A 57671-nucleotide genomic window follows, 5' to 3' on the forward strand; every position below is an offset into this window, starting at 1 on the left:
GTCCGGCCGCGTGCGTGGTGACGCCCCGGTGGGCCGACGAATCCCATACAGGACAGTCGAGACGTCAGTCAGCCGAGGGGTCAGACCCACCAACAGCGTCACCACGAACATCATCACTGTCAGCCGTCGGTGAAGGCCGCGCGGAGGGCGTCCTCCGCGGCGGCACGGGCCGTGGCGCGGTCGGCGCCCAGCCGCCGCGCCCGGCGGGCGAACGTCTGGGCGGCGTCGGCCAGTTCGCGGTCGGCGGCGTCTCCCGCGGCGGCGACGAAGGTGCCGTTGCGGCCGCGGGTCTCGATCACTCCGTCGCTCTCCAGGGCGCGGTAGGCCTTCGCGACGGTGTTGGCGGCCAGCCCGAGTTCCCCGGCCAGGCCGCGCACCGTCGGCAGCCGGTACCCGACGGGCAGCGCTCCCGCCCTCGCCTGTTCCGCGATCTGCGCGCGCAGCTGCTCGTACGGTGCCTCGGCCGCGTCCGCGTCGACGGCGATCTTCAGGGTCACGTGGTCTCCGGCTCTCGCTGGTGTCTGCTCTCCCGATTCTGCCGCACCCCGCCGCCCCCGTGCGTCGCGGAAATCGGGTGCGCGGAGCCGGGTCGGCGACTAGCGTCCGGGCGCATGCCGATCATCGTGCGCACGTTCCGTCCGGAGGACGCCGAAGAGGTGGCCGCGGTGCGCACGGCCGCCGTGCCGCACCAGGTGTGCTCCCCGGAGGCGGTCGTCTGGGACGCGTTCCGCTCCCCCGAGGCCATGCGGCGGCGCCGGCTCGTCGCCGTCGACGAAGACGGCCGGGTGACGGGCTGCGCCGACACCGGGATCGACGTCGAGAGCGCCGAGTCCGGACACGGCTTCCTGCTCACCGAGGTGCGGCCCGACGCGCGGGGCCGGGGTGCCGGCCAGGCGCTGGTGGCCGCCGCGGAGGCCCGTCTGGCGTCGCTCGGCGTGACCGCCGTGCACAGCTGGGTGGCGGACGACGGGTGCTCCCCCGGGTTCGCCGAGCGCCGCGGCTACCTCCGCGGCGGCCCGGTGCGGTATCTCGCCCTGGACCTGGCGGACGCCGTACTGCCGGAGCCGCCCGCTCCGCTGCCTCCGGGCACGGAGCTGCGCACCGCCGCCGCCTTCACCGGCGACCTGCGCCCGCTGTACGAGGCGGATGTGGAGTGCGTCGCCGACGAGCCGGGCGACGTGGTCGTCGCCCCCGTGCCCTTCGAGGACTGGCTGCTGCTGAACTGGGCGCGTCCCGACTTCGACGCGGACCTGACGGCGGTGGCGCTGGTCGACGGCGCGGTGGCCGCCTACAGCGTGGCCCAGGTGGACGGCCGCGACCGGTACTGGTCGGGGATGACCGGCACCCGCCGGGCGTTCCGGGGCCGGGGGCTGGCGCGGCTGGCCAAGACCGCGTCGCTGCGGCGCGCCCGGGCCGCCGGCTACCGGCACGCGTTCACCGGGAACGACGCGGACAACCGCCCGATGCTCGCCGTCAACGCGCGTCTGGGGTACCGCCCGGCCGCCACGCGGTGGCGCTGCGTCAAGCGGCTGCCGCCACGCTGACCGGGCGCCCCGCACGCCGGCGGCCGGACGGCCGACACCGTCCGGCCGCCCGGGCGCCCGCGTCGCGCCGGGCCCGCCGTTCCTTGCCCGGGTCAGTCCCGCCGGGCCGGCTCCGCGTCGTCCGCGTCCGGTACGGAGGCGCCGTCCGCAGCGACGGCGCGTCGCCGTGGCAGCAGGCGGCGGAGCCACGGCCAGGCCAGCAGGAGCGCGATCACGGTGTAGACGGTGACCGAGAACGGCGTTCCCACCAGGCCGAGGACGCTGCCGTCACTGATCTGGAGTGCCCGGCGCAACTGCTGTTCGGCGGCCGGGCCGAGGATGACGCCGATGACGGCGGGGAGCACCGGCAGACCGTAACGCCGCATCACCAGCCCTATGAGCCCGATGACCAGCAGCACCACCAGGTCGACGGACTGGCCGCCCACCGCGTAGGCGCCGACGGCGGCGAAGAACAGGATGCCCGCGTACAGGTACTGCCGGGGGATGCGGAGCAGCTTCGCCCACACCGGTGCCAGCGGCAGGTTGAGGACGAGCAGCAGCACCATGCCGACGAAGAGGGAGGCGATGAGGCCCCACACCAGGTCGGGTTCGCGTTCGAAGAGCAGCGGACCGGGCTGGATGCCGTAGCTCTGGAACGCCGCCAGCAGGACGGCCGCGACCGCCGTGGTGGGCAGGCCGAGGGTGAGCAGCGAGACCAGGGTGCCCGCGGCGGACGCGGAGGCGGTGGACTCGGGCCCGGCGACGCCCTCGATGGCGCCCTTGCCGAACTGCGCCTTGTGCTTCGAGAGCCGCTTCTCGGTGACGTAGGAGAGGAAGGTGGGGATCTCCGCCCCGCCGGCCGGGATGGCGCCGAACGGGAAGCCGATGAAGGGGCCGCGCAGCCACGGCTTCCAGGTGCGGCGCAGTTCGTCCCGGCCGAGCCACGGGCGGCCGACGGGGATGGACTCGCCGGAGGTGCGGCGCAGATGGGCGGCGACCCACAGCGCCTCGCCGATGGCGAAGAGACCGACGGCGACGATGACCACGTCGATGCCGTCCGCGAGCAGCAGGCTGTCGAAGGTGAGTCGCTGCTGCCCGGTCATCTGGTCGAGGCCGACCAGGCCGATGGTGAGGCCGATCAGCAGTGACGCGAACCCGCGCACCCGGGAGCGGCCGAGCACGGAGGTGACCGCGATGAAGGCGAGCACCATGAGGGCGAAGTAGTCGGGCGCACCGATGTCCACGGCCCAGGCGGCGACGGTCGGGGCGAGGGCGACCAGGGCGATCGTGCCGAGCATGCCGCCGGCGAAGTGGCCGATGGCCGCGGCCGCGAGGGCCTGCGCGCCGCGCCCGGCGCGGGCCATGGGGTTGCCGTCGATGGCGGCGACCACCGCCGCGCTCTCCCCGGGCGTGTTCAGCAGGATGGAGGTGGTGGACCCGCCGAACATGCCGCCGTAGTAGATGCCGGCGAACATGATGAACGCCGCCGTGGGGTCGAGCCCGTAGGTGACCGGGAGCAGCAGTGCGCACGCCATGGCGGGCCCGATGCCGGGCAGCACGCCGATCGCGGTGCCCAGCAGCACGCCGATCGCCGCGAACAGCAGGTTGAGCGGGGTGAGGGCGGTACCGAAACCGTCGAGGAGGGAGTTCAGGGAGTCCATCTCCTACAGCACCTCCATCAGCGGTCCGCCGGGCAGGGGAACGCCCAGCAGGGTGTCGAAGACCAGGAAGGTCACCACCGACAGCACGGCGGCGATCAGCGGGTCACGGGTCGTGTTGCGGCTGCCCAGCGCGTAGGCGGAGCCCCAGAAGAGGAGCGCGCCGGCGGCGGGGAAGCCGAGCGGGACGAAGAGGAGCGCGCAGGCGAGGAAGACGCCGGCGAGCAGGGCGACGGTGCGCCAGTCGGCGGGTGCGTCGAGGTCGACGTCTTCACCGCTCTCCGCCTCGCCGCGGCCGCCGCGCAGGACGTCGGCGGCGAGGACGACGGCGACGACGAGCAGCGCGCAGCCGACGACGATCGGCACGGTCCTGGGCCCGACGGGTCCGCGCTGGACGAAGCTGCCCTCCATGGTGAGGGCGTCGGTGAGGACGAGGACGCCGACCGCCAGCAGGAGGGCGCAGACGCCGAGTTCGGAGTGTCCGCGGAGTCTGCTCAGTGGCCCCCTCCTCCCGGGGGCGGCGGATGCAGGGGTGGTGGTTCCGGTCTCGTCCGGGGTGCCGGTGCCGGTTTCGGTGTTCACAGGCCGAGCTCCTTCAGGACCGAGTCGACGCGGTTCTCCTGCGAGGTGAGGAACCGTCCGAACTTCTTCCCGGTGAGGAACGCGTCGTCCCAGCCGTTGCGGCGCATGGAGGCGCGCCATTCCTCGGTGCCGTGCAGGGCGGAGAAGAAGGCGATGAGGCGTTCGCGTTCGGCGTCGCTGAGGCCGGGCGGCGCAACGATGCCGCGCCAGTTGGTGAACTCGACGTCGACGCCCGCCTCCTTCAGCGTGGGCGCGTCGAAACCCTCGACCCGCTCGGGCCCGGTGACGGCCAGGAGCCGCAGTTCGCCGGACTCGATCTGGTCGCGGTACTCGCCGACGCCGGAGACGCCGAAGGCGACCTTCCCGCCGAGGACGGAGGCGAGGAGTTCACCGCCCCCGTCGAAGGGCACGTAGTTGACTGACGTGGGTGCGATGCCGGACGCGCGGGCCATGAGCATCGGGGCCAGGTGGTCGGGGCCGCCGGGCGAGGAGCCGCCTCCGACGGGCAGTGAGCCCGGGTCGCGCTTCCAGTCGGCCATCAGCTGCTCGATGGTCCGGTACTTCGAGTCCTTGGAGACCACGACGATGTTGGGCTCCTCGATGAGCCGCGCGATCGGGGTGGCGTCGCTGAGTGTGGAGGGCGCGCGGTTGGTCTCGACGGCTCCGACGACGCCGAGGCCCATGAGCATGGTCAGCTTGCCGTTGCCCTGTTCGTTGACCGTGCGGGTGAGGCCGACGGTGCCGCCCGCGCCGGGCAGGTTGAACACCTCGGTGCCGTGGGTGAGGCCGGCGTCCTCGGCGTTCTTGGCCGCCGTGCGGGCGGTGATGTCGTAGCCGCCGCCGGGGGTGTTGGGCACCATGATGCGCAGGCCGGGGATGTTGGTGCCCGTCCGGTCACCGCTGCCCGAGGTGAGCAGCGGCGGTCCGGCGAACACGAGCAGCGCCGCCCCGAGCAGCGCGAGGGTGGTGCGAAGGCGCACGCGTGACACCGCCTTCCGTGGGATCGGGGGTGGGTGTGAAGCGGCCCACATGCTTCCCACGGGAGGGCGGTGCTGTCTCGCTTGTGGTCTTAAGAAGAGTTGTGGTCGTTGTGGTCACGGCCGGGACGGGACCCTTCGGTGCCTTTCGCCCGGTACGCACCCTGCCGCGGGCGCGCACTCACCGCTCAGAATCCGCCACCGAAGTCGCCGAACCCGCCGCCCCCGAAGTCGCCGCCACCGAAGCCGCCGAAGTCCCCGCCGGAGAAGTCGGAGCCGGAGACGTCGCCTCCCTCGAAGCCGCCGTCGCCGTACCCGCCGTACGGGCCGGTCATCATCGACCCGAGCATGGTCCCCATCAGCAGGCCGGGCAGGACGCCGCCGCCGAAGTAGCCGTACGCCCAGGGCCCGTACGCCGGTCCGGCCTCCCAGTAGGGGCGGCGTCCGTCGGCGGTGTCGACCTCGCGGCTCATCGGTTCCTCGCCGCCGGCGAGCCGGGTGGCGTCCGCGGCGCAGACCGGCACAGTGCGTTCGCTGCCTCCGGGCGGCGCCCAGTCGACGTCCTGGACGGACGGCCCGTGCCGCGGGTCGAAGAAGCAGGGCGGCCGGCGCTCGGGCAGCGGCTTGCCGGTCCGCCGCGCGTCGAGCACGGCCAGCGAGTAACGGCCGTCCTCGAGTGCCTCGGTGACGCCGCGCACGTCGCCGGGACGCCGCGCGGCGGCCATCTTGTCCTTGGCGCGGTCGTAGGCGTCCAGGGCGTGCGTGTAGTCGGCCCGTTTGGCCTCGTCCGCACCGGGCTCGGAGGGGGAGAAGTCGAGCCGGTCGAGTTCCTCGCCGAACGCGGTGATGTCTTCGTCGACCACCGGCCGCAGCGTCTCCAGCCGCTCCCGCTCCGCCTGTGCGCGGCGCTTGCGGCCGCGGCTGCCGACCAGGGCGACGCCGCCCAGCACGATCCCGAAGAGGGCGGCCAGGACGGCGAGACCGGCCAGGAACGATCCTGCGGAGGTGCCCTCGGAGCCCACGCCGTCCCAGGAGGCGGGCGCGGCGCCGTTCGCCTGCGGCACGGCCTGGTCCACGAAGTCGTCGACCATGGCGGCGACGTTCCCCTCGTTGCCGCGTTCGACGGCGCCTTCGAGGTTGGTGACGGCGTTGTTCGACATCACCTGGGAGTCCGCGGCCGCGGCGAACCGGTCACCGAGTGCGACGACGTACACACCGGTGACGCCGACCTCGGTGCGCAGGTCCTGCATGAGCGTCTGCGGGTCGAACTCCGGCGCGTCCGGCAGGACGGCGACGAAGACGGGCTTGTCCGCGTCGCGGATCGTGTCCGCGAGGGCGTCCGCACCGCCGTCGGGCAGGGTGCCCGAGGCGCGCGGGTCCACGTACACCGGCCCCTCCCTGAGGGCCTCGGCGGCGCTGTCGAGCCCGGTCGCGGCACGGGCTGCGGAGGCCGACCCGACCACCAGCAGCACGACCGCGGCGAGCACCGCCAGCACCAGCGCGAGCGGGTGCCTGCCCGCGCGGGACTTCGCTGCGGTGTTCATATTTACGACGTTAACTCCGAAACCGGCCGATCGGGCGATTTCTTTACCCGGCCGGCCGGGTTCGGTTCTTTCCGGCGCGCCTCAGGAGAAGCAGTTCGCCGGGGTGGCGTGCGCGGGGTCGAGGGCGTTGACCGTCTCGTGGAAGGTCACGCGGTCGACGAGCGCGACGGTGAGGTGCTCCGAGATGTCCACAGGGCAGCGGTCCTGCACCAGGATGTTCCGCACGTTCGGTCCCTCCAGGAACTGGGTCCGGTACGGCGTGACGACCTGGTCGTAGCGGGTGGCGATCACGGTGTACTCCACGCCGGGAACGGTGTCGCCCCCGTCGTTGAGGCGCTGCAGGAAGCCCGACCCGGCCACCTGCTGGGTCAGCGCGGGCGCGCTGCCGCCGATGGCGTCCTCCAGGCCGGGGAAGAGATCGAGCAGCTTGGTGAGGCCGAGCAGGGTCGTCCCGTGGTTGCTGGGCGCGATGCCGACGAAGGTGTGGACGTCGTCGGCGCCGCCGAGGAACTTGAGGTAGTAGCGGGGCATCATGCCGCCCTGCGAGTGGCCGACGATGTCCACCTCGTCGGTACCGGTCGCGGCGAGCACCCGGTCGACGTACGCGGACAGTTCACCGGCGGAGTCCTCGATCGGCCCCAGGCCGTGGAAGAAGGGCACACCGTCGAGCCGGCCGTAGTCGAGGGAGAACACGCAGTAGCCGCGGTTCACCAGGTAGGGCGCCAGGCCGAGCCAGTTGTCGACGGAGTTGCCGCCCGTGCCGTGCACCAGGACCACGGCGCGGGGGTGGGCGGCGGAGGGCTTGCAGGAGAAGTCGTTCCAGCCGCTGCTCGCCGCGGCGGCGGACCGCGGCGCGGACTGTTCTGCGGCTGCTGCGGTGGTGGCCGGCAGCAGGACCAGGGCGAGCACCCCGGCCAGGGCTGCTGCGGGTCTGAGGGCACGTTTCCAGGACAGCTTCATGCGGTCTGTCTCCTTGCGGCTCAGGGGGTACGGCGGTGGGGTGGCCGGACCAGGGGGTCTCCCCCCTGAGCGCAAGGTACGGATCAGTAACAAGTGTGGCCAGCATCACAACGGTGAAGGTTCCGTGCCCACTTCGGCGGCTCCGGGCCGGCAGCCGGCTGCGGGAGCGCGCCCCGCCGCGCGCCGGAGCCCGTCCGGCAGGGGGTCCGGGCCCGGCCGCCGGACGTGCGGCACGGGCGACGGGTGGTGCAGGCCGCCCCCGATGGCCCGTCCCTCCGCGGCATCCGCCTGATGCTCCGGCCACACGACACGCCCTCCCGCCGCCGCGGCGGCACGCCTCCGTCGCCCGCACCCCGCAGAGGTCGGCGACCGCTCCGCCGCCGGGACGGGCCAGCGCCCTCGCCGGCGACCGCCCGGCGCTACGCCGCGTCGAGGCCGCCGGCGGGATGTGCGGCGCCGGAGCCGAAGCGGAGGCGCGCCCGGTCGGCTGCCGCCTCGGCGCGGCGTGCCTTCTCCTCGCCGGGGTCGAAGGAGAGCTGGTGGGTCGCGAGTTCGGCGGCCGTCAGCTCCTCCGCGCGCAGCGCGACCGCACGCACACGGGCGCGCTGGAGCCCGAGCCCGTCGTGGAGGGCGTACGCGAGCGCGGTCAGCGCGGGAGTGTGCGCCGTGGGCTCGGGCAGCCTGCGCGTGCGCGTGATCGTGGACCGGTCCGCGCACCGGACGGTGAGGGTGAGGGCGCGGGCGACCTGCCTCTCCGTCCGCATCCGGAAGCCGAGCTGGTCGGCGAGGGTCAGCAGGGCCCGGCGGCGTACGTCTGCATCCAGCTCGTCCCGCCCGAAGCGGTGTTCGCGACTCATCGCGCGCGCCGGGGCGCTCGGCACGACCGTCGTGGGGTCGACGCCGCACGCCAGTTCCCGCACCCGGCGGCCGGCGGCGGCTCCCAGGATGCGCTGGAGCGTGCCGGGGGGTGCGGCGGCGACCCGGCCGACGCTGTCCAGGCCGTACGCGGCGAGCGCCCGCGCCGTCGCGGGCCCCACGCCGTGCAGCGCGGCGACGGGTTTGCGCTCCAGGAACGCGGCCGTGCCGCGCGGGTCGGCCGGCACGCACCGTACGGCACCCGGCGGTCCGTCGTGCGCGGCCATCCTGGCGAGCAGCGGGTTGGCGGCGACGCCGACGGTGCAGTCGGCGTCGTACAGCGCCAGCGCTCGCAGCCGCAGCATGGCCGCGAGGCCGGCGGCGTCCCGGCGGAAGTAGCGCAGCGCGCCGCGCACGTCGGCGAGGGCGGCGTCGGGGGGCAGCGCCTGAACCACGGGGGTGAGGTCGGCGAGCAGTTCGAGCAGTTCGGGGTAGTGGTCGCGGGCGGCCTCGCCGAAGTGCACGTAGAGGACACGGGGCGTCGGTCCCGGCTCGGAGGATCGCCCGGAGGGGTCCCGGCCGGAGGTGTTCTCCCCGTCGCCGCCCCCTCCCGGTTCCCCCGGTGCGGGGCCCCCGCGGCGGGACCGCCGCACCGGGCCGCGGGCCGGGTCGCGCTCCGGGTCGCGGGCCGGGTCGCGCTCCGGGTCGCGGGCCGGGTCGCGGGCCTCCACGGCGGGCGCCGTTGCCGGACGCCCCGCCGCGAAGGCGGCGGAGGCGGCGCGGGCCGCCGCGGCGCGGACGCGGTCCGGCAACGCCGCCGGCAGGCCGGGCGTGCGGGAACCGCTCCCCGCACGGGCGGAGGCAGGCGGCGCCTCTCCTCCGGGGCCCGGTGCCGCTGCGGCCGCGCCGCGGGAGGCGCCGGCGGGACCGCGCTCACCCCGCGCGCCCGCGCGCGCCAGGGCGAGGGCCGTGTAGGCCGCGGCGAGGCGGGCGGGGTCCGGCAGAGCGGGGGACGGTGCCGGCCGGCGGGTCATCCCGCGCTCCCGGGGCTGGAGTGCCAGAACTTCCGCGGCGTCCCGGCCGGGTCCCCGGCCGGGCGGAGGTCCGCCCAGGGGTGCATGCGGTAGCCGGTGGACATCTCGATCCGCCGTCCTCCGGTGGGGTCGCCCTCCTCGGCGGCGCCCTCGCCCGGGGCGTCACCCTCGCCGGCGCCGGCTCCCCCGCCGGAGGCGAGGCGCGCGGCGACCGCGTCGAGACCGCCGGTGCGGCGGAGTTCGGCCAGTTCGGCGAGGTTCCACGCGGCGGCGCCGACCACGCTGAGGCTGCGCGGCCCGCGCCGCTGCACGACCCCGCGCACCAGCAGCAGCCAGGAGTGGAAGACGGTGTGCGCGCAGGCGGCGTGACTGTCGTCGAAGAAGGCGAGGTCGACCAGCCCGGTGCCGTCGTCCAGGGTGGTGAAGATGACCCGGCGGCCGCTGCGGATGGGGGGCGTCTGGGTCGCCGCCTTGGCCCCGGCGACCAGCACCGTCTCGCCGTGCCGGGCGGTGCGCAGCGACCGCGCGGAGTGGGCGCCGAGTTCGCGCAGGAACTCGGCGTGGTCGCCCATCAGGTGGCGGGAGGTGTCCATGCCGAGGACGCCGAGTTCCGCGCCGAGCCGTTCGTCGCGGTCCAGGTCGGGCAGGCCCGCGGCCTCCGGGGCGGCGGCCTCGCCGAGGGCGAGCTGGCCTTCGCGGGCACCGTTCCCCCGCTGGGGGCGGTGGAGTTCGGCGATGTGCAGCAGCATGTCGCGCCGGTTGCCACCGAAGGCGTCCAGCGCGCCGACCCGGGCCAGGTTCTCGGTGACCGGGCGGGAGGGGCGGGCACGGCGCCACAGGTCGGCCAGCGAGTCGTAGGGCTGTCCGGCGGCGATCCGGCCGGCGTCCGCCTCGCTGATGCCGTGGACCTCGCAGAGCGCGAGCCGCAGTCCCCACCCCCCCGAGCCGGACTCCCGTTCGATCCGGTAGGAGGTCCCCGAACGGTTCACGTCCAGGGGGAGGACGGGCACCCCGCGCCGCCGGGCGTCCGCCAGCAGCAGCCGTTTCGGGTACATGCCGGGGTCGTGTTCGAGCAGTCCGGCGTAGAAGGCGGCCGGGTGGTGGGCCTTCAGCCACGCGGACTGGTAGGTGGGCACGGCGAAGGCGACGGCGTGCGCCTTGCAGAAGCCGTACGAGCCGAACGCCTCGATGATCTCCCAGGCGCGGGCGACCGTCGCCTCGCCGTAGCCGCGCCGACCGGCCTCGCGGGTGAACCAGGCGCGGACCCGGCCCTGCCGTTCGGCGTCGGAGAGTGCGCGCCGCGCCTCGTCGGCCATCGGGCGGCCGCAGCCGGTCATCACGTCCAGTACCCGGATGATCTGCTCGTGGAAGACCACCACGCCGTACGTCTCGCGCAGCGCGGGCTCGAGGTCGCGGTGCGGGTACCGCGCGGGACGGCCGCCGCGCCGGGCCTCGATGAAGGGGCGCACCATGTCGGCGGCCACCGGACCGGGACGGAACAGCGAGATGTCCACGACCAGGTCGTGGAAGGTCTCCGGCTGGAGCCGTCCGATCAGGTCCCGCTGCCCTGGAGACTCGATCTGGAAGCAGCCGAGGGTCTCGGTGGAACGGATCAGGTCGTAGGTGGCCGGGTCGCCCTGCGGCACGGAGTCCAGGTCGATCCGCTCGCCGGAGGCGCGGGCGACCTCGCGCACGGCGTGCGCCATCGCGGACTGCATCCGGACGCCCAGCACGTCCAGCTTGAGCAGGCCGAGTTCCTCCACGTCGTCCTTGTCGAACTGGGACATGGGCAGGTGTTCCCCGCTGGTGGGCACCACCGGGGTGCGGGCGCGCAGCGAGCGGTCGGAGAGCAGCACCCCGCAGGGGTGCATGGCGACGCCGCGCGGCAGCCCGTCCAGCGCCTCGACCAGCGACCAGAAGCGGTCGCCGTGCTGCTCGGCGGCGACCTCGCGCAGTTCGGGGAGTTCGGCGAGCGCGGCCCGCGCGTCCTTCGCCCGGATGTGCGGAAACGCCTTGGCCAGCCGGTCCACTTCGGCCGGGTCCATGCCGAGGGCGGCGCCCACGTCGCGTACGGCGTGCCGCACCCGGTACGTCTCGGGCATGGCGACCGTGGCCACGCGTTCCTCGCCGAAGCGGTCGAAGATCGCCCGGTAGACCTCGATCCGGCGGGCGGACTCGACGTCGACGTCGATGTCCGGGAGGGCCTTTCTGCGCGGGGAGAGGAAACGTTCCATCAGAAGGTCGTGCTCGACCGGGTCGGCGTTCGTGATACCCAGCAGGTGGGCGACGAAGGAACCGGCGCCGGAACCGCGGGCGGCGACCCGGATGCCCATGCCCTTCACGTCCTCGACCACCCGGGCGACGGTGAGGAAGTAGGAGGAGAAGCCGAGCTGTTCGATGATCCGCAGCTCGTTCTCCAGGCGGCGCCAGCGCGCGGCGTCGCGGTCGTAGCGCATGCGCACCATGCCGGCCGTGCAGTGCGAGCGCAGCACCCGCTCGGCGGTGCGCCACGCGGCACCCACCAGCTGCGGCTCGGGGAAGTGCACCCGGCCGATGCCCAGGTCGTCCTCGGGGTCGATCCGGCACTCGGCGGCGGTCTCCTCGGTGACCCGGAGCAGCCGGTGCGCGACGTCACTCCGGTAGCCCGCGGCCTCGGCGACCGCTGCGGCCATCCCGGCCATCTCGCCGGGACCCTTCAGCCACCGCTGGCCACCGTCCAGCCCCCGGCGCTCGTCGATCGGCACCAGGCGGCGCGCCGCGTCGAGCACGTCCGCGACCGGCCCCTGCCCGGGGTCGGCGTACCGCACGGCGTTGGTCAGCACCGGCCGTACGCCCTCCTGCACCGCCAGGCCGAGCGTCCGTGCGGCCTCGCGCAGCGGCCCCGAGGCGGTGGCGGCGAGCCGCAGCCCGTCACCGAAGAGGTCCCGCCACGCGCCCAGCAGGCGGGCCGCCCGGTCGGGGCGGCCGGCGGCCAGCGCGCGGCCCACGTCGGACTCCGCCCCCAGCAGGACGACCGGACCGGCGGTCCCGTCCCCGTTCCCGGCGAGGTCCTGCCAGTCCAGCTGGGGGCGGTCGCCGCCGGAGGCGTGGGCGGCGGTGACGGCCCGGCACAGCCAGGCCCAGCCGGGTGCGCCGCCGCGCGCCAGGAAGACGGCGCGCTGGGCCGACTCGTCGACGAAGGCGCCGCCGCGGACGGGGGTGCGGCGGCGGCGCACGGCGGTCGCGGCCTCGGCCTGCTCCGCCACGGCCAGCTCCACCCCGTACACCGGCCGGACCCCCTCCCGTGCGGTCGCCCGGGCGAACCGGACCGCACCGGCGAGGGTGTCCCGGTCGGTCAGGGCGACCGCCTCCATCCCGCGTTCGGCCGCCCGGTGCGCCAGCGCCTCGGGGGACGAGGCGCCGTACCGCATCGAGAAACCGCTGGTCACGTGCAGATGCACGAATCCCGTCATCCGCACGCACCTCCCACCGTGTCCGCACCCCCCAGCTCACTCGCCTCTCACCTCCCACCATAGCGCCTTGCTCGAATACATGTTCGATCACCTCGCGAGACGGCGCACACCCCTCGCGGCGACCGCTTGCCACGGCAAAAAGTTAGCCTCTAACATGAGCCTGTGGCAGCACCCGACTCGGCGACGAGCAAGCGGCAGCGGACCTCCGCGCGCATCCTGGGCTGCGCGCTGGACCTGTTCGAGCGCCAGGGATTCGAGCGCACGACGGTGGCGCAGATCGCGGCCTCGGCCGGGGTGACGGAGATGACCTTCTTCCGCCACTTCCGGGCCAAGGAGAACGTCGTTCTCGACGACCCGTACGACCCGCTCATCGCCGCCGCCGTCGCCCGCCGGCCGCGCTCCCTGGGGGCACTGCCACGCACCGTCCGGGGCATCCGTCACGCCTGGCGGGAACTCGACGAGCCGGAGAGCGATCTCGTCCGCCGCCGGGTCCGGATCGTGGCGGACACCCCCGCCCTGCGTGCCGCCGCGTGGCGCAACAACGCCGCGACCGAACAGCTCATCGTCGACCAGCTCGTCCGCGACGGCACTCCTGCGCTGCGCGCCCACGCGGCGGCGGGAGCGGCGCTGGCGGCGCTGATGGCGGCCCTCTTCGAGTGGGCGCGCCGCGACGACGTCGCCCTGGCGGAGGCGGTCGCCGTGGCACTGGACACCCTGGACCCGCCGGACACGCCGGACACAGCGGAGGACTCTCATGACTGACCTCCGGCTGACCGCGCGGGGACTCGCCCGGGGGTTCTCTCCGCACACCGGCGTACGCGGCATCGACCTCGAGGTCGCCCCGGGGGAGATCCACGCGCTGGTGGGGCTCAACGGAGCCGGCAAGACCACCCTCATGCGCCTGCTGCTCGGCATGCTGCGCCCGGACTCCGGCACGGCGCGCATCGACGGGCACGACGTCCGCACGGCGGGGGCGGCGACGTGGGCACGGGTGGGGCACCTCGTCGACGGCCCGCTCTGCTACGCGGACCTCGACACCCGCACCAACCTGCGGATCGCCGCGGCGCTGCGCGGAGTCCCCCGCGGTCGCCGCGAGGAGGCGGTGCGCGCGGGCATCACCGCGTTCGGCCTGGAACGCTACGCGGGAGTGCGTGCGCGCGTGCTGTCGCAGGGCAACCGGCGACGGCTCGGCCTCGCCGCCGCGCTCCTGCACGATCCGTCCGTCGTCGTCCTCGACGAGCCGACCGACGCCCTGGACCCGAGGGGGGTGATCCGGCTGCGGGAGATCCTGCTGCGGCGGGCGGGCGCCGGGGCCGGCGTCCTCGTCTCCAGCCACCACCTCGACGAGGTGGCGCGCATCGCCGACCGCGTCACCGTCCTTCACCGCGGCGGGGTGATCGGCTCCCTCGACCCCGAAGGCGCGGACATCGAGCGGGCGTTCTTCCGCCTCGTGCACGCCGACGAGGAACGGCACGGCGACCGGGAGGACGCATGAACGGCACCGCCGGCCTCGCGGCCCTCACCGTGGAGGGGCGCAAGACCTCGGCCTCCCGGGCGGTCCTCGTCACCACGGTCCTCCTGGTCGCCGGCATCGCCCTGCTCGCCGGTTCCCTCACGTGGGCGGCCGCCCGGGGCAACGAACGGGTGCTCGCCCAGCTCGGGCCCCTCGCCGGGGAGGCCGGCTGGGACCGCCTGATGGGCGTGGTCGCCCAGGTCACCGCCGCCGCCTCCCTCCTCGGCTTCGGCACCGTGCTGAGCTGGATGTTCGGCCGCGAGTTCACCGAGGGCACCGTCAGCGGACTGTTCGCCCTGCCGGTGAGCCGTCCGGCCGTCGCCGCGGCGAAACTGGCCGTCTACCTGCTCTGGGCGCTGGGCGTCGCCGCACTGCTGACGGCGCTGCTCGGCGCGGTGGGCACCGCTCTTCGCCTCGGGGCGGTGGACGCCGGCGTGATCGGCGCGCTGGCCCGGCAGTTCGCGCTCACCGCGCTGTCGGCCCTCCTCGCCCTCCCCGCCGCGTGGGCCGCCACGCTCGGCCGGGGTCTGCTGCCCGGCATCGCCACCACCGTGGGCGTCCTCGTCGTCGCGCAGGTCGTGGCCGTGGCCGGAACGGGTGCCTGGTTCCCCTTCACCGCGCCCGCGCTCTGGGCCCTGCAGCCGGCCGGCGTCTCCCCCGTCCAGCTCGCTCTCGTCGGCCTGGTCCCCCTCGTCTTCGTGCCGGCGGTCCTCCTGACCTGGCGTCGCCTGCAGCTCGACCGCTGACGGGGCTGGGTTGGACTGCCGCCCCCGCGTCGGCGCCCGGTGCCCATTCCCCGGGGTGGAGAGGCCCACGCTCCTACGCACCCCCTTGACAACCCCATTGGTCTGGACCAGATTGCGTCGACACTCGCCCTCGTCCACCCGGAGGTTGTCGTGGACCGCCCCAGACGTTCCGGACGCCCTGCACCGCCCCGTCCGCCCCGCCGTCGCGCGCGCCACCGGCTGCGCGCCCTGCTCCTCACCGCGGCCCTGGCGGCCGGCGGGCTGGCCGCCGTGGGGCCGGCCTCCCACGCGGCGGGCGCCGAACTCGCCCGGAACGGCGGCTTCGAGTCCGGCCTGGACGGCTGGAGCTGCGCGGAGGGCAGCGGCACGGCCGTGGACAGCCCGGTGCGCAGCGGCACTTCGGCGCTGAAGGCGGTGCCCGGCGGCGGGCACAACGCCGAGTGCAGGCAGACGGTGACCGTACGGCCGGACTCCACCTACACCCTGAGCGCCTGGGTCCGGGGCAGCTACGTCTACCTGGGCGCGAAGGGCACCGGCACCACCGACGTCTCGACGTGGACCCCCTCCGCGGCGAGCTGGACCCGGCTGTCCACGACCTTCACCACCGGCCCGGACACGACCTCGGTGACCGTGCACCTGCACGGCTGGTACGGCACGCCCGCCTACCACGCCGACGACCTGTCCCTCACCGGCCCCGGCGGCGACCCCGGCGGTCCGGGCGACCCGCAGCCGCCCGCCGCACCCACCGGACTGACCGCCGGAGCCACCACCTCCACCAGCGTGTCGCTGAGCTGGGACGCGGTCGACGGCGCCACCGGCTACCGCGTCCACCGCGACGGCGCCGAAGCGGGTGAGGTCACGGGCACCTCGACCACGGTCACCGGCCTGTCCCCCGCCACCTCCTACACCTTCCAGGTCACCGCCGTGAACTCCGCGGGCGAGTCCGCAAGGTCCGCCACGGTCACCACCACCACGCGCGACGGCGGTGGCGGCGACGGCGGCGCAGCCCTGCCGGAACACGCCCTGGTCGGCTACCTGCACGCGAGCTTCGCCAACGGCTCCGGCTCCACACGGATGGCCGACGTGCCCGACTCGTGGGACGTCATCGACCTCGCCTTCGGCGAGCCGACCACCCCCACCTCGGGCGACATCCGCTTCTCCCTCTGCCCGCAGAGCGAGTGCCCGGACGTCGAGTCCGAGGCGGAGTTCAAGGCCGCGATCAAGGCCAAGCAGGCCGCCGGCAAGAAGGTGCTGATCTCCATCGGCGGCGCCAACGGGCAGGTACGGCTGGAGACCGCGGCGGCCCGCGACGCCTTCGTCTCCTCCGTCGGCGCCATCATCGACGAGTACGGACTCGACGGTCTGGACATCGACTTCGAGGGGCACTCCCTGTCCCTCGACGAGGGCGACACCGACTTCCGGAACCCGACCACCCCGGTGATCGTCAACCTGATCTCCGCGCTGGAGACGCTGACCGCGCGGTACGGCGAGGACTTCGTCCTGACCATGGCGCCCGAGACCTTCTTCGTGCAGCTCGGCTACCAGTTCTACGGCTCCGGCGAGTGGGGCGGCCAGGACCCGCGCGCAGGCGCCTACCTGCCGGTGATCCACGCCCTGCGGGACGACCTCACTCTGTTGCACGTCCAGAACTACAACTCCGGGCCCATCATGGGACTGGACGACCGGCACCACACCATGGGCTCCGCCGACTTCCCCGTCGCCATGACCGACATGCTGCTCACCGGATTCCCGGTGGCCGGCGACCAGGACGCCTTCTTCCCGCCCCTGCGCCCCGACCAGGTGGCGATCGGACTGCCCGCGTCGGTCAACGCGGGCAACGGCCACATAGCCCCCGCCGAGGTCGACAGGACGCTGAACTGCCTGACCCGGGGCACCGACTGCGGCTCGTACGCGCCACACGGCACCTGGCCGGGCCTGCGCGGGCTGATGACCTGGTCGGTGAACTGGGACGAGTTCAACGGCCGGGAGTTCTCCCGCAACTTCGACGCCTACTACGGACGCTGACCGACCCGCCGGACCAGCCCGCCCGCGCCCGGGGGACCCGCAGGCGGGCTGGTCCGCTGCTGCCCCGGGCGGGGAACGCGGGCCGGGTCGTCGGCGTTGTCGGTGACGTGAGCGAGCACTCCGACAACGGTCCTCGGGAACACGAGCAGACCGTCCGTGAGCGGCTGAGCGCCCGGCGTATCGAGACGCGCGCGCAGATCACGGCGCTGACCCGTGAGTACGAGGGGATCGTCGAGGCGAACGCCCTGGTGGCGATCGACGACGAGCACGACCCGGAAGGGTCCAGCACCGCGTTCGAACGCCAGCATGTCGCTGCCCTGCTGCATCGGGCGCGAGTCCACCTGGACGAGCTGGATCAGGCACTGCGACGGCTCGAGCAGGGTGCGTACGGACGGTGCGAAGGGTGCGGCGAGCCGATCCCCGCCGAACGCCTGGAAGTACGCCCGGCAGCCACGCTCTGCGTCCGCTGTGCAGAGGCCCGCCCCCGTTGACGGAAGACGGAACACGCCCGGGCCGCGAAGGTGCACGGGGACACGAGGGAGGGCGCGCGATGGACGAGGGTGCGTGGGAGACGTCGGGGCGGCTGGCGACGTGGCTGGACGAGGCGAGCGCCCGGCCGCGGGAGACGAAGCTGCTGCTCCAGGTGCTCAAGATCACCGAGGAGGCGGGCGAGGCGGCGGAGGCGCTGCAGGGGATGCTGGGCGCGAACCCGAGGAAGGGGCACAGCCACGGCGAGGAGGACCTCGCGGCCGAGCTGTGCGACGTGGTGCTCACGGCGATGGTGGCGCTGTCGACGCTGACACCGGACGCGGAGGCCGTCTTCCGCCGGCACCTGGACCGCGTCGCCGCCCGCTCGCTGGGCGCACCCCGCACGGGCGCCGCCGCCAGTGCGCCTCGCTCCTCAGGTGCGCGGTGACGCCGACACGTAGGCGCCCTGGTGCATGCGGTTGGCCGCCGCGATGAGGACACCACGGCGGCCACCAGAGCTGAGCCTGGCCTTGCGGGGCACGTGCCTGGCCGGCCGGTCAGTCGGTCAGTCGGCGCGGGCGGTGCGGGCGGTGCGCCGACGCAGCTGGAACGCGCCGCCGCCGAGGGCCAGCAGACCGGTTCCGGCCGCTGCGGCAGTCAACTCGTCGTTGCTCCCCTGGGTGCCTCCGTGCCCGCCGGAGATGCCGCCGTGCGGCGCCTTCTTCAGTGCCCCGCACAGCGCCGGCGCGGTCGCCTCCAGGGGGAGTTCGGGGTCGAGTTCGCTCCTGCCGAGGTTGAAGTCGTACCTGCCGTTCCTGTTGTAGTCGATGCCGTGCAGGACGAGGACCGCGGTGTCGTCCCGCAGCGACCTGGCGGTCTGCTCGCTGACGGTGAAGCTGCGCTCGTAGTGGATGAACTTGCCGACGGGAAAGCGGTCGACGGCGAGGGCGGAGTCCGGGCTGGTGTCGCCCTCGGTGGTGAGCGAGGCGCCGATCCCGCCGTAGAACGGTTGGCCGTCCACGGTCGACAGGGCGAGCTTGCCGTTGTGCTCGGTGGCTGCCGAGTCGGGCGGGCACACGCCCTTGGCAGCGATGTGGAAGTGCTGGGCGTGCGGGGCGTCTGCGAGCAGCCCCTTGGCCTTGAGTCGCACGGTGACGTGCCGACCGTCGAGGCGGACCTTCGCGTAGCCCCAGCCATGGACCTTGTTCACCTCGAACGGGACAAGCTGCGCCTGCAGCGATATCGCAGCGTGGCGGCCGGGACCGGGCATGTCGTCGGCGGTGGCGGCCGGGGCGAACGCCATGAGCGGGGCCGCCGCGACCACGGCGGCGCAGGTGGTGGTGAAGATCTTCTTCATCTGAGTCTTTCTCCATCCGAGGTGACTGGATGCGGCACCTCGCGTGGCCCCGCCCCGGCTCGGAGCGGGGCCACGCAGGAGAAACCGCCGTGCACGCCAACGAAACTGCCGCCGCCTCAGAGGGCCTGCCACCGCACAAGCCGCCGCGAAGGGCTCGGGAGCGGCCGAAGCAGCAGGTCAACCGGTATCTCGCACCCGCGGCCCCACACAGCTCCAACCGGGAAGCGCCGGCAACCCCGACGACGTGAGTCGGAGACTCGTGACCCGCGCGACCGGCAGAGCGGGCGACGATGCGGTCTCAGCCGTTCGGCTGCGGTCGGCTCGCGGGTCCGGCCCGGCCAGGGTGTCGTGGAAACGGATCAGTGGCGACGTCCCCTGCCCGAGCGCGTCTCGCTCCTTTCATGGAGGACCCAGCCGTGGAACCCCGCCGTGGAGGAAGTGGCATGCACATATCGAAACCGAGAGCGGGCCGTCGGGGTGGTCTCGTGGTCGTCGCCGTGATGGCGGCATGCTCGATGGCACTGACGGCACCGGGCCTCGCCGGCGCCGACGGCCGGCCGACACCCGAGCGGCCCGCTCCCACGCTGGACTGGGAACCCTGCGTGAAGGGCAGCCCGTTCGACTGCGCGACCGCGAAGGTGCCGCTGGACTACGACGACCCCCACGGCCGCACCATCGAACTGGCGGTCGTCAAACGGGAGGCGGCCGACCCCTCACGGCGCATCGGCACCCTGTTTTTCAACCCCGGCGGACCCGGCGGGCCCGGCACCGTACAGATGCCGCAGAACTACGAGTCCTTCCCCCGGGAGGTGCGGGAACGGTTCGACATCGTGAGCTGGGACCCTCGCGGGATCGGCAACAGCACCGCGGTGAACTGCTTCGCGAGTGAGGAGGAAGCCGCCGCCTGGAATGCGAGCAGACCGGCCGGCTTCCCGGTCACCGCGCAGGAGCGCCGGGCCACGGAGGCCGCGTACGAGGAGCTGGCGCGGTTCTGTGAGCAGAAGGACCCCGAACTCCTGCGCCATGTCTCGACCGCCGACACCGCCCGCGACCTCGACCACCTCCGCCGGGCGGTGGGCGAACCGCAGCTCACCTACTACGGGATCTCCTACGGCACCTACCTGGGCGCCACCTACGCCAACCTCTTCCCCGACAAGGTCCGCGCCATGGTCCTCGACGCCAACTGGGACCCCAACGCGTGGACCGACTTCTCCGACGACGACCCCTGGCTCTCCACCTTCCAGCGCTCGGGCGCGGACCGCTCCGGTGCAGCGACCCTGGACCGGTTCCTCACGCTGTGCGGATCCACCACCACCGCCCACTGCGCCTTCTTCGCCGGCAGCCCGCAGGCGACGCGGAACAAGTGGGACCGGCTGACGCAGCGCCTGCGGAAACATCCGATGGACGGCTGGACCTACGCCGCCACCGTCAGCAACGCGGTGACCGGCCTCTACGTCGTCCACCCCGGGTGGACGGACCTCGCCGCCCGTCTGCAGGACCTGTGGGAGGGCCGCGCCCCGGAGCCGCCCCAGTTCCCGCCCCCGCCGCCGGTCCCGAACCCGAACCCGTACCTCGGCGAGGAACAGGCCTCGGCGGTCTTCTGCGGCGACAGCCCCGCTCCGCCCTTCGGTGACTACCACGCCCTGGCGGAGGCGAGCGCCGTCCGCGCGGGCGACGCCGGCCGCCACTGGACCTGGGCCTCCGCCGGGTGTCCCAGCTGGCCGGCGAAGGCCGCCGACCCCTACCGCGGCCCGTGGAACACCCCCACGGCGAACCCCATCCTGGTCGTCGCCAACACCTATGACCCCTCCACGTCCCTCTGGGCCTCGCACGCCATGGCCGAGGAACTCGGCGACGCGCGTCTGCTCACCCTCGAGGGTGAGGGGCACACCGCACTGTTCAACCCCAGCAGCTGCGTTCAGGAGTACGAGAGCCGCTACCTCATCGACGGCGCACTCCCGCCGGTGGGAGCGACCTGCCGCCAGGACACGCCGCCGTTCTCCGACCCCGAGCACGAAGACGGCGGCGCCACCGGCAAGGGCAAGGGCGAGACGACCGGCACCACGTCCTGACCATCGGCGCCCTCCCGCAGCGGAATCCGCTGCGGGAGAACGGCGCCCCGGGGCCGGAGGTGGCGGCGCAGACTGGGGCGCATGACGAAGGGACGGGTCGAGAAGGTGGCCGTGCTGGCCGACGTGCACGGGGTGCTGCCGGCGCTGGAGGCGGTGCTGGCGGAGTCCGGCGTCCGCGGCGCCGACCGCGTCGTGCTGGCGGGCGACCTGGCGGCCGGTCCGCTGCCGGTCGCCACCCTGGACCTGCTGGCCGGCCTGGGCGACCGCGCGGTGTGGGTGTCGGGCAACGCCGACCGGGAGCTGGTCGAGTACCGTCGCGGCCGGCGCACGGAGATCCCCGACCCGATCGCCCCCTGGGCGGCGGAGCGGTTGCGCGCGGACCAGGTGGAGCTGCTGGCCGGGCTGCCCGCCACCGCCACCCTCGACGTCGCCGGACTGGGCCGGGTGCTGTTCTGCCACGCCACGCCGCGCGACGACGAGGAGGTGGTGCTGGTCGACTCGCGTCCGGACCGCTGGGCGGAGGTGCTCTCCGGGGTGGGCGACGACGTGTCGGCCGTGGTCTGCGGCCACACGCACATGCCGTACGTCCGCCTCACCCATGGACGGCTCGTGATCAATCCGGGCAGCGTCGGCATGCCGTACGGGCGCCCCGGGGCGCACTGGGCGCTGCTCGGGCCGGGCGAGACCGTGTCGCTCCGCCGCACCGCGTACGACGCCGACGCGGCGTGCGCCCGGATCGCCGCCGCGTCCGGGTTTCCGGACGCGGCCGCCTGGGCGGACGAGTACGTCCGGGCCCGCAACAGCGCGGAGGACGCGCTGGCCGCCTTCGGCCCGGGGGACGGCCGGCCGCCGGGCGGCGGCGCCGGGCGGCACGGAGTGTGACCGATGTCAAAGAATTGGCCCCCGTGAGCGACGCGGTGCAGGGTAGGGGAAGCACAAGGACACAAGCACACCCCCTGCACACAGCTGACACCAGCGCTGCACGCGCACGGCAGAAGGAGCCACATGAGGATCGGGATCGTCGGAGCCACTGGTCAGGTCGGCAGCGTGATGCGCGAGATCCTGGCCGAGCGGAACTTCCCGGTCGAGACGCTGCGCCTGTTCGCCTCGGCGCGTTCGGCCGGCCGCACCCTGCCCTGGAAGGACGGCGAGGTCACCGTCGAGGACGCGTCGACCGCCGACTACGCGGACCTGGACATCGTGCTCTTCTCCGCGGGCGGCGCGACGTCGAAGGCGATCGCCGAGAAGGTGGCCTCCCAGGGCCCGGTCGTGATCGACAACTCCTCCGCGTGGCGGCTGGACCCCGAGGTGCCACTGGTCGTCTCGGAGGTCAACCCCGACGCGGCGAAGAACCGCCCGAAGGGCATCATCGCCAACCCGAACTGCACCACGATGGCCGCGATGCCGGTGCTGCGCCCGCTGCACGACGAGGCCGGCCTGACCGCGCTCGTGGTCGCCACCTACCAGGCGGTGTCCGGCAGCGGACTGGCCGGTGTGGCGGAACTGGACGAGCAGGCCCGCAAGGCGGTGGAGACCGACGCCACCCGCCTGACGTTCGCCGGCGACGCGGTGGACTTCCCGGAGGGGAACAAGTTCAAGCGCCCGATCGCCTTCAACGTGCTGCCCCTCGCCGGCTCGATCGTGGACGACGGCCTCGACGAGACGGACGAGGAGCAGAAGCTCCGCAACGAGTCCCGGAAGATCCTCGACGTCCCCCACCTGAAGGTGTCGGGCACCTGCGTGCGCGTGCCGGTCTTCACCGGCCACTCCCTCCAGGTCAACGCCCGCTTCGAGCGCCCGCTGAGCCCGGAGCGCGCGCGGCAGCTGCTGGCCGGCGCGCCGGGCGTGGAGCTCTCGGACATCCCGACCCCGCTCCAGGCCGCAGGCGCCGACGCCAGCTACGTGGGCCGCATCCGCGCCGACGAGACCGCGGAGAACGGGCTGTCGCTGTTCCTGTCCAACGACAACCTGCGCAAGGGCGCGGCGCTGAACGCCGTGCAGATCGCGGAGCTGGTCGCGGCCGAGTCCCGCTGACGCTCCCGCCCGAGCGCGCTGCGCGCACATGACGGTGCCCCCGGACCGGGAAGGACGCTGTTGGTTAATTCGGGGGCTCGCGTGACGTCGGCCTTCAAGACCCGGTTGTGGTCTTGAAGGCCGACGTTGTCGTATGGGGTGGGTGCGGATGTCGATGCAGCCAAGCGGGCCGAACGAGGTGCCGGGGCAGACGGCGCGGGTTGCGCGGGCCGCGTTCCCGAACGGGAGCCTGGCGATCCGGGTGCGGGACGGGCTGGGGCCGCTGTTCGGGGATGAGGGGTTCGTGGACCTGTTCCCGGCCCGGGGCAAGCCTGCCTGGTCACCGGGGCGGCTGGCGCTCGTGCTGGTGTTGCAGTTCGTGGAGGGGCTGACCGATCGGCAGGCCGCGGAGGCGGTGCGGGCCCGGATCGACTGGAAGTACGCGCTCGGGCTGGAGCTGGGTGATCCCGGCTTCGATTTCTCGGTGCTGTCGGAGTTCCGGGACCGTCTGACAGGTGCGGACGGTGGGCGGCGGGTGCTGGACGGCATCCTGGCCGCGGCCGGGGAGCGGGGACTGCTGACGACCGCGGGCCGGGCGCGGACCGACTCGACGCACGTGCTGTCCGCGGCCCGGGAACTGAGCTGGCTGGAGATGGTCGCCGAGTCACTGCGCGCGGCGTTGAACGCGCTGGCCCAGGAGGCGCCGCAGTGGCTGGTCCAGGCCGCTGAGCCGGACTGGTTCAGGAACTACGCCACGAGGGCTGAGGACTCCCGTTTCCCCAAGTCACGCACCAAGCGGGACGAGGTGGGAGCGCGGATCGGCCGTGACGGGATGCGCCTGCTCGAAGCCGTCTTCTCGCCCGGGACTTACGAAGGACTGCGAACACTTGAACAGGTGGAATACCTGCGTCAGGTCTGGGTCCAGTCCTTCCACCTGGTGGAGGGCGAGGTGAGGCGCAGGGACCCCAAAGACCGCCCACCGGGCGCGATGCGCCTGGTCACGCCCTATGACTCCGAGGCTCGCGGCAGCGTCAAGCGCGACACTGTGTGGGACGGATACAAGGTCCACCTCACCGAGACCTGCGAGCCGGACGCCTTGAACCTGATCACGAACGTGGCCACCACCGTGGCGACCGTGCCCGACATCTCGATGACCGATGCCGTGCACGCCCAGCTTGCCCAGGTGGACCGTCTGCCCGGCGAGCACCTGGTCGACGCCGGATACGTCGACGCGCATCTGCTGGTCAGCACCCGGCGCGAGTACGGCATCACGCTCACCGGGCCGGTCGCCGGCGTGATCAGCCACCAGGCCGCCGCGAACAACGGCTTCACCGCCGATGACTTCAGCGTCGACTGGGAGGGCGAGCAGGTCACGTGCCCCGGTGGCAAGACCGCCCGCTGTTGGAACCCCGACCGCTCACCCGAGGGAACGCCAGTGATCCGGGTCCGCTTCAGCGGCGGGCAGTGCCGCCCCTGCCCGGTCCGCGAGCAGTGCACCACCTCCAGCCGCGGCCGCCGTCTGACCCTGCGGCCCCGCGAGGAACACGAAGCCCTCCGCCAGGCCCGTGCCGAACAGGACACCGAGACCTGGAAGGACCACTACAAAACCCGCGCAGGAGTCGAGGGCACCATCTCCCAGGCCGTCGGGCGCTGCGGCTTGCGCAGATCCCGCTACCGGGGCCTGGCGAAGACCAGCCTCCAGCACCAGCTCACCGGCGCCGCGATCAACCTCGCCCGCATCGACGCCTACCTCACAGGCACACCCCGGGCCCGCACCCGCACCAGCCGCTTCGCAGCACTCGGCCCCGCAGAGCCGAAGCTCAGCGGGGCCGAGTAGAGCCTGCCCCCGAATTAACCAACAGCGTCCGGGAAGGTCCGGGGGCACCGTCGTGGTGTCACCGCGTGCGGCGTCAGGGGAGAGTCGCCCCGTACACGTCGAGCGCCTCGCTGACGGGCTGGAAGAAGGTCTGGCCGCCCGAGCTGCAGTCGCCGCTGCCGCCGGAGGTCAGGCCGATCGCCTTGTCGCCCGCGAAGAGCGCGCCACCGCTGTCACCCGGCTCGGCGCAGACGTCGGTCTGGATCAGACCGTCGACCGTGCCCTGCGGGTAGGAGACGGAGGCGTTGACGGCCTCCACGGTGCCGCTGTGCACCTGCGTGGTGCTGCCGCTGCGGGTCACCTGCATGCCCACGGTGGCCTCGCCCGGGCCGGAGATGGCCTGGGTGGTGCCGTCGTAGAGGTTGACCTCGCTCGGGTTGTCCACGCTGCCCGAGTACATCACCAGACCGTAGTCGTCGCCCGGGAAGCTGCTGCCCTCGGTGTTGCCGAGGGTGGCGCCGGCTTCGTCGGTCCAGGTGGAGACGGCCTCGGTGCAGTGGCCGGCGGTGATGAAACCGGGCTGGCCGCCCACCGTGACGTTGAAGCCGAGCGAGCAGCGGGAGCCGCCGCCGTAGATGGCGTCCCCGCCCGCGATGCGGGTGGTGAACTCGCCCTCGGTGCGCTTGAGGACGGCCTTGCCGCCCTCGGCCTTCACCTGCTTCTTCAGGTCGGCCAGTTCGGCTCCGGAGACCGTACGGTCGGCGGTGATGACGACCTTGTTGGTCACCGGGTCGACGACCCGGGAGGTGCCGGTCAGGTCCCGCTCGGTGAAGGTGTCCTTCACCGACTTCAGCTGGGCCAGGGTGTGTTCGACGACACGGGCCTCGGCGCCGGCCGCCTCGACGGTCTTCTTGGCCGCCGCGTCGACCACGTTCACCACGAGGCGCTTGGCGTCCGCGTCGTAGTACGCGCCCGCGTGGCCCTCGACGTCGCCGACGAGCTTGTCGGCGAGGCCGGTCGCCGCCTGCACCGAGAGGGTCTTGGGTGCGGGCGCGGGCGCCGGGCTCTCGCTTGCGTTGGCGTTGGCCAGGGTCAGCGATCCGCCGACGAGGGCGGCCACGGCCGCTCCGGCGACTGCGGCGCGGCGCTTGGGTATCCGACGGTGTCTCAACTCTCGACCTCCTGTGGGGGCGGGTGGGCCCGAGACGGGGCACACCCGGAGGGTGGAGGCACGGGCACGCCGAAGTGGGGGGAGGCGCGTCCATGCCAATGTGATCGCCGAGTATCACGCGTCACTCCAGGCGACACAACCCCCGAAAAGCCGGAACTGTCCGGTAATCGGCCTACTGGTTCCCGGAATCCGTCCGCTTTTCCCCGAGTTCGAGTTCGGGGTGAACGTCCACAGGTGGCACGATCCCCACATCCTGGTCGGGACCTGCACCGATCTCCCCCTCGGCGGGCACGCCTTCGGCGGCCAGCTCGCGTCGGGCGGCGTCCGCCTCCGCCTCTGCGACCGAACCGGCGCCCGCGCCCGGGGGCCCGTAATCGCCGGTGCGCTGGGAGCGGTCCAGGAAGCGGAGCAGCTCGACGGGGAAGGGCAGCACCAGGGTGGAGTTCTTCTCGGTGGCGACGCTGGAGACGGTCTGGAGCAGCCGGAGCTGGAGCGCCGCCGGCGTGTCGGACATCGCCCGCGCCGCCTGGGCGAGCTTCTTCGACGCCTCCAGCTCGGCGTCGGCGTTGATGACGCGCGCCCGCCGGTCGCGCTGGGCTTCGGCCTGCCGGGCCATCGACCGCTTCATGCTCTCCGGAAGCGAGACGTCCTTGATCTCCACGCGGTCGACGTTGACCCCCCATTCGACCGCCGGGCTGTCGATCATGATGGCCAGCCCCTGGTTCAGCTTCTCCCGGTTGGACAGCAGGTCGTCCAGCTCGCTCTTGCCGATGATCGACCGCAGCGAGGTCTGTGCCATCTGTGAGACGGCGAACCGGTAGTCCTCGACGCGCACAACGGCGTCCGCCGGATCGATGACGCGGAAGTAGACGACGGCGTCGACCCGTACCGTCACGTTGTCCCGGGTGATGCCCTCCTGGGCGGGGATGGGAAGGGTCACGATCTGCATGTTGACCTTCTGCAAGCGGTCGATCCCGGGCACCACCATGGTGAACCCGGGATCGCGCAGCGTGGACTGCAGCTTGCCGAGGCGGAACACCAGCCCGCGCTCGTACTGCCGGATGACGCGTGCGGCGGCGCCTGCGTAGACGGCGCCGCCGGCGAGTGCGGCAAGGATGAGCTCGACGATCATGACCGGCCCCCAAAGTCCGACTTATCCCCCACGGTAAACCCGCCGGTAGCCGGGGTCGAGCCCTCCGGGAAGGGCTTCGGGGCCCGCTCGGGACCGTCGCGGTGGGGCCGCGGCGGCGGGCGGCTCAGGCTCCGCAGTCGCAGCAGCAGCCGTCGCAGCCGCAGCAGTCGCACGCGCAGTCCCAGTTCCGGGAGCACCGCTCGCGCCTCTTGCGCCTCTTGCGCGACCAGGGCCCCTCGTACTCCTGGGCACAGCAGATCCGGCAGGTGCAGAGCAGGCCCAGGAAGGCCCCGCAGCCGGCGAGCAGCCCGCGGGGCGGCCGCTGCCCGTCGCCGGGCAGGTGCGCTCCCGGCCCGCCGGGGCCGCCCGGTCCGCCGGATCCGCCCCGTCCACCGGTGCCGGAAGGCCCGCCCGGGCCGAACGGGCCACCCGCGCCGTGGGGGTCGCCGCCGCCCGACGCGTACGGGTTGCCGGGGACCGGCTTGCCGAGGGGCACCGGGCCTGGCGCGCCGTGGCTGCAGGTGGTGGTGCCGAAGGCGCGGTCCACGGCGCGTGGCAGTTCGTGGGCCAGCAGCCGGTGCACGAGCCGGCCGTCGGCGAAGTCGACGTCTCGCAGGGCGAGCCGGACCCCGTGCGCCGCGTCATCGCACAGGCGCCGCACCTCGGGCAGGGGCGTGGCCGTGACCGTGACCGGGTTCCAGGCGCCCGCGGCCTCGTCGGCCGCACGGTCCTCCACGGCGTCGAGCAGGTGGGCGAGGCGGCCGAAGAGCCGCCCCGCCTCGGCGAGCGGGACGGAGTTGTGCGGACGTCCGGCGAGCACGGCGGTGTGGGCGAAGGCCGCGGCGGTGGCCGTCTCGGCGGGTTCGGTGACGGCGAGGAGGTCGCCGCCCGGACCGGCGGCGGCCTCCACCAGCGGCTGCCGGTCGACGGCGTCGACCAGCAGCGCGGTGTCGAAGCCGAGGGACGCGCCGGTGCGCGCTCCGGCCCGTTCCCAGCCGGTGGCGACCCGGCGGGCGGCCGCGGCCACCGGCCTGCGGGCGAGGAGTCCGTCTCCGTCGGCGACGTGGTCGCGGGTCTTCGCCGAGGCCAGGACCAGGGAGACCGAGGCGGCGAGCCGTGCGCCCTCCCCGTGCGCCACGGACGCGGTCCGCATGCCGCGCAGCGGGCACGGGCCGGCCGTACGCCTGCCTCCGCGCACGTCGGCCGTCTGGGCCTCGGTGAGAGCGGACAGCACGAGTCCGTCGTAGTTGGTGACCACACGGGCGAACTGCCCGTGGTCGGTGCGCAGGGCCAGGCACAGTCCGCAGAGGTGGGCCGCCCAGGCGCGCAGCATTTCCGTTCCCAGCCGATGGCGGCAGGGCCTGATGATTCCGAACATCGTTTCCCCCGTTACGTCGTGACAGCGCATCATCGCAGGAAGCGGGGGAAGGCTGGAAGCCACACCCCGGTCACCCGTATGTCGTTCCTGCCACCCGTCCGGAGGGAAGGGCAGAATCTTTCGCACCGTCATCACCCGTATACGGCAGGATCGCTGATCGGGCAGCATGATTTCTGCACCAGAACCGTCACGAAACACCCTCGGAGCGGCAATCCGCTTGGCGCATTGTCAGCCTCATGGAAGACCATAGGAATGGCGGGCCCCGCGGCGGGCCGGTCACGGCAGCACTTTCGAAGCCGCGCGCAGAGGAGAGGAGGCGTCCATGGGATCGGTGCGCAAGGCGAGTGCCTGGCTGGGCCTCGTCGACGACAGCGAGATGCGTTACTACGACGACGATTACGCCGAGGGGCCGGAGCCGGGCGACGCCGCCCGGGAGTCGTGGGTCACCGACCCCCGGGTACGGGTGACGGCCGAGACCGCGCAGGACCAGGGCACCCGCATCGCCACGATCACCCCGGACGGCTTCCGGGACGCGCGCGGCATCGGCGAGCTGTTCCGGGACGGCGTCCCGGTGATCGTGAACCTCACGTCCATGGAGTCCGCGGACGCCAAGCGGGTCGTGGACTTCGCCGCCGGGCTGACGTTCGGGCTGCGCGGCTCCATCGAGCGGGTGGCGACGCGGGTCTTCCTGCTCACCCCCGCCGACTACAAGATCGTCAGCGGTGAGGAGCGCCGCGCCTCCGAGGGCGGCTTCTTCAACCAGAGCTGAGGGAGGGACGTCCCGCCCGGGCGCCCCTCCCCCGCTCCGACGGTCAGCGGAAGGCGTCCACCCCGGTGAGCGCCTTGCCCAGGACGAGCTGATGCATCTCGACGGTGCCCTCGTAGGTGAGCACCGACTCCAGGTTGGTGGCGTGCCGCATCACCGGGTACTCCAGGGAGATGCCGTTCGCGCCGAGGATCGTGCGCGCGGTGCGGCAGATCTCGATGGCCTCGCGCACGTTGTTCAGCTTGCCGAAGCTCACCTGCTCCGGACGCAGCCTCCCGGCGTCCATACGCGTCCCCAGGTGGTGGGCGAGCAGGATGCCCTTGTGCAGCTCGACCGCCATGTCGGCCAGCTTGGCCTGCGTGAGCTGGAACCCGGCCAGCGGCTTCCCGAACTGCTCCCGGGTGCGGGAGTAGTCCAGGGCGCTCTCGAAGCTGGCGCGCGCGGCGCCCATCGATCCCCACACGATGCCGTAGCGGGCGTGGCTCAGGCAGCTGAGCGGACCGCGCAGCCCCTTCGCCTCCGGCAGCACGGCGTCGGCGGGCAGGCGCACTTCGTCGAGCACGAGTTCACTGGTCACAGAGGCGCGCAGGGACCACTTGTGCCGGATCTCGGGTGCGCTGAAGCCCGGGGTGTCGGTGGGCACCACGAAACCGCGGATGCCGTCGTCGGTGCCGGCCCAGACGACGGCGACGCCGGCCACCGAACCGTTGGTGATCCACATCTTGCGGCCGGTCAGCAGCCAGTCGGACCCGTCGCGCTTGGCGTAGGTGCGCATGCCCGCCGGGTCGGAGCCGTGGTCGGGCTCGGTGAGCCCGAAGCAGCCGATGACCTCACCGGAGGCCATCCGGGGCAGCCACCGCTCCTTCTGCTCCTCGCTGCCGAAGCGGTGGAGGGCGTACATGGCCAGCGAGCCCTGCACGGAGACCAGCGAACGAATGCCGGAGTCGGCGGCCTCCAGCTCCAGGCAGGCCAGACCGTACTGGACGGCGGACGCGCCCGCGCATCCGTAGCCGGTCAGCGACATGCCGAGGGCGCCGATCGAGCCGAGTTCGCGCGCCAGATCGCGGATGCCGGGCAGTTCGCCGCGCTCGTACCACTCGGCGATGTGCGGCAGCACCCGGTCGGCGGCCCAGGAGCGCACGGTGTCGCGGACCGCCCGGTCCTCGGGATCGAGCAGGTCCTCGAGGCCGAGCGGGTCGGCCGGGTCGAATGGCGGCAGCGCGGACATGCGTTCCTCCGGGGTGATCGTCTGGTCCGACGCTAGGTGCGTGCGGCGCCGCTGGACAAGAGGGCACCGGCGCCCTTGGCCGGTTGTTCCCGCTGCTCCCGCGCGCCGCGGGGGCCGTGCTCGCCCCGTGCGGGGCGCGGCGGGTCCGCGGGGCGGCGGGCGGTGTCCGCGCTGCCCGGCAGCCGCAGCGCGGCCAGCGCGCCGAGCAGCAGCAGTCCGGCGCTGACGAGGAGCGTGACGTGCAGACCGTGCACGAACGCGCTGCGGGCGGCGGCCATCAGCGCCTCCCCCGCCACGCCGTCGAGCCGCTCGGCGACGCCGTACGCCTCGCCGAGCGAGTGTCCGGCGTCTCTGCTCGCCGCGGACGGCACCCCGGGCAGGTCCCGTACGCCCGGAGCGTAGGCGGCGTTCATCACGCTGCCCAGCAGCGCTATCCCGACGCCCGCGCCGAGCTGGTACGCCGTCTCTCCCACCGCCGCGGCACCGCCCGCACGGTCCGCGGGCGCCTCGCTGAGCATCGACTCGTAGCAGCCGAACAGCGTCGTCTCGAGACCGAAGCCGAGGAGGACGAACGCGCCGACGAGCAGCACGGGCCGGTCGTCCTGGCCGACGACCGCGATCAGGCAGAGCACCGCGAGCGCCGTCACCCCGAAGCCGAGCGCGACCATCAGCCGGGGGCCCATCAGGCGCAGCATGCGGGCGCCGACCAGCCCGGCGGCGATCGCGGCGACGGAGAGCGGCAGCAGCCGCAGCCCGGTCTCCAGCGGCGACAGGCCGAGCACGAGCTGGAGGTACTGCGCGGCGAGGAGCGCCAGCCCGACCAGGGCGAGGACGGTGAGCACGATGCAGCCCAGCGACGTCCCGAACGCGGGGCGGGCGAGCGCCTTCATGTCGATCAGCGGGTGCGCGTGCCGGCGCTGCCTGCGGACGAACGCCGCCAGCAGCGCCGCACCGGCGAGCAGCGGGAGCAGGGTGCCCGGGGCCAGCGGCGCGCCGTCCCCGGCCTGCTTCACGCCGAGGATCACGCCGAACAGGCCGGCGGCGGCGAGCAGGGCGCCGAGCACGTCCCAGGGTCCGTCCCCCGACCCGGTCGACTCGGGAAGGAGCCGGCGGCCGACGGGCAGGCTGACCGCCATCAGCGGAATGTTGATCAGGAAGACCGCGCCCCACCAGAAGTGCTCCAGCAGGAGACCTCCGAAGAGCGGGCCGAGCGCGGCCCCCACCGCGGCCACCGCGCTCCAGACGCCGACGGCGAGCGCGCGCTCCCTCCGGTCGGTGAAGACCTGCCGGAGGATGGACAGCGTGGCCGGCATGATCATCGCTCCGCCGACGCCGAGCAGCGCCCGGGCGCCGATGAGCGTCTCCGGGGTGTGCGCGTACGCGGCGAGCGCGGAGGCGAGCGCGAAGATGCCGTAGCCGAGCAGCAGCACCCGCCGCCGGCCGGTGCGGTCGCCGAGGGTGCCGAAGAGGATGAGCAGCGACGCACAGACCAGCGGGTAGGCGTCGACGATCCAGAGCAGCTGTGTCGAGGTCGGCTGCAGGTCCTGGGACACGGCGGGGACGGCGACGTGCAGGACGGTGGCGTCGACGGAGACCAGCAGCAGGCTGGCGCAGAGGACCACGAGGACGGTCCAGCGTCCCGCCCCGCGGTCGCCTGCGGGGGGTGGAGCGGACCTCTGTGCGGGGACTTCCGCCGTCTCGCGTGCCACGGGAGTGTTCCCGGGCATGTACGCACCTCCTCCTGCACTCGCCGCCGTCGGCCACCGCGGGGAATGCCGGGCGCGGCGGGGTTGTCGCCCGGCTCGGTGCTTCGGGCACGAGAGGGCGACAGCGTACGCGAGTCCGCGGCCGGTTCCCGTGGCGCCTGTCACGTGCGCGGGCCGACCACGCAGGCCCGCCGTGTGCGGAGGGGACAGCGGGGGTACCCGTGGTGGTCGCACGACCGCCCGCCGTGCACACGCCGGTGAACGGACGTGCGGACGTGCACGGGAATTCCGCATTAAGCGGCGGTTAACGCCGTCCCGCCCTTCCGGGAACTCCTTACGCGGCGACCCGGTGGTGGAATGCGAGTCGACCGAGGGAATTGAGCGGCGAAATGCGAGGGATAAGACCGGGAACGAGACGAACTCCACATCACATCGGCATCACAAAGGCGCGGACACGCGCGTTCACCTCACCGACGCGTTGTAACGTCGACTGGGTGCGTACCGACCGATTGCTCGCCAGGCTCGAGCAGGAGCCCGAGCGGCCCAGCAACCCCGCCCCGCGGATGAGCGGGACCCGCAAGGTCCTGTTCGCCGCGACGGGAGTCGTGTACGCACTCATCGTGGCCGCCGTCCTGCTGACCACCGAACTGGTGCGCTGGGACTGGCAGCTGATGCTCCTGAGGCCCTACAAGCAGTGGCCGGAGTTCCACGCCTTCCTGGACTACTTCGTCGTCCTGGGCCAGCGCGGACCGACGGCCGTGCTGGTGGCGGCCTGGCTGGGCTGGCGCTCCTGGCGCCAGCGCACCCTCCGCCCCCTGCTGGTCCTGGCCTCCGCACTGCTGGTCCTCAACGTGTCGGTCGGCGCGGTGAAGATCGGCCTGGGCCGCCTCGGCCCGCACTACGCCACGCAGGTCGGCTCGGCCGAGCTCTTCGCCGGCGGCGACATATTCCCCTCCGGGCACACCGCGAACGCGGTCGTGACCTGGGGAATCCTGGCGTATCTGGCGACCACCCCGCGCGCCCGGCGGGTGCTGTCCGTGGTGGCTGCCGTGTTCGCCCTCGGAGTGGGGGCCACCACCGTCTACCTGGGTACGCACTGGCTGAGCGACGTGCTGCTGGGCTGGGTGGCCGGCCTGATCATCCTCCTGGGCCTGCCGTGGTGCGAGCCGTCGATCGCCCGGGTGGAGGCGAAGATCTACGCCTACCGCGAGCGCCTGCGGCCCGTCGGCCGGGCCCGGCCGTTCCCGGTCCCGGTGACCCCGGTGACCGGCCCGCCGGCCGTCGCCCGCGCGGGGCACGGTGACGGGCAGCACACCGGGGCGCACGCCGAGCCGACGGGCGCCGGGCGCGCCGCCTCCGTGCGGGGCCACACCACGGGGCGGGCCCACCCCGCACGCGGGGACCGGCCGTCCGCGACGCGTACCGCGACGCTGGGGCCGCGGGGACGCTGAGGTACGGCGCCTCCGCCGCCCCGGCCCGCGGGGTCGGCACACCCGGCCGGGGCGGCTGTCAGCCCTTCCAGGAGCGCACCACGGTGCCGTCCCGGACGGCGAGGTTCAGCCGACCGGAGAGGAACTCCATGGTGATGATCGCGTCCGGGGCGAGGGTGCGGACGGTGGACCAGCCCTGCTCGCGCGCCCGCCGTTCGGCGTCGTCGGCGGCGAGCCCCACGTAGCGTTCGGGGTCGTCCTGCGGGGAGTCGGGATCTGCGGATTCGGGTGCCATGGCCGCCACCGTACGGCGCGGCGGCGCGGGCGCGGAAGTCCGGGCCGTATCCGCGGGGCGTCACACTTGTGTCACAACGTGGAACACTCGCGTGGCGTTATCCGTTCACCCGTTCGCGCGATGCGAGGGTGAACGGTCGGCGGGGTGGGAATTCCCTCCCCTCACCGTCGTCGGACGCCTCCGGGAATTGCACGGGAGGGCCCGTTTTTCGGTCTTCTGTTCTCCTGCGGCCACAGAGGTATTCACCCGTTTCCGGTGGATGTCGGCACGCCCCGGAATTCCCCCGCACCGTCCGGAAGGCGGGTCACGGTTCGCCCAGCGCACGCCCCAGCCGGTCCCGGAGGGAACGCAGGTGGGCGGCCAGCTCCACGGGCTCGCGGACCTCGAAGTCGATGCCGAGCATCACCAGGTGCACGGACATGAGGTCCAGCGAATGCGCCCCGGTGCGCAGCAGGCAGCTGCGCTCGTCCACGCCCTCCAGGGTGCCCGTGGACAGCGAGACGCGTTCCGCCGCCTCCTCCACCGGGGCGTGCAGCAGGACGGTGGCCCGCTCGGCGTACACCCTCGTCGAGACGCCTTCCGAGACCCAGGCGGCCAGGTCCTCCGCAGGCGGGGTGCGCGGGGTGAATCCCGGGCCGTGCGGCGGCTTCGGTGTGAGGCGGTCGGCCCGGTAGGTGCGCCAGTCCCCACGGTCCCGGTCCCAGCCCACCAGGTACCAGCGGCGCGCGGTGCTCACCAGCCGGTACGGCTCCACGACGCGCCGCGACTCCTCCCCGTCGTGCGCCCGGTAGGAGAACCGCAGCACCTGGTGGTCCCGGCAGGCGTGAGCGAGTTCGGTGATGGTGGCGGGATCGACGGCGGGCCCGCGAGGGGGGCGCGCCATCGGCACGGTGTAGGCGGTCAGCGCCCCGACCCTGCGGCGCAGCCGGTGCGGCAGCACCTGCTCCAGCTTGGCCAGCGCGCGGCCCGAGGACTCGTCGATGCCGCGGACGCCGAGCTGCGCGGCAGCCTGGAGGCCCACGGCCACGGCGACCGCCTCGTCGTCGTCCAGCAGCAGTGGGGGCAGCTCGGCGCCCGCGCCCAGCCGGTAGCCGCCGGACGTGCCGGTCGAGGAGTGCACGGGGTAGCCCAGGCCGCGGAGCTTGTCCACGTCCCGGCGCACCGTGCGGGGGGTGACGCCGAGGCGCGCGGCGAGATCGGCGCCCGACCACTCCCGGTGGGCCTGGAGCAGGGACAGCAGACGCAGCAGGCGTGCGGAGGTCTCCACCATGCGGAGGAGTCTGCCAGGCATGGAGGACGGTTCCGGTCCTCGAAGAGGGCGGGCCACCTTACGCGCCTCGACGCCGCCCGGCAGCCCGCTGCCCCAAGGTGCACTCGATCCGGCGAACCCGGCGTCCCGCACGTGACCGCCGGAGTGACGCGCCGGTTGGCCGGGCGGACAGTCATCCGCGAGAAGCCAGGAGTCCCCGTGCCCCCCATGCTCGACGTCAGCGACGCCGTACGCGCCGAGATCGGCGACGAAGAAGCCGGCCGGCTGCTGGCCGGGGAGAACGCCCCGGGCAGCTACGACTGCACCTCGTGCCGTACCCCCGGCGACACCGGCCGGGAGCCCACCAGCACCGTGCTCTTCGTGGGCGACGAGACGGCCGTGCTCGCCTTCGCGCACTCCGCCTGCGTGCCGTCCCAGGTGGTGCGGGTGTCGGAGGAACAGCTCCAGGGCGCCGTGGCCACCATCACCGGCGGGCAGAACCCGGCCGCGGGAGCCGACGCGGGCACGCTCGGCGGCGCCCCGCGCCAGGCCGTGCTCGGAGTCACCTGCGGGCAGGTACTGATCGGCGACACGCTGCACCCCGCGATCGTGGTGGAGCCCACCGGTCCGATCGCCCGGCCGGGCACCGACGGTCCGGGCGACGACTTCCTGCCGATGCTGATCGAGGAGGGCTTCAAGCCCGTCGCGGACGTGGACACCACTCCCGGCACGGTGGACGGCTGGTCCGTGCTGATGGCCGTCGGCCAGCTGCACGGCATCCTCCAGCCGCCGCCGGAGGGCACCACGCAGCCCACCTCCTGGTGGCAGGCCCACCAGCCGCTGGACGTCACCGAGGGCTGGCGCACCGCAGCCAACAAGAACCACACGGTGCTGGTGTACGCCTCCCCGCACGGCACCATCGGGCAGCAGCCGCGTGAGGACCTGCTGCGCGACGCGCTGGAGAAGTCGGCGCGGCGCGGCACGCTGGTGGCCGCGGCGATGCCGCTCGCCGGAACGTCCTGAGGCACCGCGGCCGCCCGGGACCGCCCCGCGGCGGCCGCTCCTCTCCCCCGCTCCATCCCATCGATCAGGTCATTCGCCGCCCGGCCCCGCATCCGCCGGGCGGCGGTGTCGTTTGGACAGTCGTGCAGCCCTACGAATCCAGCAGCGACCCCGCCCCGCGCCACGGTCACGTCCCCGCCATGCGGCATCCGCACGGAGTCTCCGGCGCGCCGGGCACGTCCGTCGCCTCCGTGTACCCGGCGTACCCGCGCTCGGCGACGCCCATCTACGACGCGCTCTACGCCGAGTACCAGCGGCTCTTCCGGGCGCTGCCCGGCGACAGGACGGGCGAGGAGGAGATGCGCTTCGAGCGGTTCGAACGCGTCGGGCGTCTCGACTCCCTGCGGCCGCTCGACGGTGGTGCGTGGGGCGAGCAGCCCACCACGCGGCGCCCCGCCCGCGCGGCCCTGCCGCCCGCGCCGCGCGACGGCCACGGGTACGGGCTGTAGCCCCGCCCGGCACCGCCGCGGGGCCGGAACACGCCTGTTCCCGGCCCCTGCGGTGCGCCGTCCCGTTCCCCCGTGCGCCTGCGGCCCCGGGGCGGCCCACTCACCCCCCGCGCGTCACTTCTTCCTGCCGCGCTTCTCCCGCACCCGTACGGACAGGTGGATCGGCGTGCCCTCGAAGCCGAACTGCTCGCGCAGCCTGCGCTCGACGAACCGCCGGTAGCCGGCCTCCAGGAAGCCGGAGGCGAAGAGGACGAAGCGGGGCGGGCGGGTGCCCGCCTGGGTGCCGAAGAGGATGCGCGGCTGCTTGCCGCCGCGCACCGGATGCGGGTGGGAGGCGACGATCTCGCCGAGGAAGGCGTTGAGTCGTCCGGTCGGGACGCGCGTCTCCCAGCCGTCCAGCGCCGTCTCGATCGCCGGGACGAGCTTCTCCATGTGCCGTCCGGTGCGCGCCGAGACGTTGACCCGGGGCGCCCACTGCACCTGTCCGAGGTCCCGCTCGATCTCGCGCTCGAGGTAGAAGCGGCGCTCCTCGTCCAGGGTGTCCCACTTGTTGTACGCCAGCACCAGCGCGCGGCCCGCGTCCACCGCCATGCTGATGATGCGCAGATCCTGCACGCTGATCGATTCGCTGACGTCGACGAGGACGACGGCGACCTCCGCCTTCTCGAGCGCGGCGGCGGTGCGCAGCGAGGCGTAGTAGTCGGCGCCCTCCTGGAGGTGGACGCGGCGGCGGATACCGGCGGTGTCCACGAACTTCCACGTCACGCCGCCGAGTTCGATCAGTTCGTCGACGGGGTCGCGGGTGGTGCCGGCCGTGTCGTCGACGACGACCCGGTTCTCCCCCGCCACCTTGTTCAGCAGCGAGGACTTGCCGACGTTGGGGCGGCCGATGAGGGCGATGCGGCGCGGGCCGCCGAGTCCGCCCCCGAAGGTCTGCTGCGGGGCGTCGGGCAGCACCTTCAGCACCTCGTCCAGCATGTCGCCGGTGCCCCGGCCGTGCAGCGCGGACACCGGGTGCGGCTCGCCCAGGCCCAGCGACCAGAGGTAGGCGGCGTCGGCCTCGCCGGACGGACCGTCGACCTTGTTGGCGCACAGCACCACCGGCTTGCCCGCCCGGCGCAGCAGCTTGACGACGGCCTCGTCGGTGTCGGTGGCGCCGACCACGGCGTCCACGACGAACACCACGGCGTCGGCCGCCTCGATGGCGAACTCAGCCTGCGCCGCCACGGAGGCGTCGATGCCGAGCACGTCCTGCTCCCAGCCGCCGGTGTCGACGACCTTGAAGCGGCGGCCCGACCACTCGGCCTCGTAGGTCACCCGGTCGCGGGTGACGCCCGGCCGGTCCTCGACGACCGCTTCGCGGCGGCCGATGATGCGGTTCACCAGGGTCGACTTGCCGACGTTGGGGCGGCCGATGACGGCGAGCACGGGGAGCGGGCCGTGACTCGCCTCGCCGAGTGCGCCTTCGACCTCGTCGAGGTCGAAGCCCTCCTCGGCGGCGAGTTCCATGAACTCCGTGTACTCGGCGTCGCCGAGTTCGCCGTGGTCGTGACCGTCGCCGGTCGCGTGCTGCTCGTTCATGCCGTCGTGGTCCTCGTTCACTGTGCTCGTTTCCCGTTCGGGTGGGTACTGCGGCGGCCGGTCAGCGCCCGGGCTTCGGCCAGGTGCTCGGTCAGCCGCTGCTGGATGCGTACGGTCGCGGCGTCCAGGGCCGCGCGCGTACGCCGGCCCGAGCCGTCCCCGGCGTCGAAGGGCTCGCCGAACACCACGTCCACCCGGCCGCGCAGCGGCGGCAGCGCGCCGACGACGCGGCTGCGCCGCTCGGCGCTCCCCAGTACCGCGACCGGTACGACGGGGGCGCCGGAACGCAGCGCGAAGTACGAGAGGCCGCCGCGCAGCGAGGCGAAGTCCCCCTCGCCGCGCGTGCCTTCGGGGAATATCCCCAGCACTCCGCCCTGCGCGAGGACGCCCAGGGCGTCGGTCGTGGCGGCCCGGTCGGCCGCGTGCCGGTCGACGCCGATCTGCCCGATGGAGCGCAGGAACGGGCCCAGCGGGCCGACGAACGCCTCCTTCTTGATCAGGAAGTGCACCGGGCGCGGCGAGGTGCCGAGCAGCAGCGGGCCGTCGATGTTGTGGCTGTGGTTGACGGCGAGGATCGCGGGCCCGGTCGCGGGGACGCGCCAGGCGCCCAGCACGCGCGGCTGCCACAGGCCGTGCATCAGACCGATGGCGATCCCGCGGCCGACGGCGGCGCCGCGCGGCCCGGGACCGGCCGGTCCGGGACCGGTACCGCTCACCGCGCCTGCTGCTTGTCTTCGACGAGGGTGACCACGCACTCGATGACCTGCTCCAGGGTGAGGTCCGTGGTGTCGACCTCGACCGCGTCGTCGGCCTTCTTCAGCGGGGACGTCTTGCGGCTGGAGTCGGCGGTGTCCCGCTGGAGCAGCGCCGCGCGGGTCGCGGCCAGGTCGGTGGCCTCCGCTCCCTTCAGCTCACCGCTGCGGCGGGCCGCGCGCGCCTCGGGGGAGGCGGTGAGGAAGACCTTCAGGTCGGCGTCGGGGAGCACGGTGGTGCCGATGTCACGGCCTTCGACGACGATGCCGCCCGGCGCCTCGGTCGCGATGGCCCGCTGCAGCGCGGTGATCCGCTCCCGCACCTCGGGGACGGCGCTGACCGCGCTGACCGCCGCGGTGACCTCCTTGGTCCGGATCGGGCCGCTCGCGTCGGCGCCGTCCGCGGTGATCGTGGGAGCGGCCGGGTCGGTGCCGGAGACGATGTCCGGGCGTCCGGCGGCGGCCGCGACGGCGGCCGGGTCGTCGACGTCCGTACCGTGGCTGAGCATCCACCAGGTGAGGGCCCGGTACTGCGCCCCGGTGTCGAGGTAGCGCAGCCCGAGCTTGGCGGCGACCGCCTTGGAGGTGCTGGACTTGCCGGTGCCGGAGGGACCGTCGATGGCGACGATGACGGGGGCCGGGGCGGTTTGCACGGTGAAGTGGACCTTTCTCGGGCACCGGGTTCGGATCACGCGGGGCGGGGCGCACGGTGCTGCGCTGGGGCCCCGCACAAGGCTACCGGCTCCCGGACGGCCTCCGTCCCGGGAGGGCGGCCGGACCGGAGGGCACCCCGGCAGGGCGCGCAGGGCGGGCGGGCTACTGCGTGCGCAGCGCCCAGCCGCGTTCCCTGAGGGCCGCGGTGAGGACGGCGACGGCCGCGGGGTCGACCATCAGCTGGACGTGGCCGGCCTGCTGCCCCGTGGCGTGCTCGATGCGTACGTCCTCGATGTTGACGCCCGCGGCGCCGGCGTCCGCGAAGATCCGCGCCAGCTCGCCCGGCCGGTCGCTGATCAGCACCGCCACCGTCTCGTAGGCGGCGGGTGCCTGGCCGTGCTTGCCCGGGACGCGGGACCGGCCGGCGTTGCCGCGCCGCAGCACGTCCTCGATGCCGAGCGCCCCGCTGCCGCGCTTGGCCTCGTCGTGGGAGTCCAGCGACCGCAGCGCGGACACCGTCTCCGCGAGGTCCGCGGCGACCTCGGCGAGGATGTCGGCGACCGGGCCGGGGTTGGCGGAGAGGATGTCGATCCACATCCGCGGGTCGGAGGCGGCGATCCGCGTCACGTCGCGGATGCCCTGGCCGCACAGGCGTACGGCGGTCTCGTCCGCGCTCTCCAGCCGTGCCGCGACCATGCTGGACAGCAGCTGCGGGGTGTGCGAGACCAGCGCGACGGCACGGTCGTGCGCGTCGGCGTCCATCAGCACCGGCACCGCCCGGCACAGCGCGACCAGCTCCAGCGCGAGGTTGAGCACCTCGGTCTCGGTCTCCCGCGTCGGGGTGAGCACCCAGGGCCTGCCCTCGAACAGGTCGGCGGTGGCGGCCAGCGGACCGGACTGCTCCCGCCCGGACATCGGGTGCGTCCCCAGGTAGCTGGTCAGGTCGCCGCCGGCCGCGGTCAGCTCGCGTCGCGGTCCGCCCTTGACGCTGCCCACGTCCAGGTAGGCGCGGGCCAGGCCGGCCCGCTGCGCCTCGGCCACGGTGGCCGCCAGGTGTGCCGGGGGCACCGCCACGACGGCGAGGTCGACGGGGGCCTCCGGCTCCGCCGCGGTGCCGGCGCCCAGCGCGGCCGCGGTCCGCGCCCGCTCGGGGTCGGCGTCCCGCAGGTACACCCGCACACCGCGCGCCGCGAGCGCGAGGGCCGCGGAGGTGCCGATGAGACCGGAGCCGATGACGAGGGCGGTGCGCATGGCGTACAGCCTACGGACCGGCCGGGGCCCCCGCCCGCGTCGTCCGCCCCTCGGGCCCCCGGGACCTTCCGGTCATGGGTGTCGGCCCTGCGATGATGACGCGATGACCGGCCCTCCGCGCTCCGTACCCGCCCCGGACCCGCACACGCTGGTCCGCGCGCACACGGTGTACTCCTGCGTGATGGGCTCCCGGGCCTTCGGCCTGGACACCGCGGCCAGCGACACCGACCGGCGCGGGGTGTTCGTCGCTCCCTCCGAACTCTTCTGGCGGTTCGACAAGCCGCCGACGCACGTGGACGGCCCGGCGGAGGAGCAGTTCTCCTGGGAGCTGGAGCGGTTCTGCACGCTGGGGCTGCGTGCCAACCCCACGGTGCTGGAGTGCCTGCACTCGCCGCTGGTGGAGTACGCGGACGGCACCGGCCGGGAACTGCTCGGCCTGCGGGGCGCGTTCCTCTCCCGGCACGCCCACCGCACCTTCACCGGCTACGTCGACGGGCAGCACCGCAAGATCGAGGCCCGGGTGCGCCGGGGTGCCCCGCCGGGCAAGCCCGCCATGCACCTGCTGCGGCTCCAGCTCGCCCTGCTGGATCTGCTGCGCACGGGCACGCTCACGCTCGACGTGGGCGAGCACCGCGACGAGCTGCTGGCGATCCGGCACGACGAGACCTCGTGGGCGCAGGTCGAGAAGCGGCTCCGGACGCTGCGGGCGACGTCGGAGGCGGCCGCCGCCCGGACGCCGCTGCCCGCCGAGCCGGACGTGCGCCGGATCGAGGACTTCCTCGTCCGCGTGCGCCGCACCTCGGCCTCGGGGCCTGCGCCGGACTCGGCGCCGGATTCGGGGCCGGACTCCGGGTCGGGCCGGAGACCGGACAGGTCCTAGGCGTCGCCGAGCCGGGCGCGGACGACGAGGTCGTGGAGCGCGTCCCGGGCCGAGGGCTGATCCGGCAGGGCGGAGGCGGTCTGGGCCTCGTCCAGGACGCCGTGCAGCGCGGCGATCTCCTCGGCCGTCGCGTCCGCACCGGCCAGGCCCTCGGCCGTGCCGTGCTCGGCGTCCGCCTTCGCCTCGATCAGCCCGGCCAGCCGGTCCGGAGCCTCCGGGACCGCGTCGGCGAGCTCCCGCAGGTCGGCGACGACCTTGCCGCTGCGCATCAGGTGGATGCCGGTGAGCAGCACCCGGTAGGTGTACAGGAGCGGTTTCAGCTCGCGGTTCTTCTCGTGCAGCCGCCACTGGGTGCGGGCGAAACCGCGGTAGTGGTGGGCGTGGTGCCGGGTGAGCACGCCCGGCGCCAGCGCGACCAGTTCGGCGTGCACGTCGGTGGTGTGCGCGACCAGCGGGGAGAGCAGCTGCTCCAGCACGTAGCCGTTGCGGCGCAGCAGCAGCCTCGCGAACTTCCGCAGGTCGTGGGTGACCAGGTCCATCTCGACGCCGTCGTGGAACCACATCCGCGACCGGGTCTCGTCCGGTTCGCGCAGGCCGACGAGGTCGGCGGCGGGCAGCAGGTGCACACCTCGCAGGTCCACGTCGGAGTCGCGGGAGGGGAAGCCGTAGAGGTGGGCGCCGGAGACGGTGGCGAACAGCAGCGGGTGGCCGTCCCGCTGCTGCTCGGCCAGGACGGGGGCGAGGTCCGGCAGCCCGGTGAGGGTCAGAGGCCGACCTCGTTCATCAGCATGCCGACCTCGGTGTTGGTCATGCGGCGCAGCCATCCGGACTTCTGGTCGCCCAGTGCGATGGGCCCGAAGCGGGTGCGTACCAGCTTCTCCACCGGGAAGCCGGACTCGGCCAGCATGCGGCGCACGATGTGCTTGCGGCCCTCGTGCAGGGAGACCTCGACGAGGTAGTTCTTGCCGGTGTTCTCCACGACCCTGAAGTGGTCGGCCTTGGCGTAGCCGTCCTCCAGCCGGATGCCGTCCTTGAGGCGCTTGCCCAGGTCGCGCGGGAGCGGGCCCTGGATCGCGGCCAGGTAGGTCTTCCGCACCCCGTAGCGGGGATGGGTGAGGCGGTGGGACAGCTCGCCGTGGTTGGTGAGCAGGATCAGGCCCTCGGTCTCTGTGTCCAGGCGGCCGACGTGGAAGAGCCGGGTCTCGCGGTTCTGCACGTAGTCGCCGAGGCACTGGCGGCCGTCGGGGTCCTCCATGGCGGAGACCACGCCGGCCGGCTTGTTGAGCGCGAAGAACAGGTGCGACTGGGTGGCGATGGTGAGGCCGTCGACCTTGATCTCGTCCTTGTCGGCGTCGACCCGGAGGCCCTGCTCGACGACGATCTTACCGTTGACCTCGACGCGGGCCTGCTCGATCAGGTCCTCGCAGGCCCGGCGGGAGCCCATGCCCGCGCGGGCGAGGACCTTCTGCAGCCGCTCGCCGTCCACCTCACCGAACGTCTTCGGCAGCTTGGCCTGCGGCTTGCTGTGACGGGCGCGGTTGCGCTCCTCGATCTGCGCCTCGTACTCGCGCGGACGCGCCGGGGCGGACGCGCGGCGGTTGCGCGTCTTGGGGGCGCCGCTGCGGGTGGTGCTCCTCGGTGCCGTTCCCCTGCCCCCGGCCTTGCCGCCGGCGCCTGAGCCGGCCTTCCCGCCCGCGGGGCGGCCCTTGGCTCCGGGCGCGCCCTTGCTCCCCGGAGCTCCCTTGCCTCCGGGCGTGCTCCTGCCCGATCCGGCGCCGCCGGTGTCGTAGCGGCGCTCCTCGGGACGCGGCTTGCCCGTCCGCTGCTGCTTCTCGTCCCTCTTGTTCCCCGCGCCGCGCTGGTTACGGTCGCCGCCGGGGTTCCTGCCGCTGCTTCGCATCAATGTTCCGTCGTCGTCTGGGTGTCGCCGCTGTCGTCTACGTCGAACGACGGCATCCCCTCCTGGGTGTCCCCCTCGACCGCGTCCGCCTCCGGGAGGAAGGGCGCGAGTTCCGGTAGCTCGTCCAGGCCGCGCAGGCCCATCCGCTCCAGGAAGTAGTGCGTCGTCCTGTACAGGATCGCACCTGTCTCGGGTTCCGTGCCCGCTTCCTCCAGCAGACCGCGCTGGAGGAGCGTGCGCATCACGCCGTCGCAGTTCACGCCGCGCACGGCGGATACCCGCGAACGGCTGACCGGCTGACGGTACGCGACGACGGCGAGGGTCTCCAGCGCGGCCTGGGTGAGCCGGGCCTGCTGGCCGTCGAGCACGAACCGTTCCACGGCGTCGGCGTACTCGGGGCGGGTGTAGAAACGCCAGCCCCCGGCGACGAACCGCAGGTCGAAGCCGCGACGCTGGACGGCGTACTCGTCGACGAGCTCGCGCAGCGCGTCGGCGACGGCGCGGCGCGGGCGGTCCAGCACCTTGGCGAGATGCTCCTCGGTGGCGGGCTCGTCGACGACCATCAGCACCGCTTCCAGCGCGGGCTTGAGCTCGAGTTCGGCGACGCGGTCGCCGCCCGCGGGCGCCGTCCCGTCCGTCGTGTCCGGGACGGCGGGCACGTCCTGCTCGAGGACGTCGTAGGTCTCCTCGCTCATGGCTGCGGCTCCTTCTCGGGCTCCGGTTCGGGCTCCTGCTCCGGCTCCGGCTTCTGCTCGGGCGGCGCCCCGGGGGGCGGCTGCGGTCCCTGGTCGAACTCGTCGGTGACCAGCGGACGGCCGGTCGCCGCCCCGCCGGTCCACCGCACGGTCAGGTCGCCGAGCGCCTCGGGCTGGTCGAGGGCCACGGCGCGTTCGCGGTACAGCTCCAGGAGGGCGAGGAAGCGGGCGACGACGGTGAGCGTGTCGGGCGCGTCGGCGACCAGGTCCCGGAACCCCGCCTCACCGAGCTCCCGCAGCCGGGCCACGACCACCTCGGCCTGCTCCCGGACGCTGACCAGCGGGGCGTGGATGTGCTCCACGTACACCTGCGGCTTGGGCTTGGGCTGCATGGCCTTGACCGCCAGCCTGGCGAACCCCTCGGGCCCGATGGTGAGCGCCACCTCGGGCAGCAGCTCGGCGTGGTGGGGCTCCAGGCCGACCGTCCGCGGATGGCGGCGCGCCTCGGCCGCGAGCCGGTCGGCGAAGATGTCGGCGACCCGCTTGTACGCGCGGTACTGGAGGAGCCGCGCGAAGAGCAGGTCACGGGCCTCGAGCAGCGCGAGGTCCCCCTCGTCCTCCACCTCGGCCGCGGGGAGCAGCCGCGCCGCTTTGAGGTCGAGCAGGGTGGCGGCGACGACCAGGAACTCGGTGGTCTGGTCGAGGTCCCAGTCGGGGCCCATGGCGTGGATGTGGGCCATGAACTCGTCGGTGACGCGGGACAGCGCCACCTCGGTGACGTCCATCTTGTGTTTGGAGATCAGCTGGAGGAGCAGGTCGAACGGCCCCTCGAAGTTGTCCAGACGGACCGTGAACCGGCCGTCGTCGACGGCCTCCGCCCGCTCCTCCTCGTCCGCGTCCCGGGTCGGTGTGGCGGAGATCTCCGTGGTCTCCGCGGCGTCCGAATCCGCGGCGTCGGTCTCCGCCGGAGGCGGAGGGGAGGACGTGACGGCTCCCGCGCCACCGGCGTCCCCGTCGTCGTCGGACGTCTCCGTGCCGGGCCGTACCGCGTCGTCGCGCGGCGGTTCCGGCTTCTCGTCGGGCACGTGGACGGCGTCGGTCGCCGTCGTCTCCTGCGGCGCACCGGGCGCAGAGGCGGGCTCCGGGGCCGGGTCCGGGGCGGCGGCGGCCGGGGCGTCGCGGCCGGCCGGCTCGTCGGCGGCCCCGGACGCGTGCGCCGTGCCGTCGGCCGCCACGTGCGGGCGCGCGGAGGGTGCGCCGGGGCCGCGGCCGAGGGGGCGGCGGGAGGCCCGGGCGGGCGGCTCGTGGTCGTCAGGTGTGGGCATGTGCGGGGCAGCGTACTGGTCGCGACCGGTGGCAGGCGGCCGGTGTCACCCCGTTGGACCTGCGTTTCCCCGGAGCGGCGTGCTCATCGGCCGCGGAGGCGGCGGACCAGGATGCTGGCGTCGCCCCGGGACTCCAGGTCGGCGAGGACGACGGCCACCGCCTCCCGGACGATACGGCCGCGGTCGACGGCGAGTCCGTGTTCGCCGCGGAGGACGAGCCGGGCGTGCTCCAGGTCCATCAGTTCCTCGGCGGACACGTAGACCGTGATCTTCTCGTCGTGGCGTTCCCGCCCGCTGGGGCGCCGTGCGGCCCGGCTGCGGCGCGGAGTGGCCGCTCCGTCGGGCTGGCGGTTCTTGCCCGAGGCGGGGCGGTTCGGCCCTCCCGCTCCGGTGCTTACGGGGGCGCCGCCCGCGGCGGTGGCGGTCGGTCCGCCGCCGGGCGAGGTGCCGTTGGCACCGGAGCCCGAACGGCCGTTCGGGCCACCGGAGTTCTGGCCGGGGACGGCGCCGCGCGCCGGCCGGGCCGTGCTGCGCGTGCCGTGCTCGGCGGGCCCGGCGTCCGCGGCGCGCCCGCTGGTGGGCCGATCGCCCGCGCGGTCTCCGGGCGAGCCGGCCGACGGCGCGTCGTCCGCCGCCGGGGCGTGCTCGCCGCCGGGCGCCGGGACGCGCGGGGCGCCGCCGGGCTGCGGCGGAGTGGAGGGCTGGACCGCGGATCCCCCGGTGGTACGGAACAGTTCGTCGGCTGCCGGCAGACTCACTCGGCGTGGCACCGGGCGAGCACCTCCCTGGCGAGCTGGCGGTAGGCGGCGGCACCGACGGAGTTGGACGCGTAGGTGGTGATCGGTTCGCCCGCGACGGTGGTCTCCGGGAAGCGGACGGTACGGCCGATCACCGTGTGGTACACGCTGTCGTCGAACGCCTCGACGACCCGCGCGAGGACCTCGCGGCTGTGCACGGTGCGGGAGTCGTACATGGTGGCCAGGATGCCGTCCAGATTCAGCTCCGGGTTGAGCCGCTCCTGCACCTTCTCGATGGTCTCGGTCAGCAGCGCCACGCCACGCAGGGCGAAGAACTCGCATTCCAGCGGCACTATCACCTTGTGCGCGGCGGTCAGCGCGTTGACGGTGAGGAGACCGAGAGAGGGCTGGCAGTCGATGACGATGAAGTCGTAGTCGGGCAGCAGCGGGGCGAGGGCGCGCTGGAGCGTCGACTCGCGGGCCACCTCGCTGACGAGCTGCACCTCGGCCGCCGAGAGGTCGATGTTGCTCGGCAGCAGGTCCATCCCGGCGACCGCCGTCTTGAGCAGCACCTCGTCGGGCGACATGCCCCGCTCCATGAGCAGGTTGTAGACCGTCAGGTCGAGTTCCATCGGGTTGACGCCCAGTCCGACGGACAGCGCACCCTGCGGGTCGAAGTCCACGAGCAGCACGCGGCGTCCGTACTCGGCGAGCGCGGCGCCGAGGTTGATGGTCGAGGTGGTCTTGCCCACCCCGCCCTTCTGGTTGCACATCGCGATGATCTTCGCCGGGCCGTGCTCGTTGACCGGGCCGGGGATCGGGAAGTACGGCAGCGGACGGCCGGTGGGGCCGACGCGCTCGCGGCGCTGGCGGGCCGCGTCGGGCGCGAGGGTGGCCGCGTACTCGGGGTCCGGCTCGAACTCCGCGTCGGGGTCGTAGAAGTGACCTTCCGGCAGGTCCGGGGCGTTGTGGTCGTAGTCGGCGAAGCGGTCGCCGGATGCGTGGTCCGTGCCGTCGCCGGCCGAGGCGTTCACGTGGTGACCGTCCATGCTCTGGTGGGCTGTCGAGTGCGGCTGGGTGCCCTGGCGGGCGGCGAAGGTGCGAACGGCGACGGAGCCGACAGCCTCTGGCCCCGTGGCGCCCCGTCCCGCTACCGACGCTCCCGGCTGACCACCCCCGGGAGTGAATGTCGACTCGTTCACAAGTCGTTCTACCTCCTAGGCGACCAGGAAACTTCTGGACAAGGTCAGCGTGCACCCTGCCGACGACTGGTGACTCTATGGCGTGTCGGCCTCCCGCAGCAACACAAACCGTCGGACACGGTGCGATCCGTCGGCATGTGAACGTCCCGCTGTCAAGGGCGTCACGGCTCCGCGCGCGAGGTTTCCGGGCGGCGCGTAACGGGAGAACGGCGCAGTTCCGCGCGAGTCGACCCGCTCGGCGCCCGGTCGTGCGACCGGTGGGTGCCCGCAGGTCGCACGACCGGCCGGACTCCGAGTGTCGGAGCCCGGCCGGTGACGCGGCGTCGGTGACGTTGACGACGGACGTTGACCCGTCGTCACGCAGGTCGACTTGTCAGCCGAGCAGCGTGGAGAGGTCCACGGTGGAGGACAGGCCGTGCGCCTCCGCGACGGGACCGTAGACGACCTGGCCCTCGTGCGTGTTGAGGCCCTTCGCCAGAGCGGCGTCCCGGCGCAGGGCGTCCCGCCAGCCGCGGTTCGCGAGTTCGACGATGTAGGGCAGCGTCGCGTTGGTGAGCGCGTAGGTCGAGGTGTTGGGCACCGCGCCGGGCATGTTCGCGACGCAGTAGAAGACCGAGTCGTGCACCTGGAAGGTGGGCTCGGCGTGGGTGGTGGGGCGGGAGTCCTCGAAGCAGCCGCCCTGGTCGATCGCGATGTCGACAAGGACACTTCCCGGCTTCATGCGGGAGACCAGCTCGTTGGTGACCAGCTTGGGGGCCTTCGCGCCCGGGATCAGCACGGCGCCGATGACCAGGTCGGCCTGGAGGACGGCCTGTTCGAGGGAGAGCGCGTTCGAGGCGACCGTCTGCACCTTAGTGCCGAAGATGCGGTCGGCTTCGCGCAGCTTGTTCACGTCCTTGTCCAGGAGCGTGACGTGGAAGCCCATGCCGACGGCGATCTGGGTGGCGTTCCAGCCGGAGACGCCGCCGCCGATGACGACCGCGCGGCCCGCGGGGGTGCCCGGAACGCCGCCCGGCAGCACGCCGCGGCCGCCGGCCGAGCGCATCAGGTGGTAGGCGCCGACCTGCGGGGCGATCCGGCCGGCCACCTCGGACATCGGGGCGAGCAGCGGCAGCGCCCGGGTTGCGGTCTCGACGGTCTCGTACGCGATCGCGGTGGTGCCGGACTGGAGCAGCGCGTCCGTGCAGTCGCGGGAGGCGGCGAGGTGCAGGTAGGTGAAGAGCGTCTGGTCCTTGCGGAGCCGGTGGTACTCCTCGGCGATCGGCTCCTTGACCTTCAGGAGCAGGTCGGCGGTGGCCCACACGTCGTCGGCGGTGGCCAGGATGGTGGCGCCGGCGGCGGTGTACTCGTCGTCCGCGATGGAGGAGCCGAGGCCGGCTCCGAGCTCCACATAGACCTGGTGGCCGTTGCGCACGAGTTCGTTGACGCCGGCCGGGGTGATGGCCACTCGGAACTCGTTGTTCTTGACCTCGCGGGGGATGCCGACCTTCACGTCGATCACGGTCCTTGCTTCGGGGATGCAGGAGAAGGGCCGGGCCCGTTTCCTGTCATCTCAGCATAGAGGGGTGCATGCCGGATGCAGGCGGAACGGCCACAGCCCAGCCAGTCTAATGAAGGATGCCGCACTGTCTAGCCTTGCAATGGGTCAATCTTTTCCGATCCTGCTATTGATTTCGCAGGTCGGCACCGGGGGTGACGCGGCTGCCACCTTGGGTCCACCACGCGCGCCCGCACGCCCTCGCCGCTACCACTCGGTAAGGTCGCGCAGCTCCTCACCCGCGGCACGGTGCCGCGCGGCGGCGGCCGGGTCGCCCGCCGCGTCGCACACGTCGGCCAGGCGCATCCGCAGCTCCGCCTGGAGCAGCGGGTCGCGGGCGCGACGCGCCTCGGCGAGCGCCTCCCGGCAGGTGCGCAGCGCCTCGTCGGACCGGCCCCACTGCTGCTGGAGGCGGCCGACCTCACCGAGCGCGCGTCCGCGGCCTGCCGGGTCGCGCAGCCTGCGGTGCAGGGCGGCGGCCGCGCGCCATGTACGCAGGGCCTCGCCGGTGTCGCCGTTCCGCGCCTGGGCGTCGGCGACCAGGCCGTGCAGGCGGGCGACCTCGTGCGGGTCGCCGGCGGACTCGCGCAGGGAGAGCGCGCGGCCGTACCAGTCGGCGGCCCGCGCCCAGTCGCCGAGCCGTCCGTGCGTGTCGCCCAGGCGCTCCGGGATCACCGTGGCGGCGACGCCGTCCCGGCAGGCCCGGGCGGCGTCCAGGGCCCGCCGGTAGCGGTCGGCGGCGCCGGCGAGGCGTCCGGCGGCGGCGTCCATGTCGGCGAGGGTGAGGAGGGCGGCGGTGCGATCGGACTCCAGGGCGCGGCGGTCGGCGACCTGGAGGGCCAGTTCCTGGAGGCGGTACACCTCGGGTGCGGACTCCTCGGGGGTGCGGTGCGCGGCGAAGCAACGGCCGAGCGCGTGCACCAGGCGGCGGAGCAGGGTGTCGAGTTCGCCGGCGCCCTCGGCGACGGCGAGGCGGGCCGCGGCGAGGAGCGCGGGCCGCCGCAGTTCCAGCCAGTCGCGGGCTTCGCGGGCGCTGTCGAAGCGCAGCGGGCGCGGCATCCCGGCGAGTTTCGTGCGGGCGGGCGACCCGGGCGGCTCGGTGACGGCGCGGCAGGCGTGCAGCCGCCGTACGGTGCGCTCCAGCATGCGAGCGCGGGCGAGCATCACCTCGGCCGGGCGTTCGCGGGCGTCCAGTTCGGCCCGCAGCAGCGGGTCGAGGCAGCCGGGGACCGTCCAGCAGCCGGGCGCGGCGTGGTGCAGCAGGCCGAGTGCGTGCAGCCGGTGCAGTGTCTCCTCGGCGGTCTCCGGCGAGCAGCCGGTGAGGGCGGAGGCGTGCTGTGCGTCGACGAATCCGGCGGGCGCGACGGCGAGGAAGCGCAGCAGCCGGGCGGCGGGCGCCGGGAGGGAGCCCGCGACCAGGTGAAAGGCGCGAGCCAGGAAGTCGGGGGTGCGGGTGCCGGAGGTGCCGGGGGTGCCGCCGGTGTCCGGACGGCCGTCCGGGGTGCCGAGGAGCTGGGCGGTGGCGTCGAAGACGGAGAGCTTGGGGCGTTCCGCGAGCCAGCCGCCGACCATGCTCAGGGCCGCGGGGAGGTCGCCGCAGGCCTCGGCGAGCGATTCGGCGCGCCGCGGGTCCACGGTGAGCCGGGGCGAGGTGCCGGCGCGGCTGCGGAGCAGTTCCACGGCGGCGGCCCGGTCGAGTCCGCCCATCGCGCAGGGGCGGATGTCGGGGACGCCGGTCAGGGGGCCGGAGGCGACGGCGACCACGAGGCAGTCGCGGTTCTCGGGGACGAGTTCGCCGAGCTGCTCGGCGGCGGCCACGTCGTCGCAGAACAGGAGGACCCGGCGCCGTGCCAGTTCGGCGCGGAGCACGGCGGTGAGGTCGTCGGGGTCGGCGCCGGGGGGTGCGCCCCCGGCGCCCAGCGCGGTCAGCAGGTCGCGTGCGGTGCGTTCGGTCGGCACGGGCATGCCGCCGGGGTCGGTGAGCCGGGCCCGGAGCACGCCGTCGGGGTAGCGTCCGGCGACCTCGCGGACGAAGGCCTCCGCCAGCGTGGTGCGCCCGGAACCGGGCCGGCCGGCGACGAGGAGCACCCGGCTGTGCGGGGCGGGGCGGCCGGCGAGGGTGCCGAGTCCGGCGGACTCCAGATCGGTGCGGAGCCGCCGCAGTTCCCGGTCCCGTCCGACGAAGGAGCGTCCTCCGCCGGGGCGGCCGCCCGCCGTCGGCGTGCCGTGCCGCACCGCCTGCTCCGTCACGGGTCATGCTCCCGTCCGCCTGCGCCTGTGGGGGCACCCTCCGCGCCGGGGTGCGGGGGCGTACGACCCGCCGCGCGGAGCGGGCGGGGACCCGTCGAGCGTAGTTCACCGTGCGCGTCCCGGAAGGACGCGCACGGCGGGCGGGCGGCCCGGCGGTTCCCGGGGATCACTGCACCGGGTCACGGACCTCACGAGGCGTCAGGTGCGTGCGCACGGGGCGCGGGGCGTCGGGCGTGACGGCCGGATCACACTCCCGGTCAGGCCTCGAAGGGCCGCGCCGGCCAGGGGGCGTCGGCGGCCCGGAGCGCGTCGAGGCCGTCGGAGGTGAGGGCGGCGTGCAGCGCGAGCGCGCCGACGACGAGGCAGTTGTTGTGCAGCTCGCCGGCGAGCGCGCCGCGGAGCAGGTCGGACAGCGGGACCCGGGCCTGCTCCATGGTGGCCTCCTCCTCGCTGACCGCGAAGCGTTCGCCCTCCGCGTCGGTGACGCCGCGCGCCAGGAAGATGCGCACGGCCTCGTCGCAGCCGCCGGGCGTGGTGTAGACGTCGACCAGCACCCGCCAGTCCTCCGCCTCGACGTGCGCCTCCTCGTACAGCTCGCGCTGAGCGGCGTGCAGCGGGTTCTCCCCGGGCACGTCGAGCAGACCGGCCGGGATCTCCCACAGCGTGTGCCGCACGGGGTGGCGGTACTGGCTGAGCACCAGCACCCGGTCCTGGTCGTCCAGGGCGAGAACGGCCACCGACCCGGGGTGCACCTGGTAGTCGCGCCCGACGACCTGCCCGTCGGGCATCTCCACCTCGTCGGTGCGGACGCTGGTCTTGTTGCCGCGGAAGGGGACGTCGGTGGCGACGACGCGCCATTCCTCGGCCCTGTCGGCGAGTCGGTCGGTCACGCTCCGGCCTCCTCGGCGGTACGGCCGGCCGCGGCCTGCCCGGCCTGGCCGCCCTGCCGCTCGACGGCGGCCCGGACCAGGCCCGCGAACAGCGGGTGCGGGCGGGTCGGCCGGGAGCGCAGTTCCGGGTGGGCCTGGGTGGCGACCAGGTAGGGGTGGGCCTCGCGCGGGTACTCGACGTACTCGACCAGCTTGTTGTCGGGGGAGGTGCCGGAGAAGACCAGTCCGGCCTTCTTCTCCAGCTCCGAGCGGTAGGCGTTGTTGACCTCGTAGCGGTGGCGGTGCCGCTCCTCGACGTAGGGCTCGCCGCCGTAGACCTCGCGCACGAGGGAGCCCTCGGCGAGCTTGGCGGGGTAGAGGCCGAGCCGCATGGTGCCGCCCATGTCGCCCTCGCCCGCGACGATGTCGAGCTGCTCCTCCATGGTGGAGATCACCGGGTGGGCGGCTCCCTGGTCGAACTCGGTGGAGTCGGCGCCGTCGATGCCCGCGAGGTTGCGGGCGGCCTCGACCACGATGCACTGGAGGCCGAGGCACAGGCCCAGCAGCGGGACCCGGTTCTCGCGCGCGTAGGTGATGGCGGCGAGCTTGCCCTCGACGCCGCGTTCGCCGAAGCCGCCGGGGATGCAGACGGCGTCCACGTCGCCGAGCTGCTCGCGGGCGCCGGCGGCGGTGCGGCAGTCGTCGGAGGTGACCCACTTGATGGTCACCCGGGCGTTGTTCGCGAAGCCGCCGGCCCGGATGGCCTCGGTGACGGAGAGGTAGGCGTCGGGCAGGTCGATGTACTTGCCGACCAGCGCGACGGTCACCTCGTGGTCGGGCTGGTGGACCCGGCGCAGCAGGTCGTCCCACTGTGTCCAGTCCACGTCGCGGAAGGGCAGGTCGAGCTTGCGGACGGCGAACGCGTCCAGGCCCTCGGAGTGCAGCACCTTGGGGATGTCGTAGATCGACTTGGCGTCGATGGCGGCGACCACGGCGGCGTCGTCCACGTCGCACATCAGCGAGATCTTCCGCTTGATGGAGACGGGCACCTCGCGGTCGGCGCGCAGCACGATGGCGTCGGGCTGGATACCGATGTTGCGCAGCGCGGCCACGGAGTGCTGGGTGGGCTTGGTCTTCAGCTCGCCGGAGGGCCCGATGTAGGGCAGCAGCGAGATGTGCACCACCAGCACGTTGTCCCGGCCCACCTCGTGCCGGACCTGGCGGACGGCCTCCAGGAAGGGGAGGGACTCGATGTCGCCGACGGTGCCGCCGACCTCGGTGATGACGACGTCCACGTCGTCGGCGGCCATCCGGCGGATGCGGTTCTTGATCTCGTTGGTGATGTGCGGGATCACCTGGACGGTGTCCCCCAGGTACTCGCCGCGCCGCTCCTTGGCGATCACCGAGGAGTACACCTGGCCGGTGGTCACGTTCGCCGACCCGTCCAGGTCGACGTCCAGGAACCGCTCGTAGTGGCCGATGTCCAGGTCGGTCTCGGCGCCGTCGTTGGTGACGAACACCTCGCCGTGCTGGAAGGGGTTCATCGTGCCCGGGTCGACGTTGAGGTACGGGTCGAGCTTCTGCATGGTGACCCGCAGGCCGCGCGCCTTGAGCAGCGCTCCGAGGCTGGAGGCGGTCAGCCCCTTGCCGAGCGAGGAGGCGACACCCCCGGTGACGAAGAGGTGCTTGGTCGTCACGGACGACGAAGGTCGGTTCGGCATGGCCAAGAGGGGGCTCCCGTGGTCGCTTGGTGGGGTGCGCACCGGCTGCCTGGCAGGTCGCGCAGGGGTACCGTCGCTGCGGTCGGGGGGCTGCCGTCTCGGGGTCGGATGCCGATTCCGTGCCCACCGGTCCACGGGCCACCAGGGTATCAGTGGCAGGCTGTGACCGTGGCGGTCCAGGGGTGGACCGCGAGGTCGGACGAATCACATTGCACGGCACGTATGCTGCCCGGACACTCGCATGGGCAGGATGGACGTATACGCGCCCCGCGGCGCGTGAACCGCAGCTCGACTGGAGACGCACGTGGCAGGGCGCATCGAGGATTACGCACTGATCGGAGACATGCAGACGGCCGCCCTCGTCTGCAGGAACGGCTCCGTCGACTGGCTCTGCCTTCCCCGCTTCGACTCCGACGCGGTCTTCGCCGGCCTGCTGGGGACGGAGGACAACGGCTTCTGGCGGATCGGCCCGGCGCACGCCCCCGACGGCACCCCGCCGCCGGCCACCCGCCGCCGGTACCGCGGCGAGTCGCTGGTCCTGGAGTCGGAGTGGGACACCGACCGCGGCACCGTGCGCGTGATCGACTTCATGCCGCCGCGCGGCACCGGCACGCCGCAGCTGACCCGGATCATCGAGGGTGTGAGCGGCCGGGTGCCGGTGCGCTCGGCCCTGCGGATGAGGTTCTCCTACGGCTGGGTGGTGCCGTGGATGCACAAGGTCGAGGGCCGTTCGGTGGCCGTGGCAGGCCCGGACTCGGTCTGGCTCGACACGGACGTGGAGACGTACGGCGAGGACCTCACCACGTACGCCGACTTCACCGTGGCGCCGGGCGAGCGGATCGCCCTGTCGATCAGCTGGCAGCCCTCGCACAAGGAGCCGCCGCCGCTCCCGACGCCGGAGGCCGCGCTGCGCAACACCGAGGAGTTCTGGCGGCGCTGGGTCGGGCACTGCACCTACCACGGCCCGTACCGCGAGGCGGTGGTGCGTTCGCTGATCACGCTGAAGGCGCTGACCTACTCCCCCACCGGCGGCATCGTCGCCGCCCCGACCACCTCGTTGCCGGAGGACATCGGCGGCTCGCGGAACTGGGACTACCGCTTCACCTGGCTGCGGGACGCCGCGATCACCCTCTCGTCGCTGCTGCGTACCGGCTACCACGAGGAGGCCAGGGCCTGGCGGGAGTGGCTGCTGCGCGCGGTCGCCGGCGACCCGGAGCACCTGCAGATCATGTACGGCATCGCGGGCGAACGCGACCTCGGCGAGCGGGAGCTGACGTGGCTGCCGGGCTACGAGAACTCGGCGCCGGTGCGCATCGGCAACGGCGCGGCGGGGCAGCTCCAGCTGGACGTGTACGGGGAGGTCACCGAGGCGCTGCACCTGGCCCACATGACCGGTCTGGCCCGCAACGACTACGCCCAGCTGCTCCAGCTCAAGCTGATCCACTACCTGGAGGAGCACTGGGACGAGCCGGACGAGGGCATCTGGGAGGTGCGCGGCCCGCGCCGCCACTTCGTGCACTCGAAGGTGATGGCCTGGGTGGCGGTGGACCGCACCTGCAAGCTGATCGAGTCCGGCGACGTCGACGGCCCGCTGGAGCGCTGGCAGGAGCTGCGCGACACCATCCACCGCGCGGTGTGCGAGAAGGGCTACGACGCCGAGCGGAACACCTTCACGCAGTACTACGGGTCCAAGGAGCTGGACGCCTCGCTGCTGCTCATCCCGCAGATGGGTTTCCTGCCGCCCGACGACAAGCGGGTCATCGGCACGGTCGAGGCGATCCAGCGCGAGCTGTCCACCCACGACGGCTTCATCCTGCGCTATCCGACCTCCGGCGAGGAGGGCGACACGAACGTCGACGGCCTGGAGGGCAACGAGGGCGCGTTCCTGGCGTGTTCCTTCTGGCTGGCGGACGACCTGGCGATGATCGGCCGGGTGGACGAGGCGCGGAAGCTGTTCGACCGGCTGCTGTCACTGCGGAACGACCTGGGGCTGCTCGCCGAGGAGTGGGACCCGGTGCGCGGCCGCCAGGTCGGCAACTTCCCGCAGGCGTTCAGCCACGTGCCGCTGATCGACACGGCACTGCGGCTGACCGCCTCGGGTGCGTACGGCGGCTGACGCCGCCGTACGCGGACGCCTGATGCGCCGTGCGCCGGCCTAGAACGGCGTGAGCGTCAGGGTGAAGGAGCGGGGAGCTCCGTCCTGGATGTAGGAGGCGTAGCCTCCGACGTCGTCGAAGGCGAAGCCGTAGGCCTTCCCGTCCTCGGTGGCCTCGTGCATCGCACGGGCGTAGGCGTGCACGGGGTCGTCCTGGTAGAAGCCGCCGGGGTCGCCGGTCGGCTGGTCGGCGTGCGCGGCCAGGGTGGTGCGGTTGAACCCGGCGCCGAGGATCGCGGCCACGGGGCCGGTGGTGCCGTCGTTGGGGGCGGCGAGCGCCCCGTCGCAGAAGAGGACGTCGCGTGTCGAGGGCCGGTCGAAGGACACGCTCGCGGGGCCGGTGAAGGAGAGCCGCCCGCCGGAGACGCGGCCGGTGAACGTCCCGGCGTTGGTGGTGACCCGCAGGTCGCGGGAGGCGTACGTGTCCCACACCCGGTCGATGTAGCCGCCGAAGTAGTCGGCGGGGAAGAGCCCGGCGTCCAGGCCGTGGCCGGGGGCGATGACGCGCCGGTCGTCGACGACCAGGGACGAGAACGGTCCGCTGCCGCGCAGCGCGTCGAAGATCTGCGCCCGTCCACCCGGTCGGAGGGTGCCGGTGGTCTGGTCGGCCGCTCCGGTGAGGCGGATGGACAGCGGCACGCTGAACATGTCAACCATGGTGGTGTTGCAGAACATGCCGGCGGAGTTGAACGTGAACTCCGCGCAGTCGTGCAGCACGTCGTAGTTGGGGTCGCCGGAGACCCAGCCCGCGGGGTAGGCGAGGGCGGCGTTGCCGTTGCCGTCGCGGACGGCCTTGAACTTCAGGTCCGCGCCGAGCGCGACGTACATGCGGCCGGACATGTGCGGCAGCGTCAGGGTCGTCGCACCGCCGGCCGCGAGGGGGATGGCGTAGTCGGTGTAGCCGTCCGGGCCGTTGTCCGACAGGGCGACGGGCGCGACGGTGCCCTCCGGGGTCAGGCGCACCTGGCGGGTGCCGTCGTTGCCGACCACGTAGAGACGGATGTCCGCGTTGCCGTAGCGGCCGGTCTCGTTGACGACGGTGAGGTCCATCGTCGCCGCGGTCCCGCGCGCGGGTGCGGTGCGCGGGGTGCCGGCGGTGGCGAGACCGGCCGCTGTTCCGGCGGAGACGGCGGTGGCGGCGACGCCGCCGAGGAACATGCGCCGCGTGAAGCGGCTTTTCATCGTGCCCATGTCATTCACCTCTCGCAGGTGGGGGTCGTTTCGGGAGGGGTGGGGCCTTTCCGGCGTACCGCGCCCACGTGAGAGCGCTCTCACGCCGTGGTCATGCACCATGCCGCGCGCTCGCGGTAGCGTCAAGGGCCGACGACGGATAGGAGTTCGACGTGCACGGTGTCCGCGGTTCCCGGCCCACCCTGGAGGCCGTCGCCGCCCATGCGGGCGTCTCCCGCGCGACGGTCTCGCGGGTCGTCAACGGCGGCCCGGGCGTACGGACCGAGGTCCGCGAGAAGGTGCAGCGCTCGGTCGAGGAGCTGGGCTACGTGCCGAACAGCGCCGCGCGCAGCCTGGTGACCCGCCGCACCGGAGCCGTGGCCGTGGTCATCGCCGAACCGGAGACGCGGGTGTTCTCCGACCCGTTCTTCTCCCAGCAGCTGCGCGGCATCAGCCGCGAACTGTCCGAGCGGGACACGCAGTTGCTGCTCATGCTGCTGGAACACCGCCGGGACTACGCGCGGATCGGCC

At 73.6% G+C, this 57671-nt stretch carries 49 protein-coding genes (1 of these 49 running past the window's edge); 18 read left to right on the forward strand and 31 right to left on the reverse strand.

Going from position 1 to position 57671, the window contains the following annotated elements; all coding sequences use genetic code 11:
* Window positions 1-119: 119 nt before the first annotated feature.
* Complete coding sequence (locus RM572_RS24025) at window positions 120-497, reverse strand: GntR family transcriptional regulator (protein ID WP_311675494.1); 378 nt, start codon at window positions 495-497, stop codon at window positions 120-122.
* Between the two features lie 114 nt (window positions 498-611).
* On the opposite strand from RM572_RS24025, the gene RM572_RS24030 reads away from it, so the two are divergent.
* On the forward strand, window positions 612-1544 hold the full coding sequence (locus tag RM572_RS24030) for a GNAT family N-acetyltransferase (RefSeq protein WP_311675495.1): 933 nt from the start codon (window positions 612-614) through the stop codon (window positions 1542-1544).
* 92 nt (window positions 1545-1636) lie between these two features.
* Here RM572_RS24030 and RM572_RS24035 read toward each other — a convergent pair whose 3' ends face one another.
* The 7 genes from RM572_RS24035 to RM572_RS24065 all read right to left on the reverse strand — a co-directional run bounded on the left by RM572_RS24035 (window position 1637) and on the right by RM572_RS24065 (window position 12585).
* Window positions 1637-3184, reverse strand: a complete 1548-nt coding sequence (locus RM572_RS24035) for a tripartite tricarboxylate transporter permease (RefSeq protein WP_311675496.1) — start codon at window positions 3182-3184, stop codon at window positions 1637-1639.
* A 3-nt stretch (window positions 3185-3187) separates the two neighbouring features.
* Window positions 3188-3763, reverse strand: coding sequence for a tripartite tricarboxylate transporter TctB family protein (locus tag RM572_RS24040; protein WP_311675497.1), 576 nt, complete (start codon window positions 3761-3763; stop codon window positions 3188-3190).
* Window positions 3760-4743: a Bug family tripartite tricarboxylate transporter substrate binding protein gene (locus tag RM572_RS24045; protein WP_311675498.1), complete on the reverse strand. Its 984-nt coding sequence runs from the start codon at window positions 4741-4743 to the stop codon at window positions 3760-3762. Before RM572_RS24045 ends, RM572_RS24040 begins: the two co-directional genes overlap by 4 nt.
* 185 nt (window positions 4744-4928) lie before the next feature.
* Window positions 4929-6284 carry a hypothetical protein gene (locus RM572_RS24050; protein ID WP_311675499.1) on the reverse strand — a complete coding sequence of 452 codons (1356 nt, stop codon included), beginning with the start codon at window positions 6282-6284 and terminating at the stop codon, window positions 4929-4931.
* Between the two features lie 81 nt (window positions 6285-6365).
* Window positions 6366-7244: an esterase/lipase family protein gene (locus RM572_RS24055; RefSeq protein ID WP_311675500.1), complete on the reverse strand. Its 879-nt coding sequence runs from the start codon at window positions 7242-7244 to the stop codon at window positions 6366-6368.
* Between the two features lie 419 nt (window positions 7245-7663).
* A complete protein-coding gene (locus tag RM572_RS24060; RefSeq protein ID WP_311675559.1) occupies window positions 7664-8623 on the reverse strand; it encodes a DNA polymerase Y family protein in 960 nt (319 codons plus the stop codon).
* A gap of 506 nt (window positions 8624-9129) precedes the next feature.
* A complete protein-coding gene (locus tag RM572_RS24065; protein WP_311675501.1) occupies window positions 9130-12585 on the reverse strand; it encodes a DNA polymerase III subunit alpha in 3456 nt (1151 codons plus the stop codon).
* Window positions 12586-12747: 162 nt separating this feature from the next.
* On the opposite strand from RM572_RS24065, the gene RM572_RS24070 reads away from it, so the two are divergent.
* The 6 genes from RM572_RS24070 (at window position 12748) to RM572_RS24095 (ending at window position 17785) form a co-directional block, all read left to right on the forward strand.
* The gene (locus RM572_RS24070) at window positions 12748-13347 is read left to right on the forward strand and encodes a TetR/AcrR family transcriptional regulator (RefSeq protein WP_311675502.1); all 600 of its coding nucleotides are present in this window, start codon (window positions 12748-12750) and stop codon (window positions 13345-13347) included.
* Window positions 13340-14080, forward strand: coding sequence for an ABC transporter ATP-binding protein (locus tag RM572_RS24075; RefSeq protein WP_311675503.1), 741 nt, complete (start codon window positions 13340-13342; stop codon window positions 14078-14080). The genes RM572_RS24070 and RM572_RS24075 overlap by 8 nt, the downstream gene beginning before the upstream one ends.
* Window positions 14077-14844, forward strand: coding sequence for an ABC transporter permease (locus RM572_RS24080; RefSeq protein WP_311675504.1), 768 nt, complete (start codon window positions 14077-14079; stop codon window positions 14842-14844). The genes RM572_RS24075 and RM572_RS24080 overlap by 4 nt, the downstream gene beginning before the upstream one ends.
* Window positions 14845-14994: 150 nt before the next feature.
* The gene (locus RM572_RS24085; protein WP_394813697.1) at window positions 14995-16869 is read left to right on the forward strand and encodes a chitinase; all 1875 of its coding nucleotides are present in this window, start codon (window positions 14995-14997) and stop codon (window positions 16867-16869) included.
* A gap of 107 nt (window positions 16870-16976) precedes the next feature.
* Window positions 16977-17360, forward strand: coding sequence for a TraR/DksA family transcriptional regulator (locus tag RM572_RS24090; RefSeq protein WP_311675505.1), 384 nt, complete (start codon window positions 16977-16979; stop codon window positions 17358-17360).
* 59 nt (window positions 17361-17419) lie between these two features.
* Complete coding sequence (locus RM572_RS24095; protein WP_311675506.1) at window positions 17420-17785, forward strand: MazG-like family protein; 366 nt, start codon at window positions 17420-17422, stop codon at window positions 17783-17785.
* A 117-nt stretch (window positions 17786-17902) separates the two neighbouring features.
* Here RM572_RS24095 and RM572_RS24100 read toward each other — a convergent pair whose 3' ends face one another.
* The gene (locus RM572_RS24100) at window positions 17903-18694 is read right to left on the reverse strand and encodes a hypothetical protein (protein WP_311675507.1); all 792 of its coding nucleotides are present in this window, start codon (window positions 18692-18694) and stop codon (window positions 17903-17905) included.
* A 443-nt stretch (window positions 18695-19137) separates the two neighbouring features.
* Between RM572_RS24100 and RM572_RS24105 the strand changes: the two genes are divergently transcribed.
* The 4 genes from RM572_RS24105 (at window position 19138) to RM572_RS24120 (ending at window position 24616) form a co-directional block, all read left to right on the forward strand.
* Entirely contained in the window at window positions 19138-20766 is a 1629-nt protein-coding gene (locus RM572_RS24105; RefSeq protein WP_311675508.1) for an alpha/beta hydrolase, read from the forward strand.
* A gap of 81 nt (window positions 20767-20847) precedes the next feature.
* On the forward strand, window positions 20848-21648 hold the full coding sequence (locus RM572_RS24110; protein ID WP_311675509.1) for a metallophosphoesterase family protein: 801 nt from the start codon (window positions 20848-20850) through the stop codon (window positions 21646-21648).
* Between the two features lie 123 nt (window positions 21649-21771).
* Window positions 21772-22800 carry an aspartate-semialdehyde dehydrogenase gene (locus tag RM572_RS24115; protein WP_311675510.1) on the forward strand — a complete coding sequence of 343 codons (1029 nt, stop codon included), beginning with the start codon at window positions 21772-21774 and terminating at the stop codon, window positions 22798-22800.
* A gap of 148 nt (window positions 22801-22948) precedes the next feature.
* Window positions 22949-24616 (forward strand): IS1182 family transposase, encoded by a 1668-nt coding sequence (locus RM572_RS24120; protein WP_311675511.1) that lies wholly within the window; start codon window positions 22949-22951, stop codon window positions 24614-24616.
* Window positions 24617-24689: 73 nt separating this feature from the next.
* On the opposite strand, the gene RM572_RS24125 is transcribed toward RM572_RS24120, so the two are convergent.
* From RM572_RS24125 to RM572_RS24135, 3 genes are all read right to left on the reverse strand, one after another.
* A complete protein-coding gene (locus RM572_RS24125; RefSeq protein WP_311675512.1) occupies window positions 24690-25766 on the reverse strand; it encodes a S1 family peptidase in 1077 nt (358 codons plus the stop codon).
* A gap of 172 nt (window positions 25767-25938) precedes the next feature.
* Window positions 25939-26898: a slipin family protein gene (locus RM572_RS24130; protein ID WP_311675513.1), complete on the reverse strand. Its 960-nt coding sequence runs from the start codon at window positions 26896-26898 to the stop codon at window positions 25939-25941.
* A gap of 124 nt (window positions 26899-27022) precedes the next feature.
* A complete protein-coding gene (locus tag RM572_RS24135) occupies window positions 27023-28276 on the reverse strand; it encodes a DUF5685 family protein (protein WP_311675514.1) in 1254 nt (417 codons plus the stop codon).
* Window positions 28277-28598: 322 nt separating this feature from the next.
* Between RM572_RS24135 and RM572_RS24140 the strand changes: the two genes are divergently transcribed.
* Window positions 28599-29045, forward strand: coding sequence for a cell division protein SepF (locus RM572_RS24140; RefSeq protein ID WP_311675515.1), 447 nt, complete (start codon window positions 28599-28601; stop codon window positions 29043-29045).
* Between the two features lie 43 nt (window positions 29046-29088).
* On the opposite strand, the gene RM572_RS24145 is transcribed toward RM572_RS24140, so the two are convergent.
* Window positions 29089-30270, reverse strand: coding sequence for an acyl-CoA dehydrogenase family protein (locus RM572_RS24145; protein ID WP_311675516.1), 1182 nt, complete (start codon window positions 30268-30270; stop codon window positions 29089-29091).
* A 32-nt stretch (window positions 30271-30302) separates the two neighbouring features.
* Window positions 30303-31997 carry an MFS transporter gene (locus RM572_RS24150; protein ID WP_311675517.1) on the reverse strand — a complete coding sequence of 565 codons (1695 nt, stop codon included), beginning with the start codon at window positions 31995-31997 and terminating at the stop codon, window positions 30303-30305.
* Window positions 31998-32470: 473 nt separating this feature from the next.
* Between RM572_RS24150 and RM572_RS24155 the strand changes: the two genes are divergently transcribed.
* A complete protein-coding gene (locus tag RM572_RS24155; RefSeq protein WP_311675518.1) occupies window positions 32471-33427 on the forward strand; it encodes a phosphatase PAP2 family protein in 957 nt (318 codons plus the stop codon).
* 58 nt (window positions 33428-33485) lie between these two features.
* Here RM572_RS24155 and RM572_RS24160 read toward each other — a convergent pair whose 3' ends face one another.
* Window positions 33486-33701, reverse strand: a complete 216-nt coding sequence (locus RM572_RS24160; RefSeq protein WP_311675519.1) for a hypothetical protein — start codon at window positions 33699-33701, stop codon at window positions 33486-33488.
* A 304-nt stretch (window positions 33702-34005) separates the two neighbouring features.
* On the reverse strand, window positions 34006-34971 hold the full coding sequence (locus tag RM572_RS24165; protein WP_311675520.1) for a helix-turn-helix transcriptional regulator: 966 nt from the start codon (window positions 34969-34971) through the stop codon (window positions 34006-34008).
* A gap of 207 nt (window positions 34972-35178) precedes the next feature.
* On the opposite strand from RM572_RS24165, the gene RM572_RS24170 reads away from it, so the two are divergent.
* Window positions 35179-35973: a hypothetical protein gene (locus tag RM572_RS24170; RefSeq protein ID WP_394813698.1), complete on the forward strand. Its 795-nt coding sequence runs from the start codon at window positions 35179-35181 to the stop codon at window positions 35971-35973.
* Between the two features lie 122 nt (window positions 35974-36095).
* Window positions 36096-36461: a hypothetical protein gene (locus RM572_RS24175; RefSeq protein WP_311675522.1), complete on the forward strand. Its 366-nt coding sequence runs from the start codon at window positions 36096-36098 to the stop codon at window positions 36459-36461.
* 114 nt (window positions 36462-36575) lie between these two features.
* Here the strand turns inward: RM572_RS24175 and der are convergent, their stop codons facing one another.
* The 4 genes from der to RM572_RS24195 all read right to left on the reverse strand — a co-directional run bounded on the left by der (window position 36576) and on the right by RM572_RS24195 (window position 40699).
* The gene (gene der, locus RM572_RS24180; RefSeq protein ID WP_311675523.1) at window positions 36576-38042 is read right to left on the reverse strand and encodes a ribosome biogenesis GTPase Der; all 1467 of its coding nucleotides are present in this window, start codon (window positions 38040-38042) and stop codon (window positions 36576-36578) included.
* 17 nt (window positions 38043-38059) lie between these two features.
* Window positions 38060-38680, reverse strand: a complete 621-nt coding sequence (locus RM572_RS24185; RefSeq protein WP_311675561.1) for a lysophospholipid acyltransferase family protein — start codon at window positions 38678-38680, stop codon at window positions 38060-38062.
* Between the two features lie 74 nt (window positions 38681-38754).
* Entirely contained in the window at window positions 38755-39447 is a 693-nt protein-coding gene (gene cmk / locus RM572_RS24190) for a (d)CMP kinase (RefSeq protein WP_027762828.1), read from the reverse strand.
* 163 nt (window positions 39448-39610) lie between these two features.
* Window positions 39611-40699 carry a prephenate dehydrogenase gene (locus RM572_RS24195; protein ID WP_311675524.1) on the reverse strand — a complete coding sequence of 363 codons (1089 nt, stop codon included), beginning with the start codon at window positions 40697-40699 and terminating at the stop codon, window positions 39611-39613.
* 103 nt (window positions 40700-40802) lie between these two features.
* Between RM572_RS24195 and RM572_RS24200 the strand changes: the two genes are divergently transcribed.
* On the forward strand, window positions 40803-41579 hold the full coding sequence (locus RM572_RS24200) for a nucleotidyltransferase domain-containing protein (RefSeq protein WP_311675525.1): 777 nt from the start codon (window positions 40803-40805) through the stop codon (window positions 41577-41579).
* Here RM572_RS24200 and RM572_RS24205 read toward each other — a convergent pair.
* The 10 genes from RM572_RS24205 to RM572_RS24250 form a co-directional block, all read right to left on the reverse strand.
* A complete protein-coding gene (locus RM572_RS24205; RefSeq protein ID WP_311675526.1) occupies window positions 41576-42403 on the reverse strand; it encodes a nucleotidyltransferase domain-containing protein in 828 nt (275 codons plus the stop codon). The genes RM572_RS24200 and RM572_RS24205 overlap by 4 nt on opposite strands.
* Window positions 42343-43479, reverse strand: coding sequence for a pseudouridine synthase (locus tag RM572_RS24210; protein WP_311675527.1), 1137 nt, complete (start codon window positions 43477-43479; stop codon window positions 42343-42345). Before RM572_RS24210 ends, RM572_RS24205 begins: the two co-directional genes overlap by 61 nt.
* Window positions 43479-44174, reverse strand: a complete 696-nt coding sequence (gene scpB / locus RM572_RS24215) for an SMC-Scp complex subunit ScpB (protein ID WP_311675528.1) — start codon at window positions 44172-44174, stop codon at window positions 43479-43481. The genes RM572_RS24210 and scpB overlap by 1 nt, the downstream gene beginning before the upstream one ends.
* Window positions 44171-45499, reverse strand: coding sequence for a segregation and condensation protein A (locus RM572_RS24220; RefSeq protein WP_311675529.1), 1329 nt, complete (start codon window positions 45497-45499; stop codon window positions 44171-44173). Before RM572_RS24220 ends, scpB begins: the two co-directional genes overlap by 4 nt.
* Window positions 45500-45582: 83 nt before the next feature.
* Window positions 45583-46257 carry a hypothetical protein gene (locus RM572_RS24225; RefSeq protein ID WP_311675530.1) on the reverse strand — a complete coding sequence of 225 codons (675 nt, stop codon included), beginning with the start codon at window positions 46255-46257 and terminating at the stop codon, window positions 45583-45585.
* Complete coding sequence (locus tag RM572_RS24230) at window positions 46254-47438, reverse strand: ParA family protein (RefSeq protein WP_311675531.1); 1185 nt, start codon at window positions 47436-47438, stop codon at window positions 46254-46256. Before RM572_RS24230 ends, RM572_RS24225 begins: the two co-directional genes overlap by 4 nt.
* Before the next feature lie 373 nt (window positions 47439-47811).
* Complete coding sequence (gene ald, locus RM572_RS24235; protein ID WP_311675562.1) at window positions 47812-48930, reverse strand: alanine dehydrogenase; 1119 nt, start codon at window positions 48928-48930, stop codon at window positions 47812-47814.
* Between the two features lie 252 nt (window positions 48931-49182).
* Window positions 49183-51225 carry a tetratricopeptide repeat protein gene (locus RM572_RS24240; RefSeq protein WP_311675532.1) on the reverse strand — a complete coding sequence of 681 codons (2043 nt, stop codon included), beginning with the start codon at window positions 51223-51225 and terminating at the stop codon, window positions 49183-49185.
* A 257-nt stretch (window positions 51226-51482) separates the two neighbouring features.
* Window positions 51483-52115 (reverse strand): NUDIX hydrolase, encoded by a 633-nt coding sequence (locus RM572_RS24245; protein ID WP_311675533.1) that lies wholly within the window; start codon window positions 52113-52115, stop codon window positions 51483-51485.
* Window positions 52112-53815: a CTP synthase gene (locus tag RM572_RS24250; RefSeq protein WP_311675534.1), complete on the reverse strand. Its 1704-nt coding sequence runs from the start codon at window positions 53813-53815 to the stop codon at window positions 52112-52114. Before RM572_RS24250 ends, RM572_RS24245 begins: the two co-directional genes overlap by 4 nt.
* Before the next feature lie 304 nt (window positions 53816-54119).
* Here RM572_RS24250 and RM572_RS24255 point away from each other — a divergent pair, with 304 nt between their 5' ends.
* Window positions 54120-55931: a glycoside hydrolase family 15 protein gene (locus tag RM572_RS24255; protein WP_311675535.1), complete on the forward strand. Its 1812-nt coding sequence runs from the start codon at window positions 54120-54122 to the stop codon at window positions 55929-55931.
* 39 nt (window positions 55932-55970) lie between these two features.
* On the opposite strand, the gene RM572_RS24260 is transcribed toward RM572_RS24255, so the two are convergent.
* Window positions 55971-57161, reverse strand: coding sequence for a beta-1,3-glucanase family protein (locus RM572_RS24260; RefSeq protein WP_311675536.1), 1191 nt, complete (start codon window positions 57159-57161; stop codon window positions 55971-55973).
* Between the two features lie 152 nt (window positions 57162-57313).
* Here RM572_RS24260 and RM572_RS24265 point away from each other — a divergent pair, with 152 nt between their 5' ends.
* A protein-coding gene (locus RM572_RS24265) for a LacI family DNA-binding transcriptional regulator (protein ID WP_311675537.1) crosses the window boundary here: on the forward strand, window positions 57314-57671 show its start. Its footprint extends 683 nt past the window's final position; the window shows 358 of its 1041 coding nt (coding positions 1-358); its start codon is at window positions 57314-57316; its stop codon lies beyond the right edge, outside the window.

Source organism: Streptomyces hazeniae, assembly GCF_031845485.1.
Lineage (GTDB): Bacteria > Actinomycetota > Actinomycetes > Streptomycetales > Streptomycetaceae > Streptomyces > Streptomyces hazeniae.

Excerpts from the sequence above, each read along its gene's own strand:
- RM572_RS24260 (WP_311675536.1), bottom strand. The coding sequence starts at position 57,161 with ATGGGCACGATGAAAAGCCGCTTCACGCGGCGCATGTTCCTCGGCGGC.
- RM572_RS24165 (WP_311675520.1), bottom strand. The coding sequence starts at position 34,971 with ATGGTGGAGACCTCCGCACGCCTGCTGCGTCTGCTGTCCCTGCTCCAG.
- RM572_RS24195 (WP_311675524.1), bottom strand. The coding sequence starts at position 40,699 with ATGCGCACCGCCCTCGTCATCGGCTCCGGTCTCATCGGCACCTCCGCG.
- RM572_RS24135 (WP_311675514.1), bottom strand. The coding sequence starts at position 28,276 with ATGTTCGGAATCATCAGGCCCTGCCGCCATCGGCTGGGAACGGAAATG.
- RM572_RS24110 (WP_311675509.1), top strand. The coding sequence starts at position 20,848 with ATGACGAAGGGACGGGTCGAGAAGGTGGCCGTGCTGGCCGACGTGCAC.
- RM572_RS24140 (WP_311675515.1), top strand. The coding sequence starts at position 28,599 with ATGGGATCGGTGCGCAAGGCGAGTGCCTGGCTGGGCCTCGTCGACGAC.
- RM572_RS24100 (WP_311675507.1), bottom strand. The coding sequence starts at position 18,694 with ATGAAGAAGATCTTCACCACCACCTGCGCCGCCGTGGTCGCGGCGGCC.
- RM572_RS24145 (WP_311675516.1), bottom strand. The coding sequence starts at position 30,270 with ATGTCCGCGCTGCCGCCATTCGACCCGGCCGACCCGCTCGGCCTCGAG.
- RM572_RS24030 (WP_311675495.1), top strand. The coding sequence starts at position 612 with ATGCCGATCATCGTGCGCACGTTCCGTCCGGAGGACGCCGAAGAGGTG.
- RM572_RS24130 (WP_311675513.1), bottom strand. The coding sequence starts at position 26,898 with ATGATCGTCGAGCTCATCCTTGCCGCACTCGCCGGCGGCGCCGTCTAC.
- RM572_RS24075 (WP_311675503.1), top strand. The coding sequence starts at position 13,340 with ATGACTGACCTCCGGCTGACCGCGCGGGGACTCGCCCGGGGGTTCTCT.
- RM572_RS24050 (WP_311675499.1), bottom strand. The coding sequence starts at position 6,284 with ATGAACACCGCAGCGAAGTCCCGCGCGGGCAGGCACCCGCTCGCGCTG.
- RM572_RS24220 (WP_311675529.1), bottom strand. The coding sequence starts at position 45,499 with ATGCCCACACCTGACGACCACGAGCCGCCCGCCCGGGCCTCCCGCCGC.
- RM572_RS24115 (WP_311675510.1), top strand. The coding sequence starts at position 21,772 with ATGAGGATCGGGATCGTCGGAGCCACTGGTCAGGTCGGCAGCGTGATG.
- der (WP_311675523.1), bottom strand. The coding sequence starts at position 38,042 with ATGAACGAGCAGCACGCGACCGGCGACGGTCACGACCACGGCGAACTC.
- RM572_RS24200 (WP_311675525.1), top strand. The coding sequence starts at position 40,803 with ATGACCGGCCCTCCGCGCTCCGTACCCGCCCCGGACCCGCACACGCTG.
- RM572_RS24120 (WP_311675511.1), top strand. The coding sequence starts at position 22,949 with ATGTCGATGCAGCCAAGCGGGCCGAACGAGGTGCCGGGGCAGACGGCG.
- RM572_RS24055 (WP_311675500.1), bottom strand. The coding sequence starts at position 7,244 with ATGAAGCTGTCCTGGAAACGTGCCCTCAGACCCGCAGCAGCCCTGGCC.
- RM572_RS24205 (WP_311675526.1), bottom strand. The coding sequence starts at position 42,403 with ATGGCTGCGCCGCATGACCAACACCGAGGTCGGCATGCTGATGAACGA.
- RM572_RS24080 (WP_311675504.1), top strand. The coding sequence starts at position 14,077 with ATGAACGGCACCGCCGGCCTCGCGGCCCTCACCGTGGAGGGGCGCAAG.
- RM572_RS24150 (WP_311675517.1), bottom strand. The coding sequence starts at position 31,997 with ATGCCCGGGAACACTCCCGTGGCACGCGAGACGGCGGAAGTCCCCGCA.
- RM572_RS24210 (WP_311675527.1), bottom strand. The coding sequence starts at position 43,479 with ATGCGAAGCAGCGGCAGGAACCCCGGCGGCGACCGTAACCAGCGCGGC.
- RM572_RS24160 (WP_311675519.1), bottom strand. The coding sequence starts at position 33,701 with ATGGCACCCGAATCCGCAGATCCCGACTCCCCGCAGGACGACCCCGAA.
- RM572_RS24095 (WP_311675506.1), top strand. The coding sequence starts at position 17,420 with ATGGACGAGGGTGCGTGGGAGACGTCGGGGCGGCTGGCGACGTGGCTG.
- RM572_RS24065 (WP_311675501.1), bottom strand. The coding sequence starts at position 12,585 with ATGACGGGATTCGTGCATCTGCACGTGACCAGCGGTTTCTCGATGCGG.
- scpB (WP_311675528.1), bottom strand. The coding sequence starts at position 44,174 with ATGAGCGAGGAGACCTACGACGTCCTCGAGCAGGACGTGCCCGCCGTC.
- RM572_RS24170 (WP_394813698.1), top strand. The coding sequence starts at position 35,179 with ATGCTCGACGTCAGCGACGCCGTACGCGCCGAGATCGGCGACGAAGAA.
- RM572_RS24250 (WP_311675534.1), bottom strand. The coding sequence starts at position 53,815 with ATGCCGAACCGACCTTCGTCGTCCGTGACGACCAAGCACCTCTTCGTC.
- RM572_RS24185 (WP_311675561.1), bottom strand. The coding sequence starts at position 38,680 with ATGCACGGCCTGTGGCAGCCGCGCGTGCTGGGCGCCTGGCGCGTCCCC.
- RM572_RS24105 (WP_311675508.1), top strand. The coding sequence starts at position 19,138 with ATGCACATATCGAAACCGAGAGCGGGCCGTCGGGGTGGTCTCGTGGTC.
- RM572_RS24035 (WP_311675496.1), bottom strand. The coding sequence starts at position 3,184 with ATGGACTCCCTGAACTCCCTCCTCGACGGTTTCGGTACCGCCCTCACC.